Here is a 57,671-nt window from a genome sequence, read left to right on the forward strand (position 1 = left end):
CATTGAACATGATGTCCGTTAACGGCCCGCTTCCCGAAGTTGTCCGGTCAAGGTAGTCATCGTGCAACACCACGACGTGTTCATCCTTGGTAATGCCTAAATCGGTTTCAAGCCACCGTACCCCGTATTTGGTCAGCAATTCAAACGCTGGCATGGTGTTTTCGGGGGCTAAAGTTGACATTCCCCGGTGGGCTAAAATATTTCGTGGACTAGCCATCAATACTGCATTCCGGGTGACAGAAACCGAAATGCACACCTTCTTTCATATGAAATTACTTCCCACTGCCCCGGAAAGTGAACGGATTTCACGAAATTTCCCGTACTCCTTGTTTATTTTTTACTAAGTTAGCAATTAAACTACTCGTTCTTCCACACAAACGCTTCAAGCAACCGAAGCGCTTCTTTTCGGGCCGCAGAAGCATGAAAGCCATGATCGCCTCCTGGAATTAAGTGATACTCAGCATGCTGGTATCCTGATAGGTATTTTTCCGAAGCACTCCGGGGAACAACCTGGTCCGTATCGCCGTGTAAGAGCAGTACTTGTCCCTGGTATTGCTTAGCTACTTCATAAATCGGCAGTGTCTGCGCTGTTCGGAAATAAAAGTCCCCCACCGAAAAATCACCGTGGTTTGAATGCCAAACTTGAACGGCAGGAATCTGCTGGGGATCATAGTGAAGCCCCTGCATTTCACCGTGCTGGGCATCATCCTTAAGCGTGGCAGCCGGGTACATTAACACTAACTTATCAACCTTATCGTGGTAATAGCCAGCCAGCATACTAGCAACCACGCCTCCCTGGGACATGCCCACTAGCATAATTCGCTGAACGCCGGGTTGCTGCTGGACGAACTGGAACACTGCCCGTGCATCGCCCAGTTCATTTAAGACCGTCATGTCCTCAAGTCGCCCGTCACTCTGCCCATGACCGTTAAAATCAAACCGCGCTACTGCCATCCCAGCACTGAGTAATGTCTGGGCTGCTTGATATTCAATGCGATCCTTCTCCCGACCACAGTTCCCCGTGAATCCATGAAAAATGACTGCACAATCAAACGTTGTTTTCCCCGCAGGAACATCGAAAAAGCCACGCAGCGTTAATCCATCGCGTGAAACCGTCACTTTCATTTAAGATAATTCCTCCTTCTAATTCCTAATTAGCCGTTTTCATTCATGTTAATTTTAAATGCCTATTTCTGATTTTCCCGTTTCAGCCGCGCCTTTTTACGCTCATGCCGCGTAACGGCCTCCTGTTCCTCAATTTTTAAATATTCGTCCCGGTTAATTTTTCCGGGATTCAACTCCTGAATCTTTCCCGTCGTTTCATACACAACCCATTCGCACAAATTAACAATATGATCACCAATTCGCTCAAGGATTCGCGTGACCATTAAATAACTCATTGCCGCAACGGCCGTACTTGTTTCACGCTTCATGATTTCGACAATCATCTGATAAATATGGTAATATTGCCGGTCAATTTCAGGATCCATCGCTGCAATTTTCCGCGCCGCTTTCTCATCATCACGAATCACAGCGTCCAATGACTGCTCTAACATGTTCCGGATATCCGCCGTCAAGGCTGAAATTAACTCTTCAATTTCCGGGATCCGGTTATTTCCCTTTAAACGAATGGTTTCCCGGGCAATTAAAACCGCATGATCACCAATCCGCTCCAAATCGGAACTTGCTTTTAAAATGCTGATAATTTTCCGAAATTCATGCGCAACTGGTTGCTGTAATGCAATTAAATCTAATGCTCGTTCTTCAAGCGCAATCTCATTATCATTAATCGCCTTGTCACGTTCAATGTTTTTTTCCGCCAGTTGCTGGTTATGGTCGATAAACGACTTAGTTGCTTGATAAATTTGCTCGCTAATATCAATCCCCATTTCGTTAAACCGTCCGTTCAGCTTTTTCATTTCATCCTTAAAAATTTCATTTACCATTTTTAATCCCCCTTAACCAAACCGGCCGTTCAGATAGTCATCTGTTAATTTTTCCTTCGGTGTCATGAACAATTTTTTCGTCTCTCCGAACTCTACTAAATCACCGTTTAAAAAGAATGCGGTTTGATCTGAAATCCTAGCAGCCTGTTGCATATTATGCGTCACGATAATAATCGTATAATCCTTCTTTAATTCTACCAGCATATCTTCAATTTGAGCATTTGAAATTGGATCAAGGGCGCTCGTCGGCTCATCCATTAAAATAACTTGCGGGTGAACAGCCAGTACCCGGGCGATACAAACCCGTTGTTGCTGCCCCCCGGAAAGTGCAAGGGCACTTGTTTTAAGGTTATCCTTCACTTCATCCCAAACGGCTGCTTTTCTAAGACTCTCCTCAACTTCCTGATCAATCGTCTGCTTATCTTTAATCCCGTTTAACCTTAATCCAAAGGCAATATTATCATATACCGAAAGGGGGAAAGGGTTTGGTTGTTGAAACACCATTCCCACCTCTTTCCGCAACTTCACAACGTTCATCCGAGGGCTATAAATATCCTCCCCATGCAACCGGAAACTTCCCGTGATCGTCACATTTTCAATCAAATCATTCATTCGATTCAAGCATCTTAAAAAAGTCGACTTCCCACACCCTGATGGACCAATCAGCGCCGTAACCTGTTTTTCATTAAAACCAATGTCAAACCCCCGGAGGGCTTCCTTCTTCCCGTAATACAGGTGAACGTTTTTTGCTGTAATAATTTGTGGCATCTAACATTCCTCCTAGCCAAAGTTCCCCGAAACATAATCTTCCGTCATCTGAACGTGAGGCGTCGTGAAAATTTGCGCAGTTTCATCAAATTCAACAATTTGCCCCCAATTAAGAAAAGCGGTATAATCGCTGCTTCGAGAAGCTTGTTGCATGTTATGCGTCACAATGATAATCGTATATCGTTGCTTTAATTCCTGGAGCGTATTCTCCACTTTACGCGTTGAAATTGGATCCAACCCACTTGTTGGCTCATCAAGAAGCAAAATATCGGGTTCCATCGCAATCGCCCTGGCAATGCAAAGGCGTTGTTGCTGCCCCCCCGAAAGCCGCCTACCGTTTTTATCAAGTGAATCCTTCACTTCATCCCATAAAGCAACTGCGCGCAAACTTTCTTCCACCTTTTGCTCCAAAACATCCTGTTTCCTAACCCCGTGGTACTTAAGAGCATACGTAATATTCTCCCGAATTGATTTATAAAAGGGGTTGGGGTGCTGAAACACCATTCCGATGTGCTTACGAAGCTCATAAACGTTAACCGCAGCGGTATTTATATCCAAGCCGTGGTACATAATCTGTCCTTCAACCCGCGCAACTCCATCATTCATTCGGTTAAGCGACCGTAAAAACGTTGATTTACCACACCCAGACGGACCAATTAGCGCGGTAATCCGGTGCCGGGGAAATTCAATCGTCCCCCCAGTAAAGGCCTGTTTATCTCCATAATATACCGCTACCTCATTAGTACTTAACGCCACCGGGGTATCAATTTTTCTAATGTATTTTTCAGTAATTTTCATTAACCCTCTCTCCTATCCGTTGCCGTCATTTTTCGGTAAACAACGTTTCCCAACCACCGTGCACTCAGATTAAAGAGTAAAATCACAATAATTAATACTGCCGCAGAGCCGCTTGAAACCTGATGAGCGTCTGGCAAAATCGATTCGGCGTTAACCTTCCAAATATGGACTGCTAAGGTTTCTGCTGGACGAAAAATATTTAACGGGCTGGTTGCCGAAAACGGATTCCAATTAGCGTAATTAATTGTCGAATTACTTTGCCCCGCCGTATAAATCAAGGCAGCCGCTTCCCCAAAGATTCGCCCTGCACTTAAAATGACCCCGGTGATGATTTTAGGAAGCGCACACGGAAAAACAATTCCGGTTATCGTCTTCCACTTTGAAATCCCCAGGGCTACCCCGGCCTGTCGTTGTTCAACTGCTACCGAGCGAAACGCATCTTCAATACTTCGCGTTAGGAGTGGCAAGTTAAAGAACGTTAGGGTGATTGCCCCAGAAATAATTGAAAACCCAATTTGAAATTTCACCACAAACAGAAGATAACCAAAAAGTCCTACTACAATCGATGGTAATGAACTTAACAATTCAATAATTGTTCTTAGCAAGCTAGTGAACCAGTTATCCTTTGCATATTCGGCTAAGTAAATCCCCACTCCTAACGCAATCGGAAATGAAATTATCGTTGTTAAAATGAGGATATAAACGGAGTTAAAAATTTGATCACGAATTCCACCCCCTGCTTTAAAAGATTGACTAACGCTTGTTAAGAAATGCCATGAAATTCCTGGGAGTCCCGTAACCAAAATATAGCCTATTAAGAAAAATAATAGTAACAGTAACAACCCAACCGCCCCATAAATAACCTCTTTGGCAATACGATTCGCTTTCTCTGGGTTCATTTTTTAATCGCTCCTTTCCGGGTAATTAACCTGATTAACAAGTTAAAGGCTAGAGACATTACCAGTAACACTAGCGCTAACGACCACAATGCATTATTTGATACGGTTCCAAGAACCGTATTCCCCATTTGACTAGTTAATTGGCTAGTCAACGTGGCTGTCGGTGAACCCAATCCCCGCGGCATTAGAACCGCATTTCCAATTACCATTTGAACAGCAAGTGCTTCCCCAAAGGCGCGAGTCATCCCAAAAATAACCGCCGTCAGAATTCCCGGTAACGCCGCGCGTAAAACAATTTTGTAGATTGCCTGCCATTTTGTTGCACCCAGTGAAAGAGCCGCTTGCCTATAATCAATAGGAACCTCCTTGAGGCTGTCAGCCGTCAATGAAATGACGGTCGGTAAAATCATGACAAATAAAACAACCGTTCCGGCTAAAATCCCAAATCCGGTCCCACCAATCGTTCTCCGGACTAGTGGAACAATCACTACTAGTCCAATGTACCCATATACAACCGATGGGATTCCAACCAATAGTTCGGTTACTGCCCGGAGTGCCTGCGTTCCCTTTTTAGGAGCGTATTCAGTCATAAAAATGGCTACCCCAATCGCAAACGGAGTTGCAAGACACGCTGCTAAAACCGTTACTAGAAAAGACGTTAAAATCATTGGCAACGCCCCAACCTGATGATGCCCCGGGTTCCATTGTTTGCCTGTAAGAAATTGAATAAGGCTTAGGTGATCCAAAGTAAAAGTTGCAATTCCCTTGTTAATAATGAAATATAAAATTGCAACAATTAAAACAATGATCAGCCCAAGACACGTAAAACATAATAGTTTTCCCCATCGGTCTTCCGCCGTTTGTCTTGATTTACTTAATAACTTTTGTTTAATTTCATCCATTTAATGCTCCCCCCTTACCGGAGTGACCTTACCATTAACGTCCTTTTTTACTTGCATGTTATGAATACTGATGTACTTCATTTCCTTCACCATTTTGTGTTGAACGGAAGAGGAAAGCATATACTTCAGAAAACGCTTCGTCGTTCCGGTTGGTTTTCCCCGAGTGTACATATGTTCATACGACCAAATTTTCCACCTATTGGTCATTACGTTCTTGGCAGATGGCTGCACCCCATTAATTTTCAATGGATGAATTCCCTGACTCTGAAGATATGAAAAAGAAATATAGCTAATTGCACCTGGTGTATTTGCAACGATCTGCTGAACCGTCCCGTTAGAGTCTTGCTCTTGAGCACTCATCATTTTTTGCCCCTTCATTACGGTATTTTGAAAAGTAAGTCGTGTTCCACTTCCCTTCGCCCGGTTAATCACTACAATCTTTTGATTTCGTCCCCCAAGTTGTTTCCAGTTTGTAATTTTTCCCGTAAAAATCTCCCGTAACTGTTGCATTGTTACATTACTAACCTTAACTTTACGGTTAACAATGGGAGCCATTCCCGTCACTGCAACCCGATGATCAACCAGTTTATTTGTGTGAATCCCACTTTGTTGTTGCGCAAAAACATCCGAATCGCCGACTTGAACGGCTCCTTCCTGAACTTGACTTAATCCTGTTCCAGACCCTCCTCCTTGAACGGTCAGGTTACCACCATGTTCCTTTTCAAACTCAGTCGCTGCCTTTTCAACTAACGGTTGTAACGCAGTCGAACCAACAATGGTAATTTTATTCTGGGCGTGATTCGCACACCCGCCTAAAAGTAAAAGGAGGCCGCCAAAACAAATCCCTTTTACGATCTTGCCCTTCTTCACCTTTATCATTCCTTTCATTCATCGGCCTAACCTTAATGTACTGACGGAATGTAAACTTCGGATCAATTTCGTGTAAAGGCAATGTAAATATTTTGTAAATCCGTTCGTTTTTATTGGTTTATATGGAATAATGTTTATTAGATATTAATGGAGGTGGAATTTGTGAAAGAACGGCTGATTTTAATTACCAAACAACTTCCGCTATTTATGAAACTAAATACTTACTGTAACGACCACGGCTGGATGGTTTATAATACTACTGATCCTGAAGAAGTGTTAGATTTTGTTAAACACCGTCACGTTGCGGGAATTATCTGGGATTTAACGGTAGCATCTTCAACAACCACCCTTCCTCTTATTAAAAAAATCCGGACAATCTTTAATCGCCCCATCATAACACTAGCGACTACAAAAAACCTTGAATATGAAATGCAACTTTTTGCCCTCCACATTGATGATTACGTTACTCAACCATATGAATACGAAGAAATAATTATTCGAATGCAACAATGCCTATGGAGCCGAACTATCCAAACATCCCACAATCCGCCTAAACTTATTCACCAATCCGTTATCACTACTGAGGAACCAGCTTCCCATCCTAAGTCCGAAACTGAAAGTCTCAGCCATTCATCTCCAAAACATTTTCAACTTGATAATCTTGTATTAGATATCGATCACTATCGGGTTTTAAAAGATAACGAAAATTTAGGATTAACCCCCAAAGAATTTAAACTACTTTTTTATTTAATAAAAAACAAAAATCAGGTTCTTTCCCGTGAACAACTCCTTCGCGGCGTGTGGAATTACGGGAACGACTTGGGAACATCCCGAATTGTTGATATCCATATCAGTCACCTTCGTGATAAGATTGAACCAGATCCCCATCATCCTAAATACGTCAAAACAGTCCGCGGGTTTGGTTATACATTCGAGGGGCACAAACTAAAAGTCATTGAAAAGAGCGCTACTAAAAAGACCAATTAAAAAAATAATTTATATTTTTCATATCAAAGATAATACGCATAAAAAAAGAGCGCAGCTTAAAAATTAAGCTGCGCTCTTTAATTTGCTAATTATTCTTAACTATCTTTAAAAATTAATCCTCTTCACCGTAGAAATGGGACTTATCAATCAAACTCATTGACTTCCCAATCTTCTTAACTAACTCTGGCGCGTCCAACGGCTTAGTCTTAACAATTACGAAGTGAGCCTTACTCCGATCGTCCGCGATTTCCTTCATAACGGCATTCAATTCATCCTTCGTTGTTGCCACGTTTACGTCCATCACGTCCGGTGTAATTCCAAGCGCAGTTGGTAACTTCGTATAGTCCCATACAGCAATATCATTGTACTGAGCATGCGCTCCGTGAATAACCCGTTCGATAGTGTACCCATCGTTGTCCACCAGGAAGATAATTGGCTTTAGGTGGTGCCGCTGAATCAGGCTTAATTCTTGAACCGTCATCTGGGCAGAACCGTCTCCAATCGATAAGATGTGCCGTCCTTCCGGATCAGCGATCTGACTTCCCAGGACAGCTGGCAGAGTATACCCAATTGAACCCCACAGCGGTTGTGCCTGGAAGTCCGTGCCTTCACGCAGATTCATAAATGACAACCCATACTGTGACGTTCCCGTTTCAGTATAAATCGTGTCGTTTGGCTGCATAAAGTTCTTAAAAGCGTACATGTACTGACCAAGGTTCAACTCAGCGTCGTCATTGTCCTCGTACTTAACGTCCGGCTCAACGTTTTGTAATCCGGTACTATCAAAGTCGAACGGTGTTGCCTTCTTAGTAACATCAGCAATCAGGTTATTGATGTTAACTCCCCGGCTCTTCGTACCGAAGAAATCCGTATTATCCGAATTTAAAACAACGGTATGATCCTGGGTGAAGCACTGGGTAAAACTTCCAGTGTTAACGTCAATTAACTTACTTCCAAAGATAACAACGAGGTCACTTTCATTGACGTAATTCAAAACCCGCTTATCACCATACTGTGGATAGTACGTTCCGATGAAGTATGGGTTTTCTTCGTTGATTGATGACTTTCCTAACAAAACGGTTGCTACTGGCAGGTGCAACTGATTAATCATCTTTTCAAAGGCTTCCCGTGCCCGGAACGTCATAATTTCGTTCCCAGCAAGAATAACTGGTTTTTTAGCCTTCTTCAATTCATCAGCAAGTCGTTGGGCGACCCGTTCCGTGTGGTCGGTATTTTCAACCGTTAAGTTCAACGGTTCAGCCGGAGCATCAATTTTACTGTGAGCAACATCTAGTGGTAATGAGATGTAAACCGGCCGACTCTTAATAATCGCCGTCGTTAAGACGCGGTCAATCTCCCGCCCAGCATTTTCAAAGCCTAACAGTGCTTGAGCCTCCGTAAACTGCTTGTATGCCCGGTATGAACGCTTGAAGTTTCCCGTAGCATCCGTATGGTGCATCAGCATCTTGTTTTCCTGAACCTTCGTCGTTGGGGCTCCAGTAATAGCAATCACTGGAATGTGTTCAGCATAACTTCCAGCAACCCCGTTCAAAGCACTTAATTCACCAACATCAAATGTGGTAATCAAAGCCCCGACACCCTTCTTCCGGGCATATCCGTCAGCTGCATAAGCTGCGTTCAATTCATTACAATCGCCGATCCAGTTAACTTGATCACTCTTTTCAACGTCATCCAAAAATGACAGGTTATAATCTCCTGGCACCCCAAAAATATCATCAACGCCAATCTCGTGAAGACGTTCGATTAAATAATCAATAACCGTAATCTTAGCCATTTAAATTCATCCCTTCATTTAATTTTTAATTAAAGATAACTCATCATCAACATAATAACTGGCACAACAACCACGAATAACACAGATGTTGCCACAACCAAGTTCGTCGCGAACTTAACATCACCATGATACTGATCAGCTAAGATCGGTAGCACAGCAAGTGACGGAGTGGCGGCCTGAATAATTAACGTCTTGTGGAAAATCGGCGTTAACGTAATTCCAGCATGTAGCCCGATCGTAATAATCGCAAACATGATTAACGGTGATACGATGAACCGCCCAACCAACGATAAGTTTAAGCTCTTCGTAAAGCGAATATTGCTGATTCCAAAGTCCCGTAACATAATCCCGATGTACATCAATGATAATGGCGTAACAAGCCCACCAATATCCGTCAATGTCCGCGTAATAAACGGCGGTAATTGCGTTGCAGCATTGGGCATCCATAATAAGAACGGCAGCGCAATGATGAAGCCCCAAATCGGTGCTGGTAAGAAGTGCTTCCAGTCGATGTGCGCCTTTCCTTGTTCCGTTGTTGGATCGTCAGCAGCGATAACCCAAACACCAAGTGTCCAAATAATAATCGTGTTAACAATGTAGTAAACCAGTAGATACGGAATTGAAACGTTTCCGAACAAAGCAACGTTTAAGGGTAACCCAATGAAAACAGTATTAGCACCGTTAATTCCGGTCATCATTAATCCCCGCCGACCCCGTGGAATCTTAAAAATCCGCACAACAATCCAACTGATTACATAGCCAATCAAGATTGCAAGGATCGTGTAAATTAATCCCTTTGAAAGGCTTCGTAACTGATTAAGGTGAAACCGTTGCAACATTGACATGAAGATAGCGCAAGGTAACGCAATCTTCATGATAACCTGAGAGAGTCCCTTAGAGAATTTGTCACCAAACCAACCCTTCGCCCGGCAGAAGTATCCCACTGCCATCATAATTACAATTGATAAAACACTTTGAATTGATGTCCAAAAAACACCCATTTAAGGTCACTTCCTTAATAGAATTTTTCTCTCTTAGCCCGGGCAGAGCCCACATGTTTTAGTGTGCAAACTGAATAACAGCCTGCGTTACGGTGTCAACCACTTTACTATCAAAGACACCTGGAATAATTTCTTCCGTCTGTGGTTGAGCAACCAGCGCACTTAATCCACGCGCAACGGCAACCTCAAGTTCTGGGGTAACCTTTTTAATGCCTGAACGAAGTAATCCCCGGAATAGTCCCGGAAAGACCAACACATTGTTTACTTGATTCGGATATTGACTCGAACCCGTTGCCATTACAGCCACTCCTGCATCGTGAGCAACCTGCGGATCAATTTCCGGCCGCGGGTTTGCCAGTGCAAAGACGATCGGCTTATCAGCCATCTTCTTAATCTGATCAGCCGTCAAAATATCGCCAACGGATAAACCAATAAAGACATCTTGGTTTTCGATAGCATCATCCAATGACGTAAAGCGCTTTGTTACTGCGCTTCGTTTAGCCAATGCCCGCTGAAATGAATTGAACCGATCATCGTCTGCCGTAACTGGCCCGTCAACATCAACTAATGTGATGTTCATAATTCCGGCGTCCATCAATAACTTAGCAGTCGCGTAACCAGAAGCTCCAACTCCATTTACAAGAACCCGTAAATCTTTCAGATTCTTCCCAACAACCTGAGCGGCATTCATTAAAGCAGCAAGTACAACGATTGCCGTTCCTTCCTGGTCATCATGGTAAACCGGAATATCAACTGCCTGAGCAAGTTTTTCCTCCAATTCGAAGCATCGCGGCGCCGCAATATCTTCTAGATGGAACCCGGCAAACGACGTTGAAATGTTCTTTAACGTCGTCACCAATTCATCAACTGGAACCTGATTCAGCGCTAACGGCACCGCATCAACCCCAGCAAGATCCTTATACAACAAAGCCTTGCCTTCGATAATTGGCAATCCACCAGCTTGACCAGTGTTCCCCAAACCAAGAACCGCCGTCCCATCCGTTACGATGGCAACCAGCTTCCCGCTCATTGTGTACTTGGCTTTTGCTTCCGGATGAGCCTGAATTAACTTTGCAATCTCAGCTACTCCTGGTGTATAGGCCTTTCCAAGATCAGCCTTACTAGTGACATCAAACCGGGGTTCCATACTTAAAACTCCGGGTTTAGCACCCCCATGCATTTTCAAAATTTCATCTTCTGCCATGCGGAATGCATCTCCTTTCGCTTTTTGTTATAGCGCAAATCACAATGCTTGTGAAATAAAAAGGGCTTTGTTATTTTCCGGAAATGCTTAATTGACGATGTTTGTATGCGAATACACAATAATAGTTTTCACAATCTTTGCGTTAAATAGCAACTATAAACGCCGAATCAACGGCAATTAAAAGCGATTAACCCCGTCTCATGATTTTTATTTTGCAAAATTCATTTCTTGTTTTGTGAAATTAAAAATTATTTCAAATTATTTTTTGGTCCACCCGGGTGAACCGATTAAAACAAAAAAACGAGTACCGCAAATTACACACTACCTTAATTACAAAATAATGATTCAGTGATCTACCCATATTCACTTCACTCATTAGCCTTAGTTTGAATTAGTTAAAATAAAACAACGGAACGCCACTTTCATTCAGCTCGTTTATCTTGACACCGAACTACACAAAAGTAGCAAGAAGGCTGTGACCTAAGTCACAGCCTTCTCCAAAATCATTAACGTACATACCTATTCAAAAATTGCCGCACATGGTACTCATATTCCTTAGGGTGGGTCCGGTATGAATGTGCATGGTTGGCATCAGGGCAAATCCACAACTCTTTTGGTCCCCGATCCGCCTGGTAATTTTGATAAACCATCCACGTTGGAACAAACGTATCCCTCGCCCCATGAATAAAGAGCATAGGACGATGGTTATGGTATAACATCCGAATTGAGCTCGCCTCACCCATAAAGTATCCAATTCGTAATTTTACCATCAGACTTAAAACTGGAATCAATGGCCAGCGCGGAACAACAGGCATGTGGTACATGTCCTTTGCTTCATGCGTAATTTCAGCCTTAACGCTGGTGTACCCACAATCCTCAATCATTGCAACACACTGCTTAGGCAGCTGAATGCCACTAGTCATCATCGTGGTTGCTCCGCCCATGCTGACCCCAAACATCACAATTTTAACGTGTGGTCCAAGATGGTGGACTAACCGCTTCATCCACTTTCGCTCGTCATACCGTTCCGGCCAACCAAACCCCACGTATTTCCCTTGGCTATCACCCATTCCGCGGGCATCTGGCAGCAAAACATTGTAACCTAACTGATGGAACATGGCCGCGTAAGCCCCCATATCATTCTTATTTTGCATGTAGCCATGGCAAATTAACACCGCTTTATTAGAATGGGCCGCCGGAATATAACTCGCATCCAGACGATAGTGCCCGCTTGCTGATTCCATTGTCCAATGCTGTTTAGGAGTATCATGGTACCACAATCGTTGGTGATACAATGCTGTCCCGGGTTTAAGGGGAAGCGGCCTTTCAAGAAAATCCTTTTTTGCCGGAACAAACGCAACGTGGAAGAAATATAAATCTGCCACGATAATGGCAATCACCACTGCACCAACCAGGCAGCTCCCCCACCGAACCATCCGTTTCCATGTTTGTTTACTAATCAATTCAATTTCCTCTCTTACTATATCAATCGGTGTTTAGCATACCACGCATTAAAAATAGGCGCAATTAGGGGCCATTTACTCGCTTTTATGTTAGAATATCTAATATACGAAATCCAAAGGAGTTTCCTTATGATTAATATTGCTAATACGGCGTTCGTCCTTAGTGCCACCATCCTTGTTTTCTGGATGACTCCGGGGCTGGCGTTTTTTTATGGCGGCTTAGTCAGCCCCAAAAACGTTGTTAATACAATGCTTTCTGTTTTTATCATCTGTGGAATTGCCGTTCTTTTATTCATAACGTGCGGGTATGAACTCTGTTTTGGGCCCAATATTGCTGGCATCATCGGCAGTGTCCACCATCTGCTCCTTCACGGTGTGAACTTCATGCGTTCAACCGCGACAACCCACATTCCCATGGTAAGCTACCTACTCTTCCAATTAATGTTTGCCCTCATTACTCCCGCCCTTTTCGTTGGCGCGGTTGTGGGGCGCATGCGGTTTAATTATTTTCTACTTTTTTTATGTGCCTGGACATTTTTAGTGTACTATCCACTTGTGCACATGGTTTGGACCCCACACGGTCTTCTCGCCCGTACCGGTCTCCTCGACTTTGCTGGGGGGACTGTCGTCCACATTAACGCGGGAATTACTTCCCTTGTCCTTTCCGTCATTCTCGGTCGGCGCCTTCCCGCCATTCATCAACATTACAATCTACCATGGATTCTTTTAGGAACATCCATCTTATGGATTGGGTGGTATGGCTTTAACGCCGGCGCTGCCCTGGGAATCACCTCCGTGGCGCTGCAGGCGATTCTTACAACAACGGTAGCTACCGCTGGTGCCATTACTACGTGGATGGTGTTAGAAATTATTACACATGGCCATCCAACCCTCGTCGGTACCTGTACCGGCACCCTCTGTGGCCTTGTCGGCATTACCCCGGCCGCCGGTTACGTTTCAACCACCGGCGCCCTTTTCATTGGATTTTTGTGTACGTGTGCAAGTTTTACCTTTATTAACTGGGGCAAACGGTTCCTCCCAATCGACGATCCCCTTGATGCGTTCGGGTGCCATGGCGTTGCCGGAATTTGCGGGTCTATTTTAACCGGTATTTTCGCTACCCGAACAGTTAACCCACACATTCCTGCTAACGGGCTTCTTTACGGGGGTGGTTGGCACCTCTTAGGAGTCCAGGCATTTGGAACGATTGCCACCATCCTCTTTGTTACAATAGTAGCGAGTGGACTTGCCCTTCTCCTTGCCCGGTTTATACCAATGCGGGTTAGCAAACAAGCTGAACAACGTGGTTTGGACCAAAGCGAACATGGCGAACAGGTCGACTATACCATCCTCCCAGGATACGACGTTCGTCGTTATCAAGACGAATTTCGGGGACAACTCGGGCAACTATATCATCATAAAAAATTTTAATTTACACTCAAAAAATGAGTCACATAGAATTAACTTATATTTTGTAAGCTTGATTGGAGGGTTTTACAATGACGAATAAATTAATTGGTGTTTCCGGCAGTTGGATTACTGATCCAGACGGAATGTTTCCGGGATACCACCGCTCCTACGTTAATGATGATTACATTGATAGCGTTGTCCAAGCGGGTGGTACTCCAGTAATTATCCCGGTCACCACTAACCCGGCGGTAATTAGTGCTCAGGTCGCCCACCTCGACGGATTAATTTTAAGTGGGGGACAAGACGTTAACCCCCTCGAATACGGTGAACAACCCCGCCAAAAATGTGGACCGACTTTCCCGGATCGTGATCAGTTTGAACTCCAATTAATTAAGGAGGCTGAACAACGCCACCTTCCAATTTTAGGAATCTGTCGGGGCGCGCAGATTCTTAATGTTTATCATGGCGGAACAATTATTCAGGATTTGAGTTACGCCGACCATGAACTCATTCGGCATGCACAACCAAACCAACCAACGTTGCCAACTCACTCGGTGCGAGTCAGTGCCGATAGTCCGTTTGCTTCCATCTTTGATCAGCGTGAATTTACGGTGAACTCATTCCATCACCAGGTTATTGGTGAACTTGGCGCTGATTTACAAGTCGGCATCACTGCTCCTGATGGTGTAGTAGAAGGATTTAGTAACTTTGCTTACGACGGTTTCGAAGTTGCTGTCCAGTTTCACCCGGAAATGCTGCACCGAACGCATCACCAAGCACAACAACTTTTTAAGGCATTCATGGAAAAGGCATAAACTGCCTTTTATCGCATAATTATTTAAATGAGAGGACTGATTTAATGGCAACACACAAAAATAAACTAGGCTTACTCAGTATTATTCTTCTCGGAGTAAACGCTATTATTGGTTCGGGAATTTTCCTGCTTCCCAATAAGGCCTATGCTCTTGTGGGAACAAAAAGTATCTTTGTTTTTATCTTCGATGCCCTCCTCGTAATTACGATTGCGTTGTGCTTCGCGGAAGCGGCAGGCCTTTTTTCGAAAGATGGTGGGCCATACGTCTATACCCGCGCGGCCTTCGGCGACTTCGCGGGATTTGAAGTGGGATTCATTAAGTGGATTGTCAGCATGATTGCCTGGGCAACCATGGCAAACGGGTTTGCAACGGCGCTAGGACAAATTTTCCCGGCATGCAGTTCCCGGGCAGCCCAAATCATCGTGATGACCGTTATCATTGTCGGACTTACCCTCATTAACCTGTGCGGCGTTAATTCGTCCAAAATCATCAACAACCTTGCTTCGATTGGAAAACTCGTCCCACTAGTTATCTTTATTATCGTTGGCTTCTTTTTCGTACACGGGAAAAACTTCCATCCTGCAACGCCCATTCCTACAACAAGCCATGGCTTTGGAGCGGCGTGCTTGGTAATTTTTTACGCGTTTACGGGCTTTGAAGCCATCGCAGTCGCCGCAGAAGATATGCATAATCCTCAAAAGACACTCCCCCGCGCGATTTTAATGGTAATGGGGGTTGTGTCTATCTTTTACCTTCTCATTCAGGTTGTTGCCATCGGGGTCCTTGGAAACCACCTTGCAACCGCAACAGCGCCCGTTCAGACCGCCATGGAACATTTCCTTGGACGAGGAGGATTTGCTCTGGTTGCTGCGGGTGAGTTGATTTCCATCGGGGGCATCAACATTGCTTCGTCATTTATCACGCCTCGGTGTGCGGTGGCACTCGCGAATGATAACCTCCTCCCCCGCTTCATACTAAAACGTAACCGATACGGGGTAGAATATTGGGCAATTATTATCACGGGAATCATTACCTTGCCGATTGCCCTTTCGGGATCATTTACAACCCTTGCCGCAATCAGCGTGGTTTCCCGGTTTGCCCAGTACCTGCCAACGTGCTTAGCTATTTTGGTATTTCGCCGCACAATGAAGGATGCGTCCCGACCGTTTAAGATTCCCGGTGGACCAATTATTCCGCTCATTGCCATTGTGGTAAGTATTTGGTTACTCATGCAGGCAACCCTCCACGAGTTAATTTGGGGCTTTGGCGGTTTGGTAATAGCAATTCCGTTCTACTTCCTTATGAAGTGGACGTGCCGTCGCCCAAATTAAACACAGATAAATTGGGGACCGTAACGAAAAGTTACGGTCCCTTTGTTATCCTTGAATAACTAACTGTTCGGTTTTTAATTTAAACCTTGACAAAAAAACACGGACGGCCGATACTAATTGACAATATCTACGAATACATTACGGAATTTTCATCATAATTAATCGGATAAAGGAGTCCTTATAATGCAAACCGTTGACCTCTGCGTTACCAGCAACCACGTGCTCAACGTCTTTAACCGGGCGTTCGAACCAAACACCCTATGGATTAATAACGGAACCATTATCGCCACGGGAGAACACTCTGGTGAATATACCGCCAAAACAACCATTAACGCCACCAACCAATACGTCGTCCCGGGGTTTATTGACGCCCACGTCCATATTGAAAGTTCGCTCCTCGTTCCGCATGAACTAGCACGCGTCCTTCTTCCCCAAGGGACCACTACCATCGTGACAGATCCCCACGAAATTGCAAACGTCTGCGGCACAACTGGCCTTGACTTCATGCTTCAAGACGCCGGCCAGGTTCCCCTTGATATCATCACCATGTTACCGTCGTGCGTTCCGTGCGCTCCCTTTGAGCACAACGGCACCACCCTAACAGCTAAAGACCTCAAACCCTATTATGCTAATCCCACGGTTGGGGGACTCTCTGAGGTAATGGACTATCCCGCCGTTGCCCAGCATAATCCCGATATGATGACTAAACTCCAGGATTGCCGCACTGCTCACCGGCAAGCAGACGGCCACGGAGCGGGATTAACCCGGGAACAACTTGACGTTCTTGTTCAAAACGGAATCACTACCGACCACGAATGTATGACCGTTGCTCAGGCCCAAGACCGAATTAATGCGGGGATGTTCCTCTTCTTACGTGAAGGAACCGTTGAACGGGATTTAGAAAACCTAATTTCAGTTGTGACCCCTGCTAACGCTCAACGGTGTGCATTTTGTACCGATGATAAACTAATAACCACCCTCCTAGACGAAGGTGGGATTAACTACTGCATTAAACGCGCCATCCATCACGGGATTAACCCCGCCACCGCATACGTAATGGCAAGCTACAACGCCGCCCAAGCTCACCATCTCACCGATCGGGGTGCCCTAATTCCTAACCAGCAAGCAGACCTCGTTATCCTCGACTCTGCTACTACCTGCCAGGTTGCCCACGTAATCAAAGCGGGCATCCTTGATCCAACCATTACGGCACCGCATTCCCAGCCAACTTCCAATACCATGCACGCTAAGTTTGACCCCATCCAACTTACACTGTCCCTTAAGCGTGATCGGGTTAAGGTCATCACCGTTCAGCCTAACCACATTGAAACGACAACGAGCGTGGAACAAGTCACCCTCAAGAATGGGATTTTTGTTCCTAACCCCCAAAAGGACCAACTAAAACTCGCGGTAGTAGAACGACATCATGCCCGCGGAACGGTCGGAGTAGCCGTTGTTAAGGGCATGCATCTTCGCCACGGTGCCGTTGCAATGTCGATTGCGCATGATTCCCACAACATCATCGCACTCGGGACGAACGATGCTGATATGATCGCTGCCATTCACCACCTGTGCCAAATTGGCGGGGGAATCACCATCTTCAACCACGAACAAGAGGTTGCCAGTATGCCTCTGCCCGTTGCGGGACTTATGACTACAGCTCCCGCTGAAAAAGCGGCTGCCCAATTACACACCGTTACTGCGGCATACCAACAATTGAGTGCTCCGCTTAACTTTGATCCGTTTCTTACCCTATCGTTCCTCGCTCTTCCAGTTATCCCAACCCTTAAACTAACCGATCAAGGCGTATACGATTTTGATCAACAGCAATTTATCCGAATTGATGAATAGAATCCTACCTTTTCCCCAATTTTACGGTACGGTATAATAGGGATGATTACTAAAAATCAGTTAGGAAGGATTCTAATGCAACACCGGGCACTTCCCCAATGGCGTAAAAATTTGTACGTTCTTGCTTTTGGGGACTTCGTTTCAGGAACAGGGTTTAGTATGAGTCTCCCGTTCCTACCACTTTTCATCGGTCAACTTGCCCACTTTTCTCGCGTTCAACTTACCTTTTACGCGGGGCTAGCGTACGCCATTTCATTTATTAGTCAGGCCATTGTGTCCCCGTTATGGGGAAAATTAGCTGATCGCACCGGCCGCAAACCAATGATTCTGCGGTCCGGGTTTGGCATGTGCATTATCGGGTTCCTGTGTGGAACGGTCCCAAATATCTGGTGGCTACTCTTTTGGCGCTTTTTATACGGATGTTTTTCGGGATACAACAGTAATTCCCAGGCACTCATTGCCAGCGAAGCCCCGGATGATTTCGGCGGAAAAGCGATGGGAATTCTCACCACCGGCCGGGTAGGCGGCCAGCTAACCGGACCAATCATCGGGGGAATCATTGCAAGTATCGCCGGTTACCGAATGACATTCTATGTTTTTGGGGCCATTATGTTGGTGGCAAGCTTGCTCGCTCTTTTCTGCGTACACGAAGATTTCAAGCCTCTTCCAGCAACGGATTCCACCCAGCACGGCTCTGCGATGAAACAACTTGAGCACCCTGGATTAATCATTGCAATGTTTATCACAACAATGCTAGTAATGGCCGCCACTAAGGCGATTAACCCCATCATCAGCCTCTTTGTTCAGCAACTTATGCACCACCACGGTGACGTTTCCCTTGCTAGTGGCATCATCACCGCCCTTCCCGGGTTTGCCACGATTTTTACGGCTAACCGTCTGGGAGCTCTAGGCGATAAGGTGGGTGCCGATAAGGTATTGATTTCTGGACTAATTTTCTGCAGTTGTGTGTTTACCGCAACCAGTTTTGTTCACTCGGTGTACACCCTCGGAATCTGCCGGTTCCTTATTGGGATTTCAGATGCGGCTTTATTACCACTGACCCAAACGATTGTAATGCTAAACAGCCCTAACGCCGTGGTCAGTCGGATATTCAGTTACATGCAATCTTTTCAGGCCATTGGGAGTATCATTGGCCCAATGATTGGCTCAATCGTTGCCGGTCACTTCCCGTACGCCACCGTATTTATGGTGACAGCGATAATGGCAGTTGTTAACTTAATCATCGTAATCATTAGTCTTGCCGCAAAAAAACAAGCCTCGAAAGGAGCTTACTAACTATGCAAAACTACCTTTTTGATTTTGACGGAACCATCGTGGACTCCCGCCAAGCAGTCCTAAACAGTACCCGGACAATGTGTCAAAAGATTGGCCTCCCCGTTCCCACCAACGATGTAATTCTCAATTATATGGGAATTCCCCTGGAGGCGATGGTACCTGATATGGTAAAAAAAGCGGGGAAGACGTTCAGTCCTGCCGATTATGACCGCGCGTGCGCCATCTTCCGCAAGGCTTACCGAGCACACGAATTCGAGTTAACCACCGTTTTCCCACACATGAAAGCCACCCTCGCCAAACTTCAACAACATGGTCACCAGTTATTCATCGTTACCAGCAAAAATTCCCACTCGCTTGCGCTAGGCCTTCAAAAATTTGGGTTAGCGCAATACTTTGCGGGAACAGTTGGTTCGGATAATGTAACCCACTTTAAGCCGGCACCGGATGGCGTTTTGAAAATTTTAAATGAGTACCACTTAAAGGCGGATGAATCCGTCATGATTGGGGATGCCAAATACGATTTGCAAATGGGCAACGCAGCTGGTGTCCACACCTGTGGATGTACGTGGGCAGCGTTCAGCATTGACAACCTTAAGCGGGAGCACCCAGATTACTTGATTGATGATCCAGAAGAGCTTCTTAACATTTAAATTCACATTAACCTAACAAAAAAACGGTGTCTCCTCAAAGGGAAAACACCGTTTTTTCATTACTGACCATTCTTGTCCTATTCCATTGTCTTTCCGGTTGCCCGGAATCCAATGTCCTTCCGATAGAAGCACTGCGGACACGTCAATTTATCAAGGTAAGCGTACGCTCGTTTTTGAGCTGTCATTACATCAGGACCGTGACCAATCACAGTTACCAACCGTCCACCAGCACCCGTCAATGTTCCCGGTTTACCAGCGACGTTTGCATAATCAAGGGTTACATCTGTATTCTGCGGAAAAGCCGGTAGCGTTTGCCCGTGCACCGGACTTTGCGGGTACCCGTTTGCTGCCAACGTAATTCCCAAATAGGCATCGGTGCTCACCGTAATTGACGGAAGTGTCGTCCCATTGATTGCCGCAGCAAACAGATCAACGAGATCCGTTTCAATCCGTGGAAGAATGACCTGCGTTTCCGGGTCACCCAGCCGGACATTGTACTCGATAACCTTCGCACCATCACGTGTTAGAACCGCACCAATGTACAGAATGCCGTGGTAGTCAAACCCTTCGGCTACTAGCCCTGCAATTGTTGGGGTTACAACCTCCGCCTTCATTGTCCGAACAATATCCGGTTGTAACTGAGGAAGCGGACTGTACGCCCCCATTCCTCCGGTATTTGGCCCCTGATCACCATCAAAGGCCCGCTTATGGTCCTGCGCTAACGGTAATAGGCAGTACTCATTCCCGTTAACCAGTAAGAAGAGCGAATACTCCGGACCAGCAAGGTACTCCTCTAAGACCACTTTTTGGTCGCCGTGAGCAAAATGCTCCTCCAGCTGCTGCTCAGCTTCAGTCGCGGTTTGGGCAATCGTTACGCCCTTTCCCCCGGCAAGTCCATCCGCCTTAATAACAACAGGCAGGGCAAATTCTGCCAGTCCCGCCTTCGCCGCTGCTAAATCGGTATACGCATGGTACTGGGCTGTGGGAACATGATGTTGGTGCATAAATTTAAGGGCAAACTCCTTGGAGCCTTCCAATTGAGCAGCCTCCGCAGTTGGCCCTAAAATTTTAAGACCCGCGGCGTGAAAACGGTCAACAATTCCCGCGCATAAAGCATCTTCTGGCCCAACCACCGTCCAATCAATGGCGTGATCCTGCACAAAGGTAATTAACCCATCAAAGTCGTTTTCTTCAATTGCTACCGGTCGGATTCCATCAACCGTCATTCCGGGGTTCCCCGGAGCACAGTATACCTGCGCTACCTGGGGACTATGCTGCAATTCCTTGGCAATGGCGTGTTCTCGCGCGCCGCCTCCAATCACTAACAGGTGTAATTTTCCCACTTTCATCATCCTCCGCTTAGTGCCGGAAGTGCCGCACGCCAGTCATTACCATCGTAACGCCATATTTATCAGCCATATCAATCGATTCCTGATCCCGGATGGAACCGCCTGGCTGAACGATAGCCTTAATACCATGCTTAACGGCGTATTCAACGCTGTCACTGTACGGGAAGAAGGCATCACTTGCAAGAACCGCCGTTTCATCAATCGCGTCTCCTGCATGGTTGACAGCTAGTTTAGCCGCGTCAACCCGGTTTGGCTGACCAGCTCCCACACCTAACGTGCGCTCCGGGTTTGCCACTACAATCGCATTCGACTTGACGTGCTTAACCGTCTTCCAGGCAAACAACATGGTCTTTAACTGCTCCTCTGTCGGCTGCTTCTTAGTAGCCACCGTCCACGTGTGCGGATCCTCAGCTAGAATATCCTGGTCCTGGACAAGCACCCCGCCCAGTACAGAAACAACTTCCTTCGCCGGCTGCTCGTTAATCTTATCAAAGTCAAGCTGTAACAGACGTAAGTTCTTTTTCTTAGTAGTTAAAATCTTCAGGGCTTCGTCTGAGTATGATGGCGCAATGATAATTTCCAGGAAAATTTTGTGGAGTTTCGTTGCCGTTGCCGCATCTACTTCCCGGTTCAAGACAACTACCCCACCGAAGATGGATACCGGATCGCCTGCGTATGCCCGGTCCCAAGCTTCCTCAATCGTCCGTCCGTGTCCAATACCACACGGATTCATGTGCTTCAATCCGATTGCTGTTGGCTCATCTTGGAAATCACGCGCAATCCGAATGGCAGCGTCTGCGTCCTTAATATTGTTGTAAGACAACTGCTTTCCGTTAAGCTGCTTGGCACTAGCAAGTGAGTACCCCTTAGGTAATGCGTCCCGGTAGAACAGAGCATCCTGGTGACTGTTTTCCCCGTACCGCATCTCCTGCTGGAGATCATAGGTTAATGATAATTTCTCCGGTTTGGTCTCCCCGACCTGCTCCGTCAGGTAAGTAGAAATCAACGTATCATATGCAGCCGTATGCCGGAACGCCTTGGCGGCTAACCGGGCCCGCAACTCAAGCGATGTTTCCCCGTTAGCAGAAAGTTCAGCTAAGACGTCATCATAATCTGCCCGGTCAACCACTACGGTTACATCGTGGTAATTCTTAGCCGCCGACCGTACCATACTTGGGCCCCCGATATCAATGTTTTCGATTGCTTCGGCCAGCGTAACTCCCGGTTTTTCAATTGTTTCCTTGAATGGGTATAGGTTAACACACACCAGGTCAATCGGCGTAATCTGATGTTCCTTCAAGGTTGCCATATGGGCCGGTAAGTCACGCCGGGCAAGGAGACCTCCATGAATGTACGGGTTTAAAGTCTTAACCCGCCCATCGAGAATTTCTGGGAACCCAGTAACATCCTCAACGCTAATTGTCTGAATGCCTGCTTCGTCCAACACCCGCTTTGTGCCCCCCGTTGACACAATCTCAAATCCGTTTTCGACCAATCCCTTCACAAAAGGAACAAGGTTTTCCTTATCTGATACACTTACTAATGCTCGCTTCATTTAATTATCCTCCTTCATTTTAGTTGCCAACACCCGTGCTAACACCTGCGGATAGAGCCGGTGCTCACACTCATGAATTCGCTGCTCAAACGTCTCTTCAGTATCATTATCCTGAACCGGAACGTGTTCCTGCTGGATAATTGGCCCGGTATCAAGCCCCGCATCAATGTAGTGAAGCGTCACCCCAGTCCGGGGTGACCGGTCCGCAAACGACCGCTCAATAGCGTGAAGCCCCTGATAATCCGGTAACATAGCCGGGTGCAGGTTAATAATTCGGCCCTCATACCGCGTTAAAATTGGCGCACCAACTACCCGCATATACCCTGCAAGAGCAATGAAATCAATTTGGTAATCAGCCAATACCGTCGCGATCCGTTCTTCATAGGCCTGCTTTCCCCCGCACTCCTTAACGGTAAAAGTTACCACCGGCACGTTCAACCGACGCGCCCGCTGGACGACCGGCGCGTTCGGGTGATCACAAAATAAGAGTGCTAGGGTTCCTGGAATCTGCTTACCTTGAAACTGCTTTGCCAGCACCTCAAAGTTTGTCCCGTTTCCTGATGCAAAAATTGCAACGCGCATTCACTCACCCCCTACTGAATCACAATCTGGGGGGCGTCCTGCGCTGGCCGTGCCCGTAGTTGGCCAATTTGGAGTGGTTCTTCGCCTGCCAACCTGAGTTGCTGTTTGGCTGCCACCACGTTTTCTGGGGCCACTGCCAGTACCATACCAACCCCCATATTGAAAGTCTGCCAACAATCATCCAACGCCAGCTTCCCAACCCGAATTAGGTAGCGAATTAACCCCGGTACCGGAATGGTTGTCTCATCAATAACCGCCTGTAACTGGTCACCAAACATCCGCGGGACGTTTTCGATTAACCCGCCTCCCGTAATGTGGCTCATCCCGTGAACCAGGTGCTGTCGAACTAACGGCATGACCTTACGCACATAAATCCGCGTGGGCTGTAACAGCGCGTTTCCCAAGGGTAACCCTTCAAGCTCAGCCGGATGATCCTGTAAATCAACGTGGTGATCCTTAAACAGGATCTGGCGTACAAGGGAATAGCCATTGGAGTGCAGTCCGCTTGACCGTAATCCCAATAACACGTCACCTTCCTGGGGACCATCCGTTGTTAAGAGCTCGGCCCGCTCAGCAACTCCCACGGCAAACCCCGCAAGGTCGTATTCATCGGCGGGATACATATCTGGCATTTCAGCGGTTTCCCCGCCAATAATAGCTGCTTTAGCCTGTCGACATCCGGTGGCAACTCCCTTTACAACGGCGGCCATGGCTTCGGGATCCATTTTCCCCGTTGCAATGTAATCAAGGAAAAACAACGGCGCCGCTCCCTGTGCCACGATATCATTCACGCACATTGCTACACAATCAATTCCGATGGTTTCGTACTCGTGCATCCGCTGAGCAACGAGAAGCTTCGTTCCCACGCCATCTGTTCCGGCAACAAGTACTGGATGTTTAACGTGAAGTGTTTCGAGATCAAACGTCCCCCCAAAACTGCCCACCTGACCGGTTGCTCCGGGCCGCTGAGTCGAGGCAATGCTTTCTTGAATTCGCCGCACCATCTCATATCCGGCAGTAACGTCGACGCCCGCTTCTTGGTACCTATTCATTCCACGCATCCCCCATCATTCTTTGCTGCTTGTGTAACGACGCTAAGTATCCTGCTTCATAGTCGTATAACGGCGTCGGGTATTGCCCGTCAAAGTAAGCAACGGTCAGCCCGCCATTCGGCGCATCCCCAGCATCCGGTAACCCGATTGCCTTAATGAGACTAGCTTTGCTGAGAAAACCGAGGCTATCTGCCCCAATTGTCTGCCGCATTCCTTCCAAATCGTAGTTGGCTGCCAGTAATTCCGCCCGGGTCGAAAAATCAATCCCATAGAAACACGGGAACCGAAAAGCCGGCGAAGCAATGCGCATATGAACCTCTGCTGCTCCTGCATCCCGGAGAAGCTTAACGATCCGCCGGGAAGTGGTCCCGCGCACAATCGAATCATCAATCACCGCAACTCGTTTGCCGGCAACCACCCCGCGAACCGCTGACAGCTTCATCTTTACACCCATGTCTCGCTGGGTTTGGCTCGGCGCAATAAATGTCCGTGCCACATACTGGTTTTTAATTAACCCCATTTCATACGGTAACCCCGCAGCTTCGGCGTATCCCGATGCCGCCGAAAGCGATGAATTGGGCACTCCTACAACGATGTCGGCGTCCACCGGTTGTTCCTTAGCAAGCATCCGCCCCATCTTTTTGCGGGTCGTGTGTACGTTAATTCCGTGAATGTTAGAGTCCGGCCGGGCAAAGTAAATAAATTCCATTGAATCAATCGCGAGTTGCGTTTCCGTAGTGAAGTGGTCAATGTGCATTCCGTCCCGGTCAATAATGATAATTTCTCCTGGCAAAACGTCACGCACCAATTCCGCACCTACCGTATCTAAAGCACACGATTCGCTGGCAATGACGTACGCCCCTGACGGCATTCGTCCAACCACCATTGGCCGAAACCCGTTTGGATCAAGGGCCGCAATCATACTGTCCTTTCGTAACATCAAGAAGGCAAACCCACCGTGCACTTCATTCAAACTGGCCTTTAAGGCATCAATAAACGCCATGTCCCGTTTCTTCCGAATTAGGTGAATTAAAATTTCAGTATCGGAATTTGACTGGAATACGGCCCCCTCGTCTTCCAACTGGCGCCGAAGAGTTCGCGCATTAGTCAGATTTCCGTTATGAGCCAGCGCAATATTACCGTCATGGAACCGGAACAAGAAAGGCTGAATGTTTGCTAAACTTCCGTTCCCGGACGTACTGTACCGGACATGACCGATAGCTGAACGTCCGTGCAGACCGTTAAGGGTACCCTCCTTAGCAAATACTTGTGAAAGAAGTCCTGTATCCCGGTGCTGGTAAAACTGCTCGCCGTCCGTGGTTACAATTCCAGCCCCTTCCTGTCCACGGTGCTGCAGGGCATGAAGACCAAAATAGGTTAGATGGTTTGCCTCGTTCGCATCAAACACGCCAAAGATCCCACATTCTTCGTTTAATCCCTTTATTTCATGCGGCATGGTAAGGCCTCCTCCCATTCATGTTGTAGACTGGCGACTTCGAGTGTCGCTTGCCCATTCGTCGTTGCTAATTCAAGCGTTGGTTCAGCGGTTACCGTTCCAACCAATTGAGCAGTCTGACCCAACCGTTGTTCAAAGGCCTGCTGGTGTTCTGGTGTCACTGTCACTACCAACCGCCCCGGTGTTTCACTAAAGAGAAGTTCACTTGATAAATCAAAGTCAAGCTGGGCACCGTACCCGGTATTAAACAGCATCTCAGCGACACTCACAGCCAACCCACCTTCACTGGCATCGTGGCAACTAGCAACCTCGCCGGCCTCCATTGCCTGAAGAGTTGCCATTAGGCTGGCATGAATGCTTGTTAGATCGCAATCATTCAGGGTACCTGCACACTTCCCGGTTAACATCTTTTGTAACTCACTGCCACTAAAATCGCTGGTTGTTTTTCCCACCACGTAAACGCGGTCACCTGCATGCTGGACAAATGATGGGATAACCCGATCGATATTCTTGATGAGTCCGACCATTCCAACCATCGGGGTCGGGAAAATAGCCTCCCCATTGTTTTCGTTGTACAGGGACACGTTTCCTGAAATAACTGGCGTATTAAACGTCCGACAGGCTGCCGCCATCCCACTAATTGAACGATGCAGTTCCCAATATACTTCCGGATCGTTTGGATCACCGTAGTTTAAGCAGTCCGTCATGGCCAGTGGAAGGGCGCCGCTCGCAATTACGTTAGCGCAAGCTTCAACTACGGCCCGCTTCCCTCCAACCTCAGGATCAAGGTAAACGAACCGCCCATTACCGTCCGTCGTCATCGCAAGGCCCTTCCGTGTTTCACGTATCCGGATAACCCCGGCATCACTGCCCGGCCGAACAACCGTATTGGTTTGCACCATTGAATCGTACGTATCGGTAAACATCCGCTTGGAAGCAATCGTTGGCTGGTTCATCATTCGGGTAAGGGTGGTTGCCAGATCCGGAACTTGCGGCTGCCAATTAGTTTCCGCTGCGGCTTTAGCGATTCGTGCCGGCTGTTTTTCGGGCATCCGCTCCTCAGGCACATCACTAGTCAGGGTCGATACCGGAATGTCCGTGACCACCTGACCGTGGTGCCGTAAAACGTACTGATGCCCCGCCGTTACCCGGCCAATCACAACAGCGGCGAGGTCGTACCGCTGAAACAGTTCCTTAACGTCATCTTCGTGCCCACGCTTAATGCACAGTAGCATCCGTTCCTGCGACTCACTCAGCATAATTTCGTAAGCCGACATGCCTGGCTCCCGTTGGGGAACGTCATCAAGGGTCATGTCCAACCCACTTCCAGCTTTAGCGGCCATCTCACAACTAGACGAAACCAACCCGGCAGCTCCCATATCCTGGATTCCAACTAACCAGTCTTGATGGTCGTTAATGAGTTCTAAACAAGCTTCCATGAGGAGCTTTTCCATAAACGGATCGCCCACCTGGACGGCCGACCGCTGTGTTTCCTTATCATCTTCAAAATCCGCCGAAGCAAACGTGGCTCCATGGATTCCGTCTCGGCCGGTCTTGGCCCCAACATACATTACCGCGTTACCGACCCCAGTCGCCCGGCCCTGTTGCATCACGGACTGGTCCATAATTCCCACGTTCATCGCATTGACTAAGGGATTGCCGGCATAGCACGGATCAAAGGTCATTTCTCCGGCCACCGTCGGAATTCCCATGCAGTTTCCGTAACCCCCAATCCCCGCGACAACGTTATTGATCAGGTATTTAGTATGTCCGTCCTTAATTTCACCAAAATGGAGTGAATCAAGTGACGCCACCGGCCGGGCACCCATACTAAAGATGTCCCGGAGAATGCCACCGACCCCGGTTGCAGCCCCTTCATAAGGCTCAACCGCGGATGGGTGGTTATGGCTTTCCGCCTTAAAGACCACGGCCTGATGATCGCCAATATCCACGATTCCAGCTCCTTCACCGGGACCTTGCAACACGCGGTCGTTCTTATTCGGGAAAAGTTTAAGAAGGGGCTTTGATTTCTTATATGAGCAATGTTCACTCCACATCACCGCAAACAACCCGGTTTCTGTGTAGTTTGGCAGTCGTCCAAGCAACTGATCACAGATATAGTCATACTCCTCTTCCGTTAGACCCCACTCGAGATACGGCTTTTGTTCCTTAATTTCGGCTGGTGTCATCTCTGTACTCATTTCGTCGCCTCCTGGATTCCCAAAAACGCTGTCAACACGCCCTGACCATCAGTATTACCTAAAATAGCTTCCGCCGCCCGCTCTGGGTGGGGCATCATTCCCAAGACGTTTCCCTGTTCGTTAACAATCCCCGCAATGTCATTTACGCTCCCATTGGGGTTATCATCATACCGGAATACGACCTGGTGCTGATCCTCGAGGCGCTGAATAGTCGCTTCATCCGCATAATAGTTTCCGTCGGCATGGGCAATCGGCAGGTGAATATGCTGATGCGCCGTGTAGTTCCGGGAAAACCGCGTCTGGTTATTTACCACCGTCAACGGCACCGTTTGACAAATAAACTTCAGGTTATCATTTTGTTTCAATGCACCAGGAAGCAACCCCGCTTCCGTGAGAATTTGGAACCCGTTGCAAATTCCCAAAACAGGTTTCCCTTCACGGGCAAAACGCCGCACTTCCGGCATGATGTTTGCAAACCGGGCAATTGCCCCGCACCGCAAGTAATCCCCGTACGAAAAACCGCCAGGAAGAACAACCGCATCGTACCCCACCAGACTGTGCTCATAGTGGGGAACTAAGTCCACGTGTGCACCGCCCACCATTTGCAGGGCCTGCGCAACGTCGTGGTCGCAATTTGATCCCGGGAAAACAATTACCGCAATCTTCATTAGGCTTCCTCCATTACTTCATACCGGTAAGTCTCCAAGTTAAAGTTCACCAGAAGCTGCTCAGCAATTTCCTTCACCGTCTGATCAATGACCGCCTGCTCCGTAACGTTCAACGAAACATCAAAGAACTTGCCGACCTTTACCTCAGCTACCTGGTTATATCCCAACGAATGCAGGGAGTTCGTAATCGTCTCTCCCTGCGGGTCAAAGACGGATTGCTTGTACGTGACGTAAATTCGAACCTTTGTCATTACTTTTCCTCCTGTCCAAGAACTTGCTGTAGGCGAGTAAGCACTTCTTCGTAGACCGGTGTTAAGTTCCCCAGATCCCGCCGATAGACATCCTTGTCCATGTGGTGGTGCGTTTTTGCATCCCACAACCGGCAATTATCCGGTGAAAACTCATCCGCTAAAATAACATGCCCGTTTGGTAACCGTCCAAACTCGAGCTTAAAGTCAATTAATTCCAACCCCGCCTGTTTAAAAAGTGGGATTAACAGCTGATTTACCTTCCGCGAGATGGCCCACATCTGGTCGAGTTCCGGCGCCGTTACAACGCCGAGGGCCTCCGCTTGGGAAGCATTAATTGCCGGATCATCTAATTCGTCACTTTTCAGGCACATCTCCTCAACCGGGGTGTTAAATCGCCTTCCTTCTTCCACTCCAAACCGGGTGGCAAAGTGACCTGCCGCCACATTCCGGGTAATCATTTCGAGCGGGATAATCTGCACCCGCCGGACCAGTTGCTCAGTAGCACTTGTCTTTTCTAACAGGCACGTTTCAATTCCGTGCTTCATCAGGTACCGGAAAATCAACGTTGAAATCGCGTTGTTAACCGGCCCTTTTCCCTTAATCTGATCCTTCTTTTTCCCGTTCAATGCCGTTGCTTGATCCATGTAAACAACCCGCAACACTTGCTCGTCGTCCGTCGTCCACATCTGCTTTGCTTTCCCAGCGTAGATTAACTCACCCATTTTACTCATCCTTTCGCTAAATACGAACATGAATTTAAATGCTGCTATAATCATTCGTCATTTATAGGGTACGCCCGTTTTGTTCGTTCGTCAATTAAAAACACAACTTTAACCGGATATAGTCACTATATAGTTCGCGTTTTACAGAAATGACGGTGAAGCAAAGCATCCACAACCATAAAAATAGTGATATTTACGGATAACCATTAGATTATCCGTAAATATCACCGTGCTTAACTACTTTTGTTTTATATTATTGTTCGACTTTTGCGAACGGCGCGGAAAAATTACAGCCCACCCCATTCCAAAAAATGCTACTGGAAGAAGAAGGCGGTAAATGCGAGTAAAGGCGGTACACAACCGCGTTTGAGCCTCTCGGTGAACCCGGCGCACCACCCGGGTAACCTGCCACTGTATTCGATTAACCTGCGCCTCTAATTGAGCCGTTACTTGGGGCGTAATTGCTTGCACTAACGCCTGTCGTTGCTGCAAGGAAAAATGACCCCGCCGCGTTTTTTGAGCTAAAACCTGTGCTATAGCGCGGTGTTTCATGGCGGATGTCACCGTTACTTGAGGCACTTTAAACTGTGTGTTTTTTTCCTTACCGGCACCCAGCCGCTTAACGTGCGTTTTTAGTTTATTCCGAAATTGTTGGCGTAGCCGGGGAGATAGCGTACACTGGTTAATTTGAGAATCACCGTAACGTTGGACTTGGGTTTTAGCCGTCGCTAGGTTAGCGTTAAACAGTGACATGCACACCGCTACTGCTAACACCATTCCAACCTGCCGGAGAACGTTAATCACACTTTGGCTAACGGTTAAGCGGGAACCAGTAAAATCAGCAGCCGCCCACACCATTGCCGGCCCAGCAATCACACCGAACCCTAAGCCGACCAGAACCGAACCAACCAGTAAATTATGGTACCCACTAAGTTCCATATGACCTAAGAACCAGTATGCCAATCCAATACTGCCAAAGCCGCCCACAACAATTATCCGGGGATTAATATGCTTCATCCCTAACGACGCCACAACGGTTGTTGTAAACACAACTCCCGAATACGGGAGGATATGCAAGGCAGCCTGTAATTCTGTGAGGCCGTGCAACCGAACCAGGAACGTGGGCACTAAAATAACAAATCCCGCCAAGAAAAAGCACGCTCCCACCATTGCACCAGCCGCCGCATTAAAATTGCGGCTTCGGAATAAGCCTAAATCAACCATCGGATGGGCAACACGACACTCAACCCCGATAAAGGCACAAAATGTGATACCCGCCGTGAATAACAATCCTAAAATTACCGGTGAACACCAGTGCCAATCCGGGCCCTTCACCAATCCAAGCGTCAGGCTTAAAAGCATTAGCATACTGAGCGCTGCTCCAGGAACGTCAATTGCCCGTAAAGTCAAACGTGAGCGGGTGGCTAAGACCATCCAAACTGGGATTAAGAGAAGTATAACCGCTAACAGGGGGACGTTGACGAAAAACACCCACCGCCAGCCCCACTGTTCGGTGATCCACCCGCCAACAACGGGACCAACCGCGGTTGCCAGGGCCTGACAACCACCAAGCACGGCCACAACTTGATTCCGCCGGTCCGGACTAACAAGTTGCATTCCGATAATTGTTCCTAACGGAAGAATAACGGCCGCTCCCAATCCCTGAACAACCCGACTAACATATAACCAGGCCAATGTTGGCGCGCACCCGCTGGCAAGCGATCCGCAAAGAAACAGGACAATTCCCCCGAAAAGTGCCCGGTTTTCACCCCATAACTCTGCAATTCTGGCGGCCAGGAGGGCCGTCGTTGCAAATACAATCATGTAAAGGTTCACCGCCCACGAAACCTGTCCTAGACTCGCGTTGAACGCTCCCTGCAAACGGGGGACAACGATGGTCATAATCGTTGTATCCAGCATACACAAAAAATTAACGACGCATAAAATTACAAGGGCGCCACCACGATTTTTAATTTTCATTTCATAATCCTCCTTCTATGACACTTGACTTCTTGTGGTACACTTGTACCAGAAACCATCCTTATCATACGAGAACTCCCTTCCCAAAGGAACGGTTTCCCGCTAATCTTAGATATCAGGACACATTCACCCAATGCGTCCTCTAATATTACAGGAGATGATTAAATGTCACGTCGAATTGCCCTTCAAACCCGCCAATGGATTATTGATGCCCTACTAGAACTCCTTGTTACACAGGCGTTTTCGCAGATTTCAGTTGCCCAAATTTGTCACCAAGCCCAGGTCTCCCGCAATACGTTTTACCGTAAATTTACGGACAAACGGGCTGTCGTGCGGGCCTATGCTGAACAACTCACCAGTGAGTACGAATACCTTGTCCGGGAAAATAAGCCCCAAACATTTAACGCATTAGTGCACCTGCCGTTTAAATTTGCGGACCAGCACAGGCCCGTTTTACGTCTTCTTCAGCAAAATAACCTTCTTGAAGTTGTTCAGGCCGCGTTCACCCAACTGGGGCCCCGGCTTTACACGGCCGTTGATCTCCCGTGGCACACCGTTGAGTCACCGGAAGCAGTTTCAATCATGATGCAGTTTTTCACCGGAGCATTCTGGAACGTTGTCGTTCACTGGCTCGATGATTCAGCCCATTCAGTTGACGAGATGACCAACCTCGTCGTCTCCGGATTAACTGCCGTTACGCCGTTTATTACTGGAAAAAATGAAGGATAAAAAACGCCACCGATGAATCATCTTCATCGACGACGGTTAGTTCTTAAAGTATTTAATTATCTATCCTCTATTAGTACTTGATTTTTCCCCGTTACCAACTCTGTTTTTCTTCCCGATCACCCGCTTTTTAAGCTTACAATAAAAAGGCTGTAACCCATACATAGGTCACAGCCTCTTTATATTTTCGAATCTGGTACCAACCAAAAACGAGCTAAACGGAAATTGTCTTACCGCCGCTTCCAACCACAAGTATTGCCGGTGTTTGGGTATCCTCCTTGATTATTAGTTATTATCGACCCGTAAGAACGTTGTCTTCCGGTTGACTTTTCCCTGCCCCGCCTTTGCGATTTGGTAGGTAAAGCTCCGAGACGTAAACTTGTTCTTCGTTGCTAAAATGGAATTATACTGCCACTGGGAAACCTGTTTTCCGTTGACCTTTGCCAAGGTTAACTTGCTCCCTTTGGCTTTATATTCCCACTTAGCGTTCTTAGATTGCTTAGCATACGCCTCATTAAATGCCGTTTGACTCTGATCGGCACTCTTAGCGGCCGCCTCAGTGCTGCTAAGCACAACTTTGTTTCCCCGCGGATATCTTCATCCCAAAGGAGCCTAAAATTACTTAGTCAAAACGAACCTGTTTAAGAATGGTTAAACATTTACTTTGGATCTTATTTGGAATAAACGATCGCCGCACGGCAAGCTTAATAAAGTAGTGAAGCTGTTCATCCTGTCGAAGACGGACTTTTCGAATTCGGGGATTTCCCTGAACAGTTACGTCCATTAAAAGAGCAATTCCTAAATTTCGCTCAACCAAATGGGTAATCATATCCATATCACGCGCCTCATAAATAATTTTAGGATGAAAGCCGCCAAAACTACAGTACCGCTCTAACGCACTTCGAACTAAATGCCCCTTTCGCCGGGTAATAAACTGTTCATTTCGTAACTCACTCGCCGTTACTGACTCGTGGTTACTAATTGGGTTACGCGTACTAACAATAATACTAAAATCCTGTCGTTGTTTTCGAAGCACCTGCATATTCCGCTCAGCATCCGCTACCAGCGACGAATAAACAACGGCATCTAATTTACCTTTGGTTAGCATACTCCATAAATTCGCCGAATAATCATTAACCGTATGCACACGTTGAATCAATCCATTTTGAATAAACGTTGTCAAAATTGCTGGCATCCAAAGATTACCCGCGATTGTCGAGTAACCAAGGCGAAGAAGTTGCTCACCTGCATGCCGAACTTCCTGGTTTGTTTCGCCCACCAGCGAAACAATTTGCTTTGCCCGTTTGTACAAAATTTTCCCTGCATCCGATGTCACAACGCCGCCCCGATGACGGGTTAACAGCTCTGTTTCATACTGTTTAGTAAGCCGCATAATTGCCCGCGATACGGCTGGCTGCGAAATTCCATAACGCTGGGCAACCGTCGTATAACTTCCAGTTTCAACCAAACTGATATAATACTCTAAATCAGCGAGTTGCATTCCACCACCATCTTTTCAAAATCCAGATTACAGACTAATTCCCCGAAGAATGATAAAGCACATTAATGCGAAGAAAGAACCAATGGTCGTTAAAAACATTGCGGACGGCATCTCCTGCTCCCCTTCACCATATTGCTGACTAAAGATTGTCGGAAAGATCATTTGTGAAATCATCATTGTCATTGTCATTTCATTAATGAACATCCGTGATTCCCCGCATAACATCATAATTACCATTACCGATAATGGCATCACTAGTTCCTTAACAATCACGTCAAACCACACAATTCCGGAAAAACTTGGCTTATTAAACCACAGAATTAATCCAATTGAAAATAACCCTAAGCCCGCAGCTGCCTTTCCCAGCTCTTCAAACGTTGGTGCTGCTAATGCTGGTAAACGCCAACCAAGTAACGCCGTAACTAACCCAACAAACGCTCCAACAATGACCGGTTTCTTTAATCCATTAATTACTACTTGTCCAACGTTAACTAATAAATTATCGGTCTTCTTGATTGTAGCCAACGTCAGTGCAAGCATCGTTAATGGTAACTGAACTGCATTCAGCATTAATCCCCCGATTGAAATTGCAATCGCTGCATTTCCCGGAAATAATGGTGTCAAAAGTGCTGGTCCGACAAATAAGATTGCTGGTGTTGACAGTGTCAACGCCCTAATAATCGACAAGATGGTTGATGAACGTAGCACGTATTTGCTGAAAAAATAAACCCCAAACCACCATCCAACCATCATTACAAACTCCCACATAACAATTCGCCAATTAGCAAAAATCTTTTCCTTTGGCATTTGATTTAAGGCGAAAAATAAACTTAGCGGCAACGCATAGTTCATTACAACCGTATTTAAAATTGCTGGCACCTTTTTATCGAACGATTTAATGTAACCACTAAAAAAACCAAACATGATTGTAAAAATAACAGGAATTAATGCAGCAATTAGCGCTTTAGCCATAATATTCACGTCCCTTTGCTAATATCTGCAATCTAATTCCTCAATCACTTATTAATAATACACATTCATCATCATAATTCAATAATAATTTCACAAGTATTATTAATAATATTTATGGCGATAATGTTTCATTTCACTTTGTAATTAAAGTATTTATCTGACATATCATTACTATTATTCATCTTAAAATGATAATTTATCATAATCTTGTTTTGCTATTCACTATTATAAGGCAGTTTTTCCTCCGCTTCTCCCTAATATCACCGTGTTTTAAAAAAGCGCTTGCAATTAATTCTCTCATGCATATAATCAGCCCCGTAATTTAGTTCCTCAATCTTAAAATCATAAATAAAGGTCGTGTTACTAATGAAATACGTTGCAATTGTTGGAACAAACGCAGCTAAATCATACAACCGCAAGCTACTGTATTTTATGCGCACTCATTTTGCTAATAAGGCTACAATCGATATTCAAGAAATTGCAGACTTTCCCTTATTCAATGAGGACATATCTGAACTACCACAAATCGTCACTGATTTAGCCGCTAAAATCACAGAAGCTGATGGGGTAATTTTTGGCGTTCCTGAATATGATCACAGTATCCCAGCAGCACTTAAAAGCGTGATTGAATGGTTATCCAATGACATTCACCCGCTTACCGATAAACCAATCATGATTGTGGGAACTTCACTGGGCAGTTTAGGAACTTCCCGCGCACAGGATACTTTTAGAAACATCCTTAATGCTCCTGGGGTTGATGCGTGCGTTCTTTATAGTAACGAATTCCTTCTTGGACACGCCGCTGATCAATTCGACCACCAAGGAAACTTAAGAAACGAGCAGACCGTGCACTTCCTCGATCAATGCTTTGATAATTTTCAAGTCTTTGTCAAAAAACAGGCCGGAAAAGCCAGCCTTAATAACAAGTGGGACCGTGCATATGACGTAGTTGTCTTAGGGTTTGGCGGTGCTGGAGCAACGGCAGCGCGGTTTGCTGCTGATAATGGTGCGCATGTTCTACTAGTCGATAAGGCACCGTTTGGCCATGAAGGAGGAAACACACGTTATTCTGCCCAGCACGTTGGAATGGGCCATGATGAAAAACAACTAAACACGTATTACCATCACCTTGCTGCTCCAATGGAACTACGCGAAGATACCCTTAAGACTTACGTTCATGGGATGAGTAACATCCCGGCCTATTTCAAAAAATATCTTGGAATTACCCCGATTAGTTGGCACAATGACATTCATCAGGGGGATCCGGTTGTTCCAAAAGACCATATGGCTGAATACCCCGAACTTCCGGGAAGTGAGACCTTCGACTTTGCTCTCGTCCATAAGTGCGATAAGGATGCCGCCTTGTGGAAGGCGCTTCGGCACGAAGTTGTTAAGCGTTCTGAACAAATTGATATCTGGTTAGATTCTCCCGCAAAACACCTTATTCAGAACCCTGAAAACGGGGCAATCGTTGGCGTCGTGATTAACCGTAATAACCATAATTACCGAATTCTTGCTCGTAACGGTGTTGTTTTAGCAACCGGCGGGTTCGAAAACAATCCGTCAATGGTTCAAACATTTATTAAACGTTCTAAACTAACCCCAATTGGAACGCTATACAACCAAGGAGACGGCATTAAAATGGCCCAGGAAGTCCGCGCCCGCCTTTGGCACATGGCTAATTACGAATCCCATGGAATTTTAGCTGGATTAACCTTTAAGGAACAATCTAATGTTCAGGGGCGGCAAATTAATGGTTGGCGGCAGTTAAATCACGGTAGCATCTTCGTTGTTGGTGATGACGGTACCCGTTACTTTGCTGAAGATCAAAAAGCACGGCATGGTCATATTTATATCCATGGTGCATGGCGCCTCCCCCTTCAGCAAGAACACCCCTACCTTGTCTTTGATCATCGTCAAAAAGACGACTTTGATAAGCAAAAAAAGGAGGAGGGCTGCCTGCCATATCCTGAATTCACAAATAAACTTATTTCAGCGTCTACCCTTAGCGAACTAGCTACTAAGATTAATCTTCCAGTTTCTGGATTAGAACAAACAGTTAAGGACTTTAATACAGCGGTTAAAAATCAACGTGATGTTTTATGTGGTCGCAACCCACAAACCATGCGGGCATTCACCGACGGTCCATACTACGCTATTGCACTTACGAGCGATGTTCTTAACACCCAAGGAGGACCTGAACGGACCGGCGAAGCGGAAATCATTGACGTTAATGGTAAGCCGATTTCTAACCTTTACGGCGCTGGTGAACTCGGCGGAATTTGTGCCAATAATTATCAAGGTGGGGGTAACCTTGCAGAGTGTCTTATCTTTGGCAAAGTTGCCGGTGAAAACGCTGCTAAGAAAAAAGAAACATCGTACGACCAAGCAGTTACTGCAACCATTGGTAAAATTAACGATATTCTAACCAACGAACAACTCTCAAACGTTCAGCTCAATTCTCATGAATACCTGGGATCATCTGAACAAGGAATCGGTGGTACAATTACCGTCAAAGTTAAATATGAGAACCACCAAATTGAAAAGATTGACGTTATTCAACAGCATGAAAGTGCTGAAATTGGACAACGGGCAATTGAGATTCTTCCGCAACGGATGATTGATGAAAATACCGTTGAAGTTGATGCTGTTTCAGGAGCATCCTCTACCACACGTGGGCTTAAGGATGCCGTTAATAAAGCAATTGCAAAGGCAAATAACAAATAAGCCAAAGATATTAAAAAGGAGCTTACTTAATTTAAGTGAGCTCCTTTTTTGCACGTTTATTAATTCTTACTACCGCATAGAGTGACTTAATTCCCCCTAACTTACGTAGCCAAAGCCATCTCCTTAATTGCCTGTCTTTAACATAGTTATGGTAACCCTTATAACCTAACAGTTACCCTCCAAGCTTCACGATAGTTTCCGTTACGTTAACCTGGTGAAATTCCCAACGCCGCTTACCTTAGCTCCAAAATATACAAAAACAGAGGCTGAGACACACATCCCAACCCCTTAAATACTAATTGATTATTGTTATCCCCGTTGTGTCATTCGCCGCTCAATCCATGCCCAAACCGGCAAAATTAAGCCCGCCACAAATAATGCAAAAACAGCAAAAAGGTTTAACAGCAACTGATGATCCCACGCATGGGTTGCCACTGCAACGTCCTGCGGCAGGAAGCCCATCATTGCGCAAACAAATGAGAAGATAAGGCAGAACCATCCTACTCCAAGGGCTGCCCACCGTTTCTTGATAAACACAAACCCGGACCTAAACTCATTTTGGTGCCACCGGATCAGGATAAAGGCGATAAAAATCCAACAGTTCTTAAACGGAAAAACAATCCCGTTTAGGTTCAACAGCCAATTAAAGATGGAATTAATGCTTGGTAGCGTTCCACTTAACAACAGCAGCAACAAGCACAATCCACTCGTAATCACATAACTATGCAACGGCCGGCCGTTCTTATCCCGCTTAGCAAACCACTTGGGAATAAACTTCTCCGAAACATCACCGGCGATCACCCATGAAACTGAATCAAGCAGCACCGCAAGCTGAGCCAACATATATAACGTTTGAACAACCGCAAAAATGTACATGAGACTCTTTCCTAATCCCATCCGCTCCCCTAACATCCGGAAAGCGTAGAACGAACCGTTCATCTTCAAGTCATTTGGCAGGTGGTTAGCGTTAAAAAACATTGCCAGTGCCAACGTCCCAAAAATTGCAAGAAAGGCCGTCATAAACGCCAGCATCCACATCGACTTCGGAAAATCCCGGTTCGGGTGCTTCATCCGCTTGAGGTACGGAATTACGATTTCCGCCCCACACGCCGCAAACATCAACAATCCCGTTGTTGACCAGTATTGCGATGAAAATGATGGGATAAAAGCATGCAGGTTGAACGGTTGCGTTGCAATGTGACCGCCGTGTAACAATGACCAAACCGTCATGACAACAAATAAAATAGTCATGAAAAACATCGCAAACCCGCCTAACGTTGACATAACTTCCAAGGAACGCTGGAAAAAGTTTTCAAACACAACAAAGATGAGGATAACCGCAAACGTCAGAAAGCCAAACATGAAGTTTGACATCCGGTGGCCTAATGAATTGTTCCCCAAAATCAACCAACTCAGCGCAACAATCGTTGAATTAGCCACGTCAACAATATACGGAAGACATGCTGCCCAGTACATCCAGGCCGTCGCATATCCCAAAACGTCACTGTGGCTTGCCCGGCGAACCCACGAAGCCAACCCACTATCCTGACGGTCCCCAAAGGTCGCCCCAAGCTGGGTAACTGACATTTCGTACGGAATAACAAACAGAAAGATCATTGCAACCCAGGTAAAGACAACCGCAAGTCCCTGATTTTGCAACGGGTACATTAAGTCATCAAATCCCATAATCGTCACAAAGTCCATTAATGCAATGACGGGCCAACTTATGTATTTTTTATTGGTAGCCCCTAATTGATTATCCAATTCTCTCCCTCCAATCAGGCAATTGCCCGTAAATATTCTACCAAAAATTAACAAAAAATAAAGAAAAGGGGCCGGTGTTAACTGACTATATTAGTAAACACACTATTACGTTATAATTATCCAATATTTACAACCTTCTTTTAATGAATTTCCGTTTACACAGTAAAAAACAAGTATGGCTTAACCCCAAATATCCCCAATAAAATCCTTATCATCGTTGTTATAAAATTAATTAGATAAACTGTAAAAACATTACCTAATCAAATTTACTGCCAATTTTTCTTTAAAAAGGCATGCCTAATTGCACTACTTTGAGCATAACGTTCCGGATTTTTTCTATAAAATCCCTGATGGTATTCTTCTGCCAAGTAAAAAGGCTGCACAGGTTCAATTGCAGTTACAATTGGTTTTTCAAAGTGACCAGATGCTTGTAACTTGGCCTTTGATTCCTCAGCAATCTTCCTTTGACGTGCGTTACTATAGAAAATAACCGGACGATAGTTATCCCCACGATCCTCAAATTGCCCCATTGCATCCGTAGGATCAGTCTGCATCCAATAAATCTCCACTAACTTAGCGTAAGAAATTTTCTTCTCATCAAAAATAATTTCAACTGCTTCCGTGTGTCCCGTTTTATGTGCCTTAACTTGCTCATAAGTAGGATTTTTAACAAATCCTCCAGTATAACCAGAACGGACTGATAAAATCCCGTCCAGCTCCTCAAACGGCTGCACCATACACCAAAAACACCCTCCTGCAAAAACCGCGCGTTCCATGTTATCACTCCTAAAAGATATAGTAGAAATATTATAACTCTATTAGTAAGCCTAAATCAGAAAATTTTAGTACAGCGCTTCAGGTAATAGCACCTGGTAAAAAATGTTTTATTACGTTGCGGCTACGTACTTATAACAAGTTATCGCCACTCATTTAAAGCCCGCATCTTTTCGATCATCTTTATTTCAACCGCTCAAATAGAAACATTCCCTTTTAGAGCCGTTTCTTCTATCCCTAATGAATTTACATTAAACATATCCATAAAAGCCACCATTAATTCTACGCCCATGAAAGTATATAAAAACGGGTAAACCCCGCTATTCTTGGTATACCCGTTTCCAATAATTATTTATAAGATTTGCTCTTGCATTCCAAAAAGGCACTTTTACAACGCCGTCAATCTTTTTCCGGGGAACAAAACCATAATATCGACTGTCATTAGAGATCGCGCGGTTATCGCCAAGAACAAAGTATTTCCCGGCAGGAACCTTAAAAGACTTCCCGGTTCCAATCCGCACACCCTGGGCTTCAGGTAAATTTAAGGTCGTTGTTCCACTCGTTCGCTGCTTATGCGAAATAAAGGTCTGCGAAACATATTTTCCATTCACGTACAACTCTCCGTTATTTTTATATGTAACGGTATCTCCCGGTAAGCCAATGACCCGCTTAACGTACTTAGTGTCCTTAGCCACCGGTTGGCCTGTATTGTCAACGCCGTACGCGTTAAAAACAACCACTGAATCCCGCCGAATCTTTGCTTGTTTTAAAAGCATTACCCGTTCTGTGTTGTGGAGATTGGGGGCCATTGACGCACCATCAACCTTAACAAACTGGAACAACTCTGTCTTGATGAACAGCCCTAGGGCCACCGCTAAAACGATTGGGATGACCCACCCCATAATCTTTTTAAACTTCTCCACGATTAAAAAGCTCCTTTACATTTCGTTCTATTAGAACATAAGATTTTGGTGGTGTCCGGATTTCCGAACCGCCAGCATATGGCCATAATGTTTAAGAAAATAGCCACCCAACACACCAAATACAACCTCAACGGCCATAAACCACCAATTCATAGTATGCACGAATGGCAAAAAAATGGCACCTAGATTCAAAATAATCCGTAACCACCAGTTCACGGCATCATGATGAATTACGTTACTAATGAACGTCATTGTTCCAACTACCCCCACAAGAATTGTCACGCCATATGCTGCGTAAAATAATAAGTGATGGTAGTCCGCAACCTCCTCCGCCTGAGTCAAGGAAAGTCCCTTTCGTTCATTATATGTAATCGTAACCCGAAAAATTAAGTCCGCTAACACATAGACCATTCCAAGTACAATTGTTACTGCATTTAATCGTCGATTCCATTGCATTCGTTCCATTTACCCCAGTCTATCAATTATGCCGTTATTGTAAGTCCTAATAGACCCGCTACAACAGTATTTTAAAGGTGGTTTAATATTTTTTCAATCCAAGTTTAAATAGCCGGCGTAAATATGCCGCACTTTCCCGTTGCGGCCCCGAATCATCCGGATCATCCATTGCAATTTCATAAATATAACTGGCCTGAGGATTCAACAACGGCATAACCTGCCGCCAATTAATCCGCCCCCGTCCTAACGGAAGACTATCATGCTGTAATCCCATCGAATCAACTAAATGATAATGTACAACCTGAGGAGCCAAGCGCTTAAGTGATGCCGCTAATCGTTCGTTTGAGCCGTGCTCGTGAATAAAGCAATGAGATGTATCAAAGGCTAACCGCCAATGATGCGTCATAATCCGCCGGTCCATTTGAGAATTCCCATAAAAAAAGATGGGTGAGATCGAATTTTCAAACATGATATGGTCCTGCCCCATCCTAGCAAACCGGTCCATCCTGTTCATCGCAACTTCCCGCGCCGCCGCCAATGATCGGTACTGGGCAAGAAACTCGGGAACCTGACGGCTATACGAACCGTGGACTAAAATCTGAACATCATGATCAAACGCGATTCGCAGGAGATTTTCGGTTGTTTCCTCAATAAAGCGGTATAACCCCGGCATGTAATCCTCCGGTGCAATGAGTTCAGTGTAGTTCACCTTGTGATACCGCATAGGTTGGTGAATAATAATCCTCTTGGTAACCGTTTGCACCCGCACTACGCCCTCCTCCAGGCGTTTCAATCCTTGAGAAGTCATATCTTCTTCTGTTGTATAAAATTCAAATACATCGGGTCGGTATTGAAGCCGCTCTTCCATCTGCTCAGCGGCCGGACTAGCCTTTAATCCGAGTAATACCTGCACATGTATCGCCTTCTTTTAACTACTTATCAATATCACGCATCCATGTTAACGCCAATGCTTTTTCTCCTAGATGAGTCCCGATTACCGGGCCGAAGTAACTAATGTCGACTTGATAGTTCGGGTATTGTTTTTGGAGACGATGTTGCCACTTTTCGGCAGTTTTTGGATCATTCGCATGAATTACAAAGAGGTGTAGCGGATAATCCACATTCTTAATCCGTTCTGCAAATAATGATTCTGCCCGCTTTAACGCTTTTTTCGTCGACCGCACCTTTTCAAAACCAACGATCTCGTCAGTTTGTTCGTCAAACGTCAAAAGCGGCTTAATTTTCAGTACGCTACCGATAAAGGCCGCTGTGTTTGATAACCGCCCGCCCCGAACAAGGTTTTGGAGGTCGTCAACCACAAAATACTCTCCAATGGTATCCCGTAATTTCGTCAAAGCCGCAATAATCTCATCAGCAGACTTACCTGCATTTGCCATCCGGGCCGCTTTAACAGCTAACATTCCCATTAGAATTACGGTAATACGCGAATCAAACGGGATCACCCGCACACCAGGAACCTGGTCCTTTACACTTTCAAGCGTTGCGATTAATCCCGAAATCGTCCCCGCCAAATGAATACTAATCACCGTATCGTATCCTTGTTTTCCTAATTCTTCGTAGAGGTTCAACAGTTCGCCTACCGGCGGCTGTGATGTTTTGGGAAATTCGCGGGCCGTCCGTAGTTTTTTATAAAAGTCCGCCGTGGTAATGTCAATGCCTTCCCGGTACGTTTGCCCGTCAACTGTAAACGGAATCGGTACGACGTGAATATTATTTTCTTTCACCTGTTCTGCCGAAAGGTATGCTGTACTGTCAGTGACAACAGCAATCTTCATTCCCTTCACCTACTTATCCTCAATAATCGTCCGTTTCATCATATCATAGATAGCCCTAAAAGACACGGAGAAGTAATCATTTCAGTAGCAAAGAAACCCCGTCATTGCGGGCAAAACAGCCTTTGTTGTAAAATGAATAAGACAACAAGAACTGAAAGGAGCGTTTATTATGGCCTTTGACGGCATGTTTACCCACGCAATGACCCACGAACTCAATGCACTTCTTCAGGGAAGCCGGGTCATGAAAATTTCTCAGCCATTTCCTAATGAAATTATTCTTACCATGCGCGCACACCGGACAAACTACCCGGTCCTCTTATCCGCCCACCCAAACTATGCCCGGGTGCAGGTAACAACGATTCCATATACGAATCCACCGGTCCCAACAAACTTTACAATGGTTCTACGAAAGTACCTTGAAAACGCGCACCTTGTGGCTATCGAACAGCCCGCAAACGACCGCGTAATGAATTTTAAACTCCTAACTCGAACCGAGCTTGGCGATCAGTTACCCCTCGTCTTGAGCGTTGAAATTATGGGGCGGTACAGTAATATTATCTTGGTTAACCAGGAAGAAAACCGAATTATCGATGCCATTAAGCACGTTGGAATGGATCAGGACCGTTATCGGACCATCCTTCCCAACGCCGAGTACCGCGTGCCTCCCAAACAAAATAAAATAAATCCATTTTCCCTTGCAGCAATTGACATTGTGGAAAACACCGTTCAAACAATGCCGCAATCAGAATGGCGTGCTCAACTTCAGCGCACTCTTCAAGGACTCAACACCGCTTCAGCAAGGTTACTCGTGTGCTACCTCCAACAAGACGGCACGGCTGCCATGAACCTAAACCGGTTCTTAGCAACAGCCGACCATCCTACACCCGTAATTATCAGTACGGGGAATCAGATGGCTTTTAGCTTTACTTCACCGTTAACGGATAACCCCACCATTAGCCGTTTCGCCACACTAAGCGCGATGCTTGACCAGTTCTACCAGGAAAAAGCTACCCGGGACCGGGTAAATCAACAGGGATCCCGGTTAATCCATGTGGTCAAACAAAATCTAAAAAAGAACAAGACAAAGCTTAAAAAACTACAGCGGGAACTTGCAGCCACCGATAATGCGGATAATTTCCGGATTAAGGGGGAATTACTAACCACCTACATGAGACAACTTCGTCCCGGGATGAAACAAGTTACCGTCCCGAACTTTTACGATAACAACCGGGATATTACAATCTCCCTCTCCCCAGAACTCAGCCCGTCCCGTAACGCCCAGAAATACTTTAAGCGGTATAACAAGCTTAAAAACGGAGTAAAGTACATTACCCACCAGATTGAACTCACTACAACAGAAATTAATTACCTGGATAGCATTGCCACCCAGGTTGAACTAGCTACACCAGGAGAATTACCGGATATTAAAATGGAACTCCAACAACAGGGTTATCTCCGGCCGGAAAAGCGGCTTAAAAGTGGAAAACGGCGGCGACAAAAGCTTAGTCGTCCGGACCAGTATATTGCAAGTGATGGGACCCCCATTACGGTTGGAAAAAATAACCTGCAAAACGATCAACTTACCCTCAAAGCCGCCCGGAAAAGCGACATTTGGCTCCACGCCAAAAACGTCCCGGGATCACACGTAATCGTGAGTGCCGCTGATCCCAGCGAAACAACCCTGACGGAAGCGGCCCAATTAGCCGCCTACTTCTCAAAGGCGCGCACTTCCGCGAACGTTCCGGTTGACTATGTTGCTGTTCGGCACATTCGAAAACCCAACGGTGCTAAACCAGGGTTCGTCATTTACAAAGGACAGCACACCCTCTTCGTCACCCCCAACAAAACGATTATTAACCAGTTAAAAAAAACTTCGGGAGGACCAAAATGACTTTAATTTACATTGCTGACGACGTAGCCGCCCTTACCAAACAAGTATTAGGGAATGATGCTACCGGTCATGATGTTTACCATGCTGAGCGGGTTGCGCGGAATGCTGTTCGATTATACCAGGATGATTTCCCTGCGGCTTCAACCACCATCCTTCGGTTAATTGCTACGATGGGATACCTGCACGATGTTGTAGACGAAAAGGTGACAGCAACCCCCACCACTCAGTGGCACCAAATTATGACGTTGCCAACTATTCGCCGGTTCTCCCATAAGAACCAAGAAATCCTCCACACAACCATCACTCACATGTCGTATGCAGCTAACCTTGAGCATCACTTTAAACTTCCCGTTCCCGGTCAATACGTTCAGGATGCTGACCGGTTAGATGCCCTCGGGGCGATTGGAATTGCGCGAGCGTTTGCCTATGGTGGTGCGCATCATCAACCAATTTATGACCCGACCGTTCCCGTTGTAATGAGTACTAATAAGGAAACCTACCGGCATCATAAGGAAACCAGTATTAACCACTTTCATGAAAAACTACTCCACTTAGAGGCAACCATGAACACCGCTGCCGGGAAGACAATGGCGCACGCCCGCACTGCGTACATGCAGGCATTTCTAACCGAATTTATGCGCGAGTGGAATAAATGATCGTTTAATTAGCAGTTATACTAAATTAGTAAGAAGGCCGTGACTTCTCGTCACGGCCTCCTTTCCCTAATAATCTATTCTTCTTTCTGTTTTCCCGCTTGGAGTCGTTGGGGGATTCCATCCGCGACCGGATCAAGAATAAATGACCCGTTAGAGTATCGATCCCCTACCGGAAAGGCTTCCGGATCAACTGGGAGAACCTGTCCCGTTGCTGTAACCACTTCCAATTGCATTTTGTTAGAAATAACCATACCCGCAACAATTCGGTGAGGGTTCCGCTTTAATTCGCGCAGGATTTGCACTCCACGGCGGGCCCGGGATGTCAGCGGCACTTCCGCTACGTTCATCCGCTTAAACGCACCCCGCTGGGTAATCAATGCTACCTGATCATTCTCATGGACAAGCAGTACCGCACTTAAGCGTCCATCCCGCAAATCCATACACTTTACACCGGCAGCCCGTGCTCCGCTCACAGGAACTTCGCTCAATGCATACCGCAAACCATACCCTCCATGAGACATACAGAACACTTGCATTGCTGGATCCTCAGCCTGCTGGTACGCTGCTAGGAGTACTTCATCACCCGCTACTTTAAGTTTCATGAAGACACTTGCCCGGGAACGATATGTCCGCCCTGGTTTCAGGGCAGCAAAATCGGTCCGTTTAATCAATCCATTCTGGGTAGCAAATACAAATTGGCCTGTCTGCTTCAAGTCAGGGAAACACAGCGCTTGAATTACCACTTCATCTGCGTCCAACCCAACGCTTTGAGACAGGTGTTCCCCCGTCTCCTTCCAGCGGGTTTCAAGAACTTCGTGGACCGGCCGGTAAATTACGTTTCCCTTATTCGTAAAAATAAAGAGATGATCAAGCGTGCTGACGGTTTGCTCAAGTACCGGGTAATCATCTTCTTTCAACCCATTCTCATCCCCCGAGGCCTTGTAAGAACGTAGCGAAGAACGCTTCACGTATCCCGTCCGTGAAACCAGGAGTTGAACATCTTCCTTGGCAACAGTCACTTCGGTCTTCACGGTCAGAGACTGAATCTCATCTTGAATTTCCGTTAGCCGTGGCGTACCATACTTCTTCGCTACGGCCATCAGTTCCCGCTTAATTACCCGATCTAATTCTTTGGGACTCTCTAACACCTTCTCATAACGGGCAATCTGCTTGGCCAGCTCGCCCGCTTCTTGTTGCAATGCCGTCACATCCGTATTCGTTAACCGATACAGTTGCAGGGAAACAATGGCTTCTGCCTGCTTTTCCGTAAAGTCATATTGGGTAACCAAATTATTCTTAGCGTCCTTTTTATTTTCCGAACCCCGAATCGTTTTAATCACCTGATCAAGGATTGATAACGCCTTAATTAAGCCGGCCACAATGTGCTGCCGGTCCTGGGCCTTTTGAAGGTCAAACTGCGTCCGCTTAGTGGTTACCTGTCGTTGATGATCCAGGTACGCTGTAAGGATGGTCTTTAACCCCACGTGTTCGGGCCGCTTATTATTAATGGCCACCATGTTAAAGTTGTAGGTTACCTGCAAGTCCGTATTCTTAAACAGGTAATTTAAAATTCCCTGCGCCTGCGCATTCTTTTTCAGCTCAACAACGATGCGTAATCCTTCCCGATCGCTTTCATCACGGACCTCGCTGATTCCTTCAACCCGTTTTAACAACCGTAGTTCATCAATTTTCTTAACAAGCTGTGCCTTATTAACCTCATACGGAATTTCAGTAATAACAATTTGTTGTTTGCCACCACGAAGCGGTTCAACGGCCGTCTTGGCCCGCAAAACCGTTTTACCACGGCCGGTTTTATAGGCTTGTCTGATACCGTCACGCCCCTGCATAATACCACCAGTCGGAAAATCAGGGCCCTGGACAAACTGCATCAAGTCAACAAGGTCTGCGTTTGGATGTTCAATTAAATACACCAGTGCATCAATGACTTCCGTTAGGTTGTGGGGGGGAATCTCCGTCGCGTACCCGGCAGAAATTCCCGTCGCCCCATTAACTAATAGGTTGGGAAACCGCGCCGGAAGAACCGTGGGCTCGTACTCCGTATCATCAAAATTGAGCACCATCGCCACGGTCTTTTTATCAATATCTTTCAGCATCTCCGCAGCAATCTCAGATAACCGCGCCTCAGTGTATCGCATTGCAGCCGGAGGATCGCCGTCCATTGAACCGTTATTTCCGTGCATTTCAATTAACGGCATACGCAGCTTCCAATCCTGGCTAAGCCGCACCATCGCTTCGTAAATTGAACTATCACCGTGCGGGTGAAAATTTCCCATGACGTTCCCCACGGACTTAGCCGATTTCCGAAACGCCTTATCGTGGGTATTTCCATCCTGGTTCATTGCAAACAAAATTCGGCGCTGAACGGGTTTGAGCCCATCACGAATATCCGGTAACGCCCGTTCCTGAATAATGTACTTTGAATAACGGCCAAAACGTTCACCCATTACTGCTTCCAGTGAAAGTTCTTGAATATGACTAGCTTCCTTGGTCGTCAAAAACACCCCTCCTTAATCTAACTCATCGGTAAATAACGGGACGGATTCGCCAGGATTAGTTGCCGAGGAAGGTGTCCCGTGAGCGCCTTCAGCTGCAATTGTATCTAATAAACTGCCATCCTCTTCCAATGAGAACTGTACGTTCTTTTCAATCCATTTTCGGCGCGGTGCAACCTTATCACCCATTAGCGTTGTAACCCGCTTTTCGGCAACTTGAGCGTCGTCAATTCGCACACGAACCAGTGTCCGGGTTGCCGGGTTCATCGTTGTTTCCCACAACTGATCAGCGTTCATTTCACCAAGTCCCTTAAAGCGTTGCAGGGAATACCCCTTCCCCATCGCGGCGGTTACCTGGTCAAGCTCACTGTCCGTCCATGCGTACCGAACCTGAAGTTTTCCCTTAACCTTCTTTTGGACCTTATACAGCGGCGGCAACGCAATGTACACGCGCCCGGCGTCGATCATTGGCCGCATGTACTTGTAGAAAAACGTTAAAAGTAGAATTTGAATGTGGGCCCCGTCGGTATCCGCATCGGTCATAATAATGATCTTGTCGTAGTTTGCATCTTGAATGTCAAATTCCGGGCCAACCCCCGCACCAATCGTATAAATCATGGTATTGATTTCTTCGTTTTTCATAATGTCCTGGAGCTTTGCCTTTTCAGTGTTTAACACTTTCCCCCTGAGAGGAAGAATCGCCTGAAACTTCCGATCGCGCCCCTGCTTAGCCGACCCACCGGCAGAATCCCCTTCCACTAAAAAAAGCTCATTCCGCTTGGCGTTCCGGGACTGCGCTGGAGTTAATTTTCCGGATAATAAACGGTCCTTTTTCCGCCGCTTTTTACCACTCCGGCTTTCATCCCGGGCTTTCCGAGCAGCTTCCCGGGCATCCCGGGCTTTTAACGCTTTTCGGACCAACTCCTGGGCAAAATCACCGTTTTCCATTAGGTAGTACCCAAGTTGTGCGCCTACCACATCAGCAACCGCTGTCCGGGCTTCTGGGGTCCCAAGCTTTCCCTTGGTTTGGCCTTCAAATTGCAGCAGTTCTTCCGGAATTCGCACGGAAATCACTGCTGATAATCCTTCCCGGACGTCACTTCCATCTAAATTTTTACTTTTTTCCTTTAATAAGCCGACCTTCCGTGCGTATTCGTTGAACGCCTTAGTCCACGCCGCCTTCATCCCAGCTTCGTGGCTTCCTCCGTCCTTAGTACGCACGTTATTAACGAATGAAATAATGTTTTCGGAGTACCCATCGTTATACTGGGCAGCAACTTCCACTTCAATTCCCTGTTGCTTCCCTTCAAAGTACATCACGTCCCCGAGAACGTCCTTTTCCTCATTTAGGTACGTAACAAATTCCTTAATTCCTTCTTCAAAGTAGAACGTATCGCTAGTATTTGTCCGTTCATCGGTAAGGGTAATCTTAACACCTTTCAACAGGAAGGCCGCCTCCCGCAGGCGCTCCGCTAGAACGTCGTACTTGTAATGAGTTGTCGAAAAAATGGTCGGATCCGGTTTGAACGTCACGGTCGTTCCTGACCGACGCTTCGCCTTGCCGAGCTTTTTGAGCGTGCCAACCGGATGCCCCCCGTTTTTAAAATCTTCCTCATACTCAATCCCGTCCCGAACAGTATTAACCGTTAGCCTACTTGACAGGGCGTTAACAACCGATGCCCCCACGCCATGAAGCCCACCAGAGGTTTTATAGCCCCCCTGACCAAACTTCCCGCCGGCATGCAATACGGTGAAAATAACCTCCACCGTTGGAATTCCTGTTGCGTGCATCCCAACCGGCATGCCCCGGCCATAGTCCGAAACAGTAATGGAATCATCTGCGTGAATGGTTACGTCGATTTGTTTTCCGTAACCGGAAAGGGCCTCATCCACCGCATTATCAACAATTTCATATACAAGGTGATGAAGCCCCTTTGAATCGGTCGAGCCAATGTACATCCCGGGGCGTTTCCGAACGGCCTCAAGCCCCTTGAGCACCTGGATTGAATCATCGTTGTACTTGGTTTGTCCCATTTACCGCAGCACCTTCCTATCACTTATTTCTTGGTTTAGCCTGATCTCAGTGGCGAATTGCCATAGCACAGATGATTATATCACACCTTCGCTCTTTCCCTGAATTTCGTGGTACTTCCCGCTTTTCCATGCTAGAATGAAAGAGCATAAACTGAGGAGGAGTTATAAATGCTTACGGTAAAGGTTATTTTAATTCTGCTATGCGGTTATCTCCTAGGTTCAATTCCATCGGGCGTATGGATTGGAAAGATTTTTTACAAAAAGGATATTCGCAACTTTGGGAGTGGCAACATGGGAACAACCAATGCCTTCCGGGTGTTAGGAAAACGGGCTGGAATCATCGTATTTTTGATGGACATGCTTAAGGGATCCGCAGCGGTGGCGCTTGCCATTGTTTTGCACGCTCCGTTCAATCCCCTGCTTGCCGGAATCGCTGCAATTATCGGCCACGTCTTCCCACTTTTTGCTAACTTTAAGGGCGGAAAAGCCGTTGCAACCAGTGCCGGTGCCCTTTTTATTTATAATCCGGTGCTGTTTGTTATTGGATGTGCTCTCTTTGCCCTAACGTTATACCTTACCAGTATGGTCAGCATAGCAAGCCTAACGTGCTTTGTTGTCATTACCATTCTCGCATTCCTCATGCATGACTATTTCTTAGGCGTAATCGGATTACTAATAACAGCCTTTGTTTTTATCCGGCACCGGCAAAACATTAAACGCATTGAAAACGGCGCCGAAAACATGGTCTCCTTCGGGCTTGGTTATCAGCGGCGGCAACGGGAACGGAAGAAAAATAACAATTAAATTTCGACAAAAATCCGGTGATTCGCTAATCGGAAGTGAATCACCGGATTTTTATTATTCATTTAATTGCTATTATAAAATATATCGACTTAGATCTTGATTTTTCGCAATCTTTCCAATCTTTTCGTCCACGTATGCTGCGGTAATGGTAACCTCGCCGACTCCCATATCTGGCCCTTCATATAACAGATCTTCAAGTAGTCGTTCCAGAATGGTGTGCAACCGCCGGGCTCCGATATTATCCGTATCATGATTAACATCGTATGCAATTTGAGCAATTCGCTGAATAGCTTCAATCGTAAACGTTACTTTGACATTATCTGTTGCGATTAATGCCATGTACTGTTTAACCAACGCGTTTTGCGGTTCAGTGAGGATTTTTACGAAGTCATCAACTTTTAGATCATCAAGTTCAACCCGAATCGGAAAACGCCCCTGAAGTTCCGCAATCAGATCACTTGGCTTACTTTCATGAAACGCCCCTGATGCAATGAACAACATATGGTCCGTACTTACCATTCCGTATTTGGTTTTAACCTGCGAGCCCTCAACAATTGGCAAAATATCACGCTGTACTCCTTCCCGTGAAACCTCACCAGAATTACGCTGACCAGTTGCCGTAATTTTATCGATTTCATCAATAAAAATAATCCCCGTGTTTTCTGCTCGTTTAATAGCCGCCTCTGCAAGGTCAGCATCATTAACTAGCTGTGCTGATTCCTCCCGGATAAATACCTCCCGGGCTTCCGCCACAGGCATTGTCCGGGTTATTCGGCGTTGGGGAAGCATTGATTGCACCGCGCTCAAATCAATTCCCATCTGACCAAGCATATCGTTGTTTCCTAGATTTTGTCCCGGATCAGTTACCTGAATGGTAACGTCTTGATTTTCAAGTTCACCGTTTTGAAGCTGTTGCTGCACCTGCTGCCGTTTAGCCTGAATCTCCGGTGAGAGGTGGTCTTCTTCCGTCCCTTGTTGCATTGTCTGACTAAGATCGGGCATCTTTCCGTGCTGCAAATCACGCATCATTGCCATAAACCGTTCCTGCGTTTGCTTTTGCTGGTCTTCGGACGGTTTAGCAGGAACAAGTGTCCGCACAAGGTCCGCATCAGCTCGCTGTGTAGCCTTATCCCGTACTCGGGCAAAAGCCGCATCCTGTTCCATCTTATATGCCACTTCGACAAGATCCCGCACCATTGATTCAACATCACGCCCAACATACCCTACTTCTGTGAATTTTGTTGCTTCAACCTTAATGAAGGGAGCATTCACAATTTTAGCAAGCCGGCGGGCAATCTCGGTTTTCCCCACCCCTGTCGGCCCAATCATCAGAACGTTTTTCGGGGTGATCTCATCCCGCATTGCGTCCGGAACTTGCATCCGTCGATACCGGTTGCGTAATGCCACGGCAATTGACCTTTTCGCCGCATCCTGGCCGATTACATACTTATCCAGTTTAGCAACAATTTGCTTGGGCGTTTTATCCATTTCATCCATTTTGATTGCCCCCTATAGTTCCTCTGCAATGATGTTATGGTTAGTAAAAATATCAATCCCGCCAGCAATATCAATGGCAGCTCTAGCAATATCAACGGCGGTCATATCCTTGGCATGCCGCGTAAGGGCCTTCGCTGCCGCAAGGGCATAATTACCTCCCGAACCAATGGCGAGAACGTCCTCATCAGGTTCAATTACTTCACCCGATCCTGAAACAAGCAACAAGTTATCCTTATCCATTACAATTAACAGTGCTTCGAGTTTTTGAAGTGCTTGATCCGTCCGCCACTCCTGGGCAAGTTCAACGGCAGCACGCTGCAGGTTCCCGCTGTACTCTTCAAGCTTCTTTTCAAACCGTTCTTCTAGGTTAAAGGCATCGGCAACACTCCCGGCAAACCCAACCACAACCTTATTGTGGTAAATTCGCCGTACCTTCCGGGCGTTGTTCTTCATAATTACCTTTTCGCCCATTGTTACCTGTCCGTCCCCCGCCATTGCAGTATGACCGTTATGCCGCACAGCACAAATTGTCGTTGCATGAAAACTAGTTGGCACGATTACTTCCTTCTTTCCTTAATTCACTACTTCGGCTGGAGTTCCTCAGCATAATCACAACTACTACACTTTACCTGGAGCCCCTTCCGTGACTTCTTCTCTACCAGGTATGCTCCACATTTTGGGCACTTCCGGCCAACTGGTTTATCCCATGAAACAAAATCACAGTCCGGATACCGGGAGCAACCATAAAACAGCCGGTTCTTTTTGGACTTCCGTTCAAGTACATCGCCCTTTCCACACTTTGGACACGTTACCCCGATTTTCTTTATGATTGCTTTGGTATTACGACAGTCCGGGAACCGACTGCAGGCGTAAAACTTACCGTACCGCCCCATCTTAATCACCATTGGTGCTCCACACACATCACAGTCAATCCCAGCCGGTTCATCCTTAATCTTAATCGTTGCAACCTTCTTTTCCGCGGTCGCCACCTCTTGGGCGAAGGGCTGATAAAATTCGTCAATCACCTTAACCCACTGCCGCTTTCCTTCCTCGATATCGTCCAGTTCCTGTTCAAGGTTGGACGTAAACTTAACGTTTAGAATATCCGGAAAGCAATCTTTGATAATATTATTAACAATAATTCCCAGTTCGGTTGGCGTAAATTTCCGGGCCGCCAATTTAACGTAGTAACGCTTTTGGATTGTACTCAACGTTGGTGCATACGTTGATGGCCGCCCTACACCATTTTCTTCAAGTGTTTTGATTAGAGCAGCCTCCGTATACCGCGCAGGTGGTTGCGTAAAATGTTGGTTCGGTTGGTTACTTACCAAAGTTACCGCATCTCCTACTGCCAAATCAGGAAGCTGGTTATCCTTTTGCTTGGCATCCTTATACACCTTCATGAACCCCGGAAACTTCATCTTTGAACCGGTAGCACGGTACTGTACGTGGTTTTGTTCTAGCGTAACCTTCATCGTATCAATAATCGCCGGCGTCATTTGACTTGCTACAAACCGGGACCAAATTAACGTATATAACCGAAGTTGATCCTTTGTTAGGTACTTCGCAATTGAGTCTGGCGTCCGTAGCACCGACGACGGACGAATTGCCTCATGCGCATCCTGTGCTCCCTCCGGTAACTTCCCCCGCCGTGGTTTTACAGCTGCATATTTTGCACCGTACTTATCATTAATTAGCTGTGCTGCTTCATGCTTAGCCACTGTTGAAATCCGGGTCGAATCGGTCCGCATGTACGTAATTAAACCAACCGCACCTCCGCGTCCAATATTAATTCCTTCGTATAATTGCTGAGCCACCATCATCGTTTTAGCAGTACTAAACCGGAGGGTGTTATTCGCTGTTTGCTGCATTGTTGACGTGGTAAATGGCAAAGCAGGAAACCGCTTCCGTTCCTTTTTCGTGACGTTAGTGACAGTAAACAATTGCTTTGAGTTAACCCGTTGCATTATCTGCTGAACAGCTTCACTGTTAGGGAGTGTTGTCTTCTTTCCGTCAATCCCATAAAAAGCAGCAGCAAACGTTGACCGGTTTTTCTTAAACTCAGCATCAATTGACCAGTACTCCTCAGGCTTAAAGTTTTTAATTTCTTGTTCCCGCTGAATTATCAGGTTGAGTGCAATGGACTGAACACGGCCAGCTGATAACCCCCGCTTAACCTTCGCCCACAGCAACGGCGAAATTGAATATCCCACAAGTCGGTCCAGTACCCGGCGTGCCTGCTGCGCATCAACCAAGCTCATATCAATGGCACGGGGGGTTTTAAAAGCACTTTTAACCGTATCCTTCGTAATTTCATTGAAGACAACCCGATTTTTATCTTTAGGATCAAGCCCGAGAAGATAGGATAAGTGCCAAGCAATCGCCTCCCCTTCCCGGTCGGGGTCAGAAGCCAAATATACGTGGTTGGCTTTTTTGGCTTCCTTCCGTAACTCTTTAATTACCGGACCCTTTCCCCGAATTGAAATATAATGCGGGGCATAATCATTTTCAACGTCAATTCCCATCGTACTTTTAGGAAGATCGCGAACGTGCCCGAGACTAGCCATTACCTTGTACCGCGATCCAAGATATTTTTGAATAGTCTTAGCCTTTGACGGTGATTCAACAATCACGAGGTTCTTCTTCACCCGGCGTCGGATCGTTTTCCGCTTCGTTGTTTTCTTTGTGGTTGTCGTTGTTGCACTCGCCGTTTTCGGCATCGTCACCAACTCCTTTTCGCATATCAAAATCGCTTTTCATCATATGCTACCACAATTATTACTGTCAAGTTAAACCAAATTCTTCCATTATATTTACAGAATTTAACGCTGGGGTGGCCCCCGCTTGAATTAACTCGTTTGTTCCCATTGATGTTGGTGCGGTAATTGGTCCGGGAACTGCCAACACGTTTCGGTTGGCCTGTAACGCAAGGTTGGCAGTAATCAGACTCCCACTCCGTAACTGTGCCTCCGTTACAAGGGTAGCTGAACTTAATGCCGCAATTATCCGGTTTCGTTCGGGAAAATGATGCCGTCGTGGGCCCGTTCCCGGTGGATATTCACTTAACAAAACACCGCTACGCGCAACACTTTCCTGAAGCCCGGCATTCTCTCGGGGATAAGCTTTATCTAACCCTGTTCCGATGACCCCAATTGGCACTCCCCGAAAACGACAGGTTACCTCATGAGCAATCCGGTCCGCTCCCTTAGCCAGCCCACTCACAATTCCAACTTGCCGATGAATTAGCGGCGGTAACAGTTCGCCTAACACCTCCCGGGTATAATTTGTGCACCGTCTGGCACCAACTACCGCCAATAAAGGCCGATGTAATCGCACCAAGGATCCCCGATAAAATAGCACAACCGGCGGCCTGTAACTCTCCCTTAAAAGTGCTGGATATTCATCATCAATAATTGTCACAATCTGCCCTGTTTGTCGGCACCTTTGCCACCGTTTTATCAGAAGCCGTTCCCGCAACTCAGTTTGCCACCGGCCAGTCTGGATATTAGAAAAACCGAGTAATGTTGGAATTACTGATAACACCGGAACCTGATGGGTGCGTCGAATAATGGCAATCAACCGCCATTCTCGTGCTAATGTCCGTAAACTGCTCATATGAAACATAATTAACAAATTCCGCACAAAAAGACACTTCCTTTACGTTCTTCCTCATTGAATAAGTACGCAAAGAAAGTGTCATTTTTTCATTTACTAAGCCGCTTCGCAACCGGGGCAAAGGTCCGCCGGTGAATTGGGGTCACTCCCAGGCTATCAAGACCTGCCAAGTGTTCCTTTGTTCCGTAGCCAGCGTTCTGTTCAAAACCATAACCCGGATAAACTTCGTCATAAAAGCTCATTAGCCTGTCCCTGACAACCTTAGCTACGATACTAGCTGCCGCAACCGAGGCTGACTTCGCATCGCCCTTAATTAACCGTTCCTGGGGAAGCGTAACCGGTACTTGCATCGCATCAACAATAAGATGGGTTGGCGTCACAACAAGCTGATCCACTGCCTCCTTCATTGCAATCCGAGTTGCTTCATAAATATTAACTCGATCAATCAATTTATTCGATGCGGTTCCGATTGCTACAGCAACAGCCTGACTTAAAATCTGACCGTAAAGCTGCTCACGCAGTGCAGCGCTCAATTGTTTCGAATCATTTACCGCAACTAAATTAAAATTATGCGGCAAAATAACTGCCGCCGCAACAACCGGGCCAGCTAAGGGACCCCGACCAACTTCGTCAATCCCTGCGACGTACTGGTCCCCCGCCTGCCACAAGCGGCGTTCAACCACTAACCGGCGTTCAAAGGCCTCCTGAGCATGATGCTTCTTTTCTTGAAGGCGATCATATTGGGCAACCAACCGCTGAACGCCCTTCCGGGAGTCCACTCGCAGGGAAGCCACCTCTACTTCAGTCAATCCTGTTTGAAGCCATTTTTTGATTTCACTAATCGTCTTTTTCATTAAATAACCGCTCACTTAACTGAATCATCGCCGGAGTTGCCGTACTGTTTTCAAATGCGACCTGTCCTGCTGGCTGCTGGAGGTTAAGCAGATTCTTAGCTTCTAACTGCCGCCGCAATTCCCGGGCTGTCCCGGCACCGCCATCAATAATTGGAATCCCAGGACGCATCTCCTGCGCAATTGCCGCCCGAACGAACGGAAAGTGCGTACAACCTAAAACAACGGCTGCAGCTGTCGCGGCGTACGGCGCAAGTAATTTATGGAGGTAGTCATGCACCGCAGGCGTGTCCATTATACCAGCCTCAACAAACTCAACTAAAGCCGGCGCCGCCAGCGGGATAATAGTTGCTTGTTGGCGATAACGTT

The 57,671-nt window shown here is 46.4% G+C and carries 51 protein-coding genes (1 of these 51 running past the window's edge); 12 read left to right on the top strand and 39 right to left on the bottom strand.

All coding sequences use genetic code 11. The annotated features are described in order from the left end of the window. The 8 genes from ACI3EZ_RS03765 to ACI3EZ_RS03800 form a co-directional block, all read right to left on the bottom strand. The coding region (locus ACI3EZ_RS03765) for a glycerophosphodiester phosphodiesterase family protein (RefSeq protein ID WP_405025569.1) at positions 1-217 on the bottom strand (217 nt) is incomplete at its 3' end. A 140-nt stretch (positions 218-357) separates the two neighbouring features. Further along, complete coding sequence (locus ACI3EZ_RS03770) at positions 358-1,125, bottom strand: alpha/beta hydrolase (protein WP_405025570.1); 768 nt, start codon at positions 1,123-1,125, stop codon at positions 358-360. Positions 1,126-1,187: 62 nt separating this feature from the next. Beyond that, complete coding sequence (phoU, locus tag ACI3EZ_RS03775; RefSeq protein ID WP_405025571.1) at positions 1,188-1,946, bottom strand: phosphate signaling complex protein PhoU; 759 nt, start codon at positions 1,944-1,946, stop codon at positions 1,188-1,190. A 12-nt stretch (positions 1,947-1,958) separates the two neighbouring features. Then, a complete protein-coding gene (gene pstB / locus ACI3EZ_RS03780; RefSeq protein ID WP_405024120.1) occupies positions 1,959-2,714 on the bottom strand; it encodes a phosphate ABC transporter ATP-binding protein PstB in 756 nt (251 codons plus the stop codon). 12 nt (positions 2,715-2,726) lie between these two features. Further along, entirely contained in the window at positions 2,727-3,512 is a 786-nt protein-coding gene (gene pstB, locus ACI3EZ_RS03785; protein ID WP_405025572.1) for a phosphate ABC transporter ATP-binding protein PstB, read from the bottom strand. Then, positions 3,512-4,411 (bottom strand): phosphate ABC transporter permease PstA, encoded by a 900-nt coding sequence (gene pstA / locus ACI3EZ_RS03790; RefSeq protein WP_405024122.1) that lies wholly within the window; start codon positions 4,409-4,411, stop codon positions 3,512-3,514. Before pstA ends, pstB (ACI3EZ_RS03785) begins: the two co-directional genes overlap by 1 nt. Next, positions 4,408-5,313: a phosphate ABC transporter permease subunit PstC gene (gene pstC, locus ACI3EZ_RS03795; RefSeq protein WP_405025573.1), complete on the bottom strand. Its 906-nt coding sequence runs from the start codon at positions 5,311-5,313 to the stop codon at positions 4,408-4,410. The genes pstA and pstC overlap by 4 nt, the downstream gene beginning before the upstream one ends. Continuing rightward, a complete protein-coding gene (locus ACI3EZ_RS03800) occupies positions 5,314-6,192 on the bottom strand; it encodes a phosphate ABC transporter substrate-binding protein (RefSeq protein WP_405025574.1) in 879 nt (292 codons plus the stop codon). Positions 6,193-6,345: 153 nt separating this feature from the next. Between ACI3EZ_RS03800 and ACI3EZ_RS03805 the strand changes: the two genes are divergently transcribed. Then, the gene (locus ACI3EZ_RS03805) at positions 6,346-7,170 is read left to right on the top strand and encodes a DNA-binding response regulator (protein WP_405025575.1); all 825 of its coding nucleotides are present in this window, start codon (positions 6,346-6,348) and stop codon (positions 7,168-7,170) included. Positions 7,171-7,282: 112 nt separating this feature from the next. Here the strand turns inward: ACI3EZ_RS03805 and ACI3EZ_RS03810 are convergent, their stop codons facing one another. From ACI3EZ_RS03810 to ACI3EZ_RS03825, 4 genes are all read right to left on the bottom strand, one after another. Beyond that, entirely contained in the window at positions 7,283-8,965 is a 1,683-nt protein-coding gene (locus ACI3EZ_RS03810; protein WP_405025576.1) for an alpha-keto acid decarboxylase family protein, read from the bottom strand. A gap of 29 nt (positions 8,966-8,994) precedes the next feature. Further along, entirely contained in the window at positions 8,995-9,966 is a 972-nt protein-coding gene (locus ACI3EZ_RS03815; RefSeq protein ID WP_405024127.1) for an AEC family transporter, read from the bottom strand. Positions 9,967-10,024: 58 nt separating this feature from the next. Then, positions 10,025-11,170, bottom strand: a complete 1,146-nt coding sequence (locus tag ACI3EZ_RS03820; RefSeq protein WP_405025577.1) for an NADP-dependent malic enzyme — start codon at positions 11,168-11,170, stop codon at positions 10,025-10,027. Between the two features lie 506 nt (positions 11,171-11,676). Next, positions 11,677-12,606 carry an alpha/beta hydrolase gene (locus ACI3EZ_RS03825; protein ID WP_405025670.1) on the bottom strand — a complete coding sequence of 310 codons (930 nt, stop codon included), beginning with the start codon at positions 12,604-12,606 and terminating at the stop codon, positions 11,677-11,679. 159 nt (positions 12,607-12,765) lie between these two features. Here ACI3EZ_RS03825 and ACI3EZ_RS03830 point away from each other — a divergent pair, with 159 nt between their 5' ends. The 6 genes from ACI3EZ_RS03830 (at position 12,766) to ACI3EZ_RS03855 (ending at position 19,986) form a co-directional block, all read left to right on the top strand. Next, a complete protein-coding gene (locus ACI3EZ_RS03830) occupies positions 12,766-14,064 on the top strand; it encodes an ammonium transporter (protein WP_405025671.1) in 1,299 nt (432 codons plus the stop codon). Between the two features lie 68 nt (positions 14,065-14,132). Next, on the top strand, positions 14,133-14,858 hold the full coding sequence (locus tag ACI3EZ_RS03835; RefSeq protein ID WP_405025578.1) for a gamma-glutamyl-gamma-aminobutyrate hydrolase family protein: 726 nt from the start codon (positions 14,133-14,135) through the stop codon (positions 14,856-14,858). Between the two features lie 44 nt (positions 14,859-14,902). Further along, entirely contained in the window at positions 14,903-16,189 is a 1,287-nt protein-coding gene (locus tag ACI3EZ_RS03840; protein ID WP_405025579.1) for an APC family permease, read from the top strand. Between the two features lie 183 nt (positions 16,190-16,372). Continuing rightward, entirely contained in the window at positions 16,373-18,040 is a 1,668-nt protein-coding gene (ade, locus tag ACI3EZ_RS03845) for an adenine deaminase (protein WP_405025580.1), read from the top strand. Positions 18,041-18,115: 75 nt separating this feature from the next. Continuing rightward, entirely contained in the window at positions 18,116-19,336 is a 1,221-nt protein-coding gene (locus ACI3EZ_RS03850) for an MFS transporter (RefSeq protein WP_405025581.1), read from the top strand. Positions 19,337-19,338: 2 nt separating this feature from the next. Next, positions 19,339-19,986 (top strand): HAD family hydrolase, encoded by a 648-nt coding sequence (locus ACI3EZ_RS03855; protein WP_405025582.1) that lies wholly within the window; start codon positions 19,339-19,341, stop codon positions 19,984-19,986. 77 nt (positions 19,987-20,063) lie between these two features. On the opposite strand, the gene purD is transcribed toward ACI3EZ_RS03855, so the two are convergent. The 10 genes from purD to ACI3EZ_RS03905 form a co-directional block, all read right to left on the bottom strand. Further along, positions 20,064-21,335, bottom strand: a complete 1,272-nt coding sequence (gene purD, locus ACI3EZ_RS03860) for a phosphoribosylamine--glycine ligase (protein WP_405025672.1) — start codon at positions 21,333-21,335, stop codon at positions 20,064-20,066. A gap of 10 nt (positions 21,336-21,345) precedes the next feature. Then, positions 21,346-22,890 carry a bifunctional phosphoribosylaminoimidazolecarboxamide formyltransferase/IMP cyclohydrolase gene (purH, locus tag ACI3EZ_RS03865; protein ID WP_405024134.1) on the bottom strand — a complete coding sequence of 515 codons (1,545 nt, stop codon included), beginning with the start codon at positions 22,888-22,890 and terminating at the stop codon, positions 21,346-21,348. Next, on the bottom strand, positions 22,891-23,472 hold the full coding sequence (purN, locus tag ACI3EZ_RS03870) for a phosphoribosylglycinamide formyltransferase (RefSeq protein ID WP_405025583.1): 582 nt from the start codon (positions 23,470-23,472) through the stop codon (positions 22,891-22,893). Positions 23,473-23,483: 11 nt separating this feature from the next. After that, the gene (gene purM, locus ACI3EZ_RS03875; protein WP_405024136.1) at positions 23,484-24,524 is read right to left on the bottom strand and encodes a phosphoribosylformylglycinamidine cyclo-ligase; all 1,041 of its coding nucleotides are present in this window, start codon (positions 24,522-24,524) and stop codon (positions 23,484-23,486) included. Beyond that, complete coding sequence (purF, locus tag ACI3EZ_RS03880; RefSeq protein WP_405024137.1) at positions 24,517-25,980, bottom strand: amidophosphoribosyltransferase; 1,464 nt, start codon at positions 25,978-25,980, stop codon at positions 24,517-24,519. The genes purM and purF overlap by 8 nt, the downstream gene beginning before the upstream one ends. Then, a complete protein-coding gene (gene purL / locus ACI3EZ_RS03885) occupies positions 25,965-28,181 on the bottom strand; it encodes a phosphoribosylformylglycinamidine synthase subunit PurL (protein WP_405025584.1) in 2,217 nt (738 codons plus the stop codon). Before purL ends, purF begins: the two co-directional genes overlap by 16 nt. After that, positions 28,178-28,849 (bottom strand): phosphoribosylformylglycinamidine synthase subunit PurQ, encoded by a 672-nt coding sequence (gene purQ, locus ACI3EZ_RS03890; RefSeq protein WP_405025585.1) that lies wholly within the window; start codon positions 28,847-28,849, stop codon positions 28,178-28,180. The genes purL and purQ overlap by 4 nt, the downstream gene beginning before the upstream one ends. Next, positions 28,849-29,100: a phosphoribosylformylglycinamidine synthase subunit PurS gene (gene purS, locus ACI3EZ_RS03895; protein WP_405024140.1), complete on the bottom strand. Its 252-nt coding sequence runs from the start codon at positions 29,098-29,100 to the stop codon at positions 28,849-28,851. Before purS ends, purQ begins: the two co-directional genes overlap by 1 nt. Next, positions 29,100-29,822: a phosphoribosylaminoimidazolesuccinocarboxamide synthase gene (gene purC / locus ACI3EZ_RS03900; protein WP_405025586.1), complete on the bottom strand. Its 723-nt coding sequence runs from the start codon at positions 29,820-29,822 to the stop codon at positions 29,100-29,102. Before purC ends, purS begins: the two co-directional genes overlap by 1 nt. 237 nt (positions 29,823-30,059) lie before the next feature. Continuing rightward, positions 30,060-31,802, bottom strand: a complete 1,743-nt coding sequence (locus tag ACI3EZ_RS03905; protein ID WP_405025587.1) for an MFS transporter — start codon at positions 31,800-31,802, stop codon at positions 30,060-30,062. Between the two features lie 165 nt (positions 31,803-31,967). Here ACI3EZ_RS03905 and ACI3EZ_RS03910 point away from each other — a divergent pair, with 165 nt between their 5' ends. Continuing rightward, positions 31,968-32,531, top strand: a complete 564-nt coding sequence (locus ACI3EZ_RS03910) for a TetR/AcrR family transcriptional regulator (protein WP_405025588.1) — start codon at positions 31,968-31,970, stop codon at positions 32,529-32,531. Between the two features lie 282 nt (positions 32,532-32,813). On the opposite strand, the gene ACI3EZ_RS03915 is transcribed toward ACI3EZ_RS03910, so the two are convergent. From ACI3EZ_RS03915 to ACI3EZ_RS03925, 3 genes are read right to left on the bottom strand one after another with little or no spacing between them, the layout of a single operon-like run. Further along, positions 32,814-33,101: a hypothetical protein gene (locus tag ACI3EZ_RS03915; protein WP_405025589.1), complete on the bottom strand. Its 288-nt coding sequence runs from the start codon at positions 33,099-33,101 to the stop codon at positions 32,814-32,816. 49 nt (positions 33,102-33,150) lie between these two features. Then, complete coding sequence (locus tag ACI3EZ_RS03920) at positions 33,151-34,029, bottom strand: LysR family transcriptional regulator (protein ID WP_405025590.1); 879 nt, start codon at positions 34,027-34,029, stop codon at positions 33,151-33,153. A 27-nt stretch (positions 34,030-34,056) separates the two neighbouring features. Next, the gene (locus ACI3EZ_RS03925) at positions 34,057-35,001 is read right to left on the bottom strand and encodes an AEC family transporter (protein WP_405025591.1); all 945 of its coding nucleotides are present in this window, start codon (positions 34,999-35,001) and stop codon (positions 34,057-34,059) included. A 366-nt stretch (positions 35,002-35,367) separates the two neighbouring features. Here ACI3EZ_RS03925 and ACI3EZ_RS03930 point away from each other — a divergent pair, with 366 nt between their 5' ends. Continuing rightward, on the top strand, positions 35,368-37,728 hold the full coding sequence (locus ACI3EZ_RS03930; RefSeq protein ID WP_405025592.1) for an FAD-binding protein: 2,361 nt from the start codon (positions 35,368-35,370) through the stop codon (positions 37,726-37,728). A 309-nt stretch (positions 37,729-38,037) separates the two neighbouring features. On the opposite strand, the gene ACI3EZ_RS03935 is transcribed toward ACI3EZ_RS03930, so the two are convergent. The 6 genes from ACI3EZ_RS03935 to ACI3EZ_RS03960 all read right to left on the bottom strand — a co-directional run bounded on the left by ACI3EZ_RS03935 (position 38,038) and on the right by ACI3EZ_RS03960 (position 43,441). Then, positions 38,038-39,432 (bottom strand): APC family permease, encoded by a 1,395-nt coding sequence (locus ACI3EZ_RS03935; RefSeq protein ID WP_405024260.1) that lies wholly within the window; start codon positions 39,430-39,432, stop codon positions 38,038-38,040. A 326-nt stretch (positions 39,433-39,758) separates the two neighbouring features. Further along, positions 39,759-40,268 carry a peptide-methionine (S)-S-oxide reductase MsrA gene (gene msrA / locus ACI3EZ_RS03940; protein ID WP_405024148.1) on the bottom strand — a complete coding sequence of 170 codons (510 nt, stop codon included), beginning with the start codon at positions 40,266-40,268 and terminating at the stop codon, positions 39,759-39,761. Positions 40,269-40,586: 318 nt separating this feature from the next. Further along, complete coding sequence (lepB, locus tag ACI3EZ_RS03945) at positions 40,587-41,168, bottom strand: signal peptidase I (protein ID WP_405025673.1); 582 nt, start codon at positions 41,166-41,168, stop codon at positions 40,587-40,589. Between the two features lie 51 nt (positions 41,169-41,219). Next, a complete protein-coding gene (locus ACI3EZ_RS03950; protein ID WP_405025593.1) occupies positions 41,220-41,654 on the bottom strand; it encodes a hypothetical protein in 435 nt (144 codons plus the stop codon). Positions 41,655-41,727: 73 nt separating this feature from the next. Beyond that, positions 41,728-42,558, bottom strand: coding sequence for a sugar phosphate isomerase/epimerase family protein (locus ACI3EZ_RS03955; RefSeq protein ID WP_405025594.1), 831 nt, complete (start codon positions 42,556-42,558; stop codon positions 41,728-41,730). A gap of 19 nt (positions 42,559-42,577) precedes the next feature. Then, positions 42,578-43,441, bottom strand: coding sequence for a DegV family protein (locus tag ACI3EZ_RS03960; protein WP_405025674.1), 864 nt, complete (start codon positions 43,439-43,441; stop codon positions 42,578-42,580). A 169-nt stretch (positions 43,442-43,610) separates the two neighbouring features. Here ACI3EZ_RS03960 and ACI3EZ_RS03965 point away from each other — a divergent pair, with 169 nt between their 5' ends. After that, positions 43,611-45,332 (top strand): NFACT family protein, encoded by a 1,722-nt coding sequence (locus ACI3EZ_RS03965; RefSeq protein ID WP_405025595.1) that lies wholly within the window; start codon positions 43,611-43,613, stop codon positions 45,330-45,332. Continuing rightward, positions 45,329-45,988 carry an HD domain-containing protein gene (locus ACI3EZ_RS03970; protein WP_405024152.1) on the top strand — a complete coding sequence of 220 codons (660 nt, stop codon included), beginning with the start codon at positions 45,329-45,331 and terminating at the stop codon, positions 45,986-45,988. The genes ACI3EZ_RS03965 and ACI3EZ_RS03970 overlap by 4 nt, the downstream gene beginning before the upstream one ends. 74 nt (positions 45,989-46,062) lie before the next feature. On the opposite strand, the gene parC is transcribed toward ACI3EZ_RS03970, so the two are convergent. Both parC and parE read right to left on the bottom strand, forming a co-directional pair. Next, positions 46,063-48,453, bottom strand: coding sequence for a DNA topoisomerase IV subunit A (gene parC / locus ACI3EZ_RS03975; RefSeq protein ID WP_405025675.1), 2,391 nt, complete (start codon positions 48,451-48,453; stop codon positions 46,063-46,065). A gap of 63 nt (positions 48,454-48,516) precedes the next feature. Then, the gene (gene parE / locus ACI3EZ_RS03980) at positions 48,517-50,535 is read right to left on the bottom strand and encodes a DNA topoisomerase IV subunit B (RefSeq protein WP_405025596.1); all 2,019 of its coding nucleotides are present in this window, start codon (positions 50,533-50,535) and stop codon (positions 48,517-48,519) included. 168 nt (positions 50,536-50,703) lie between these two features. Between parE and plsY the strand changes: the two genes are divergently transcribed. Continuing rightward, positions 50,704-51,339 (top strand): glycerol-3-phosphate 1-O-acyltransferase PlsY, encoded by a 636-nt coding sequence (plsY, locus tag ACI3EZ_RS03985; protein ID WP_405025597.1) that lies wholly within the window; start codon positions 50,704-50,706, stop codon positions 51,337-51,339. Between the two features lie 72 nt (positions 51,340-51,411). On the opposite strand, the gene hslU is transcribed toward plsY, so the two are convergent. The 6 genes from hslU to murI all read right to left on the bottom strand — a co-directional run. Then, complete coding sequence (hslU, locus tag ACI3EZ_RS03990; RefSeq protein ID WP_405025598.1) at positions 51,412-52,836, bottom strand: ATP-dependent protease ATPase subunit HslU; 1,425 nt, start codon at positions 52,834-52,836, stop codon at positions 51,412-51,414. A 12-nt stretch (positions 52,837-52,848) separates the two neighbouring features. After that, positions 52,849-53,391 carry an ATP-dependent protease subunit HslV gene (gene hslV, locus ACI3EZ_RS03995; RefSeq protein ID WP_405024156.1) on the bottom strand — a complete coding sequence of 181 codons (543 nt, stop codon included), beginning with the start codon at positions 53,389-53,391 and terminating at the stop codon, positions 52,849-52,851. Between the two features lie 26 nt (positions 53,392-53,417). Beyond that, on the bottom strand, positions 53,418-55,556 hold the full coding sequence (gene topA / locus ACI3EZ_RS04000) for a type I DNA topoisomerase (protein WP_405025599.1): 2,139 nt from the start codon (positions 55,554-55,556) through the stop codon (positions 53,418-53,420). Between the two features lie 64 nt (positions 55,557-55,620). Further along, entirely contained in the window at positions 55,621-56,478 is an 858-nt protein-coding gene (gene dprA, locus ACI3EZ_RS04005; RefSeq protein WP_405025600.1) for a DNA-processing protein DprA, read from the bottom strand. A gap of 62 nt (positions 56,479-56,540) precedes the next feature. Further along, complete coding sequence (locus tag ACI3EZ_RS04010) at positions 56,541-57,305, bottom strand: ribonuclease HII (protein WP_405025601.1); 765 nt, start codon at positions 57,303-57,305, stop codon at positions 56,541-56,543. Then, positions 57,289-57,671, bottom strand: the final stretch of a protein-coding gene (murI, locus tag ACI3EZ_RS04015; protein WP_405024160.1) for a glutamate racemase. It continues 397 nt past the right edge of the window; 383 of the gene's 780 nt are visible here — the last part of the coding sequence; the start codon falls outside the window, past its right edge; the stop codon is at positions 57,289-57,291. Before murI ends, ACI3EZ_RS04010 begins: the two co-directional genes overlap by 17 nt.

Source organism: Ligilactobacillus sp. LYQ60, from assembly GCF_045033015.1.
In the GTDB taxonomy this organism is placed as follows: domain Bacteria; phylum Bacillota; class Bacilli; order Lactobacillales; family Lactobacillaceae; genus Ligilactobacillus.

Excerpts from the sequence above, each read along its gene's own strand:
- ACI3EZ_RS03770 (WP_405025570.1), bottom strand. The coding sequence starts at position 1,125 with ATGAAAGTGACGGTTTCACGCGATGGATTAACGCTGCGTGGCTTTTTC.
- phoU (WP_405025571.1), bottom strand. The coding sequence starts at position 1,946 with ATGGTAAATGAAATTTTTAAGGATGAAATGAAAAAGCTGAACGGACGG.
- pstB (WP_405024120.1), bottom strand. The coding sequence starts at position 2,714 with ATGCCACAAATTATTACAGCAAAAAACGTTCACCTGTATTACGGGAAG.
- pstB (WP_405025572.1), bottom strand. The coding sequence starts at position 3,512 with ATGAAAATTACTGAAAAATACATTAGAAAAATTGATACCCCGGTGGCG.
- pstA (WP_405024122.1), bottom strand. The coding sequence starts at position 4,411 with ATGAACCCAGAGAAAGCGAATCGTATTGCCAAAGAGGTTATTTATGGG.
- pstC (WP_405025573.1), bottom strand. The coding sequence starts at position 5,313 with ATGGATGAAATTAAACAAAAGTTATTAAGTAAATCAAGACAAACGGCG.
- ACI3EZ_RS03800 (WP_405025574.1), bottom strand. The coding sequence starts at position 6,192 with ATGATAAAGGTGAAGAAGGGCAAGATCGTAAAAGGGATTTGTTTTGGC.
- ACI3EZ_RS03810 (WP_405025576.1), bottom strand. The coding sequence starts at position 8,965 with ATGGCTAAGATTACGGTTATTGATTATTTAATCGAACGTCTTCACGAG.
- ACI3EZ_RS03815 (WP_405024127.1), bottom strand. The coding sequence starts at position 9,966 with ATGGGTGTTTTTTGGACATCAATTCAAAGTGTTTTATCAATTGTAATT.
- ACI3EZ_RS03820 (WP_405025577.1), bottom strand. The coding sequence starts at position 11,170 with ATGGCAGAAGATGAAATTTTGAAAATGCATGGGGGTGCTAAACCCGGA.
- ACI3EZ_RS03825 (WP_405025670.1), bottom strand. The coding sequence starts at position 12,606 with ATGGTTCGGTGGGGGAGCTGCCTGGTTGGTGCAGTGGTGATTGCCATT.
- ACI3EZ_RS03835 (WP_405025578.1), top strand. The coding sequence starts at position 14,133 with ATGACGAATAAATTAATTGGTGTTTCCGGCAGTTGGATTACTGATCCA.
- ACI3EZ_RS03840 (WP_405025579.1), top strand. The coding sequence starts at position 14,903 with ATGGCAACACACAAAAATAAACTAGGCTTACTCAGTATTATTCTTCTC.
- ade (WP_405025580.1), top strand. The coding sequence starts at position 16,373 with ATGCAAACCGTTGACCTCTGCGTTACCAGCAACCACGTGCTCAACGTC.
- ACI3EZ_RS03850 (WP_405025581.1), top strand. The coding sequence starts at position 18,116 with ATGCAACACCGGGCACTTCCCCAATGGCGTAAAAATTTGTACGTTCTT.
- ACI3EZ_RS03855 (WP_405025582.1), top strand. The coding sequence starts at position 19,339 with ATGCAAAACTACCTTTTTGATTTTGACGGAACCATCGTGGACTCCCGC.
- purD (WP_405025672.1), bottom strand. The coding sequence starts at position 21,335 with ATGAAAGTGGGAAAATTACACCTGTTAGTGATTGGAGGCGGCGCGCGA.
- purH (WP_405024134.1), bottom strand. The coding sequence starts at position 22,890 with ATGAAGCGAGCATTAGTAAGTGTATCAGATAAGGAAAACCTTGTTCCT.
- purN (WP_405025583.1), bottom strand. The coding sequence starts at position 23,472 with ATGCGCGTTGCAATTTTTGCATCAGGAAACGGGACAAACTTTGAGGTG.
- purM (WP_405024136.1), bottom strand. The coding sequence starts at position 24,524 with ATGAATAGGTACCAAGAAGCGGGCGTCGACGTTACTGCCGGATATGAG.
- purF (WP_405024137.1), bottom strand. The coding sequence starts at position 25,980 with ATGCCGCATGAAATAAAGGGATTAAACGAAGAATGTGGGATCTTTGGC.
- purL (WP_405025584.1), bottom strand. The coding sequence starts at position 28,181 with ATGAGTACAGAGATGACACCAGCCGAAATTAAGGAACAAAAGCCGTAT.
- purQ (WP_405025585.1), bottom strand. The coding sequence starts at position 28,849 with ATGAAGATTGCGGTAATTGTTTTCCCGGGATCAAATTGCGACCACGAC.
- purS (WP_405024140.1), bottom strand. The coding sequence starts at position 29,100 with ATGACAAAGGTTCGAATTTACGTCACGTACAAGCAATCCGTCTTTGAC.
- purC (WP_405025586.1), bottom strand. The coding sequence starts at position 29,822 with ATGGGTGAGTTAATCTACGCTGGGAAAGCAAAGCAGATGTGGACGACG.
- ACI3EZ_RS03905 (WP_405025587.1), bottom strand. The coding sequence starts at position 31,802 with ATGAAAATTAAAAATCGTGGTGGCGCCCTTGTAATTTTATGCGTCGTT.
- ACI3EZ_RS03910 (WP_405025588.1), top strand. The coding sequence starts at position 31,968 with ATGTCACGTCGAATTGCCCTTCAAACCCGCCAATGGATTATTGATGCC.
- ACI3EZ_RS03920 (WP_405025590.1), bottom strand. The coding sequence starts at position 34,029 with ATGCAACTCGCTGATTTAGAGTATTATATCAGTTTGGTTGAAACTGGA.
- ACI3EZ_RS03925 (WP_405025591.1), bottom strand. The coding sequence starts at position 35,001 with ATGGCTAAAGCGCTAATTGCTGCATTAATTCCTGTTATTTTTACAATC.
- ACI3EZ_RS03930 (WP_405025592.1), top strand. The coding sequence starts at position 35,368 with ATGAAATACGTTGCAATTGTTGGAACAAACGCAGCTAAATCATACAAC.
- ACI3EZ_RS03935 (WP_405024260.1), bottom strand. The coding sequence starts at position 39,432 with ATGGACTTTGTGACGATTATGGGATTTGATGACTTAATGTACCCGTTG.
- msrA (WP_405024148.1), bottom strand. The coding sequence starts at position 40,268 with ATGGAACGCGCGGTTTTTGCAGGAGGGTGTTTTTGGTGTATGGTGCAG.
- lepB (WP_405025673.1), bottom strand. The coding sequence starts at position 41,168 with ATGGGGTGGGTCATCCCAATCGTTTTAGCGGTGGCCCTAGGGCTGTTC.
- ACI3EZ_RS03950 (WP_405025593.1), bottom strand. The coding sequence starts at position 41,654 with ATGGAACGAATGCAATGGAATCGACGATTAAATGCAGTAACAATTGTA.
- ACI3EZ_RS03960 (WP_405025674.1), bottom strand. The coding sequence starts at position 43,441 with ATGAAGATTGCTGTTGTCACTGACAGTACAGCATACCTTTCGGCAGAA.
- ACI3EZ_RS03965 (WP_405025595.1), top strand. The coding sequence starts at position 43,611 with ATGGCCTTTGACGGCATGTTTACCCACGCAATGACCCACGAACTCAAT.
- ACI3EZ_RS03970 (WP_405024152.1), top strand. The coding sequence starts at position 45,329 with ATGACTTTAATTTACATTGCTGACGACGTAGCCGCCCTTACCAAACAA.
- parC (WP_405025675.1), bottom strand. The coding sequence starts at position 48,453 with ATGGGTGAACGTTTTGGCCGTTATTCAAAGTACATTATTCAGGAACGG.
- parE (WP_405025596.1), bottom strand. The coding sequence starts at position 50,535 with ATGGGACAAACCAAGTACAACGATGATTCAATCCAGGTGCTCAAGGGG.
- plsY (WP_405025597.1), top strand. The coding sequence starts at position 50,704 with ATGCTTACGGTAAAGGTTATTTTAATTCTGCTATGCGGTTATCTCCTA.
- hslU (WP_405025598.1), bottom strand. The coding sequence starts at position 52,836 with ATGGATGAAATGGATAAAACGCCCAAGCAAATTGTTGCTAAACTGGAT.
- topA (WP_405025599.1), bottom strand. The coding sequence starts at position 55,556 with ATGCCGAAAACGGCGAGTGCAACAACGACAACCACAAAGAAAACAACG.
- ACI3EZ_RS04010 (WP_405025601.1), bottom strand. The coding sequence starts at position 57,305 with ATGAAAAAGACGATTAGTGAAATCAAAAAATGGCTTCAAACAGGATTG.